The sequence below is a fragment of the Mixta mediterraneensis genome, from assembly GCF_030283135.1.
Lineage (GTDB): Bacteria > Pseudomonadota > Gammaproteobacteria > Enterobacterales > Enterobacteriaceae > Pantoea > Pantoea mediterraneensis.
In genome coordinates, this window is sequence record NZ_JASUAZ010000001.1 from 1 (window position 1) to 57,671 (window position 57,671).

The 57,671-nt window shown below is 52.0% G+C and carries 50 protein-coding genes and 1 tRNA gene (1 of these 51 running past the window's edge); 36 read left to right on the top strand and 15 right to left on the bottom strand.

Annotated features, from left to right (window positions below; genetic code table 11):
* Positions 1 to 109: 109 nt before the first annotated feature.
* The 4 genes from amyA to fliD all read right to left on the bottom strand — a co-directional run bounded on the left by amyA (position 110) and on the right by fliD (position 3,916).
* On the bottom strand, positions 110 to 1,600 hold the full coding sequence (amyA, locus tag QRY16_RS00005; RefSeq protein WP_289775196.1) for an alpha-amylase: 1,491 nt from the start codon (positions 1,598 to 1,600) through the stop codon (positions 110 to 112).
* Positions 1,601 to 1,702: 102 nt separating this feature from the next.
* Complete coding sequence (gene fliT / locus QRY16_RS00010; RefSeq protein WP_289775197.1) at positions 1,703 to 2,068, bottom strand: flagella biosynthesis regulatory protein FliT; 366 nt, start codon at positions 2,066 to 2,068, stop codon at positions 1,703 to 1,705.
* A complete protein-coding gene (gene fliS / locus QRY16_RS00015) occupies positions 2,068 to 2,478 on the bottom strand; it encodes a flagellar export chaperone FliS (protein WP_289775198.1) in 411 nt (136 codons plus the stop codon). The genes fliT and fliS overlap by 1 nt, the downstream gene beginning before the upstream one ends.
* Before the next feature lie 13 nt (positions 2,479 to 2,491).
* Positions 2,492 to 3,916: a flagellar filament capping protein FliD gene (fliD, locus tag QRY16_RS00020; RefSeq protein WP_289775199.1), complete on the bottom strand. Its 1,425-nt coding sequence runs from the start codon at positions 3,914 to 3,916 to the stop codon at positions 2,492 to 2,494.
* A 542-nt stretch (positions 3,917 to 4,458) separates the two neighbouring features.
* On the opposite strand from fliD, the gene QRY16_RS00025 reads away from it, so the two are divergent.
* From QRY16_RS00025 to QRY16_RS00060, 8 genes are all read left to right on the top strand, one after another.
* Positions 4,459 to 5,427 (top strand): HNH endonuclease signature motif containing protein, encoded by a 969-nt coding sequence (locus tag QRY16_RS00025; RefSeq protein ID WP_289775200.1) that lies wholly within the window; start codon positions 4,459 to 4,461, stop codon positions 5,425 to 5,427.
* A gap of 141 nt (positions 5,428 to 5,568) precedes the next feature.
* Positions 5,569 to 6,291, top strand: coding sequence for an RNA polymerase sigma factor FliA (locus tag QRY16_RS00030; protein ID WP_289775201.1), 723 nt, complete (start codon positions 5,569 to 5,571; stop codon positions 6,289 to 6,291).
* 50 nt (positions 6,292 to 6,341) lie between these two features.
* Positions 6,342 to 6,845, top strand: a complete 504-nt coding sequence (fliZ, locus tag QRY16_RS00035; RefSeq protein WP_289775202.1) for a flagella biosynthesis regulatory protein FliZ — start codon at positions 6,342 to 6,344, stop codon at positions 6,843 to 6,845.
* Positions 6,846 to 6,983: 138 nt separating this feature from the next.
* A complete protein-coding gene (locus tag QRY16_RS00040) occupies positions 6,984 to 7,970 on the top strand; it encodes a D-cysteine desulfhydrase (protein ID WP_289775203.1) in 987 nt (328 codons plus the stop codon).
* A gap of 94 nt (positions 7,971 to 8,064) precedes the next feature.
* A complete protein-coding gene (gene tcyJ, locus QRY16_RS00045; RefSeq protein WP_289775204.1) occupies positions 8,065 to 8,865 on the top strand; it encodes a cystine ABC transporter substrate-binding protein in 801 nt (266 codons plus the stop codon).
* The gene (tcyL, locus tag QRY16_RS00050; protein ID WP_193405320.1) at positions 8,865 to 9,533 is read left to right on the top strand and encodes a cystine ABC transporter permease; all 669 of its coding nucleotides are present in this window, start codon (positions 8,865 to 8,867) and stop codon (positions 9,531 to 9,533) included. The genes tcyJ and tcyL overlap by 1 nt, the downstream gene beginning before the upstream one ends.
* Positions 9,530 to 10,264 (top strand): L-cystine ABC transporter ATP-binding protein TcyN, encoded by a 735-nt coding sequence (tcyN, locus tag QRY16_RS00055; protein WP_289775205.1) that lies wholly within the window; start codon positions 9,530 to 9,532, stop codon positions 10,262 to 10,264. The genes tcyL and tcyN overlap by 4 nt, the downstream gene beginning before the upstream one ends.
* Positions 10,265 to 10,961: 697 nt before the next feature.
* Positions 10,962 to 12,047: an acyltransferase family protein gene (locus tag QRY16_RS00060; protein WP_289775206.1), complete on the top strand. Its 1,086-nt coding sequence runs from the start codon at positions 10,962 to 10,964 to the stop codon at positions 12,045 to 12,047.
* A 215-nt stretch (positions 12,048 to 12,262) separates the two neighbouring features.
* Here QRY16_RS00060 and putA read toward each other — a convergent pair whose 3' ends face one another.
* On the bottom strand, positions 12,263 to 16,210 hold the full coding sequence (gene putA / locus QRY16_RS00065; RefSeq protein ID WP_289775207.1) for a trifunctional transcriptional regulator/proline dehydrogenase/L-glutamate gamma-semialdehyde dehydrogenase: 3,948 nt from the start codon (positions 16,208 to 16,210) through the stop codon (positions 12,263 to 12,265).
* A gap of 447 nt (positions 16,211 to 16,657) precedes the next feature.
* Here putA and putP point away from each other — a divergent pair, with 447 nt between their 5' ends.
* From putP to phoH, 5 genes are all read left to right on the top strand, one after another.
* Positions 16,658 to 18,142 (top strand): sodium/proline symporter PutP, encoded by a 1,485-nt coding sequence (gene putP, locus QRY16_RS00070; protein ID WP_289775208.1) that lies wholly within the window; start codon positions 16,658 to 16,660, stop codon positions 18,140 to 18,142.
* Between the two features lie 197 nt (positions 18,143 to 18,339).
* Positions 18,340 to 19,167, top strand: coding sequence for an iron uptake transporter permease EfeU (efeU, locus tag QRY16_RS00075; protein WP_289775209.1), 828 nt, complete (start codon positions 18,340 to 18,342; stop codon positions 19,165 to 19,167).
* 55 nt (positions 19,168 to 19,222) lie between these two features.
* Complete coding sequence (efeO, locus tag QRY16_RS00080; protein ID WP_289775210.1) at positions 19,223 to 20,344, top strand: iron uptake system protein EfeO; 1,122 nt, start codon at positions 19,223 to 19,225, stop codon at positions 20,342 to 20,344.
* Between the two features lie 2 nt (positions 20,345 to 20,346).
* Positions 20,347 to 21,621, top strand: a complete 1,275-nt coding sequence (gene efeB / locus QRY16_RS00085) for an iron uptake transporter deferrochelatase/peroxidase subunit (protein ID WP_289775211.1) — start codon at positions 20,347 to 20,349, stop codon at positions 21,619 to 21,621.
* 575 nt (positions 21,622 to 22,196) lie between these two features.
* The gene (phoH, locus tag QRY16_RS00090; RefSeq protein WP_289775212.1) at positions 22,197 to 22,985 is read left to right on the top strand and encodes a phosphate starvation-inducible protein PhoH; all 789 of its coding nucleotides are present in this window, start codon (positions 22,197 to 22,199) and stop codon (positions 22,983 to 22,985) included.
* Positions 22,986 to 23,324: 339 nt separating this feature from the next.
* On the opposite strand, the gene QRY16_RS00095 is transcribed toward phoH, so the two are convergent.
* Positions 23,325 to 23,412, bottom strand: a tRNA-Ser gene (locus QRY16_RS00095).
* 244 nt (positions 23,413 to 23,656) lie between these two features.
* Between QRY16_RS00095 and phoA the strand changes: the two genes are divergently transcribed.
* On the top strand, positions 23,657 to 25,063 hold the full coding sequence (gene phoA, locus QRY16_RS00100; RefSeq protein WP_289775213.1) for an alkaline phosphatase: 1,407 nt from the start codon (positions 23,657 to 23,659) through the stop codon (positions 25,061 to 25,063).
* 124 nt (positions 25,064 to 25,187) lie between these two features.
* On the opposite strand, the gene msrA is transcribed toward phoA, so the two are convergent.
* Positions 25,188 to 25,721: a peptide-methionine (S)-S-oxide reductase MsrA gene (msrA, locus tag QRY16_RS00105; protein WP_289775214.1), complete on the bottom strand. Its 534-nt coding sequence runs from the start codon at positions 25,719 to 25,721 to the stop codon at positions 25,188 to 25,190.
* A 60-nt stretch (positions 25,722 to 25,781) separates the two neighbouring features.
* On the bottom strand, positions 25,782 to 26,348 hold the full coding sequence (locus QRY16_RS00110; protein WP_289775215.1) for a flavin reductase family protein: 567 nt from the start codon (positions 26,346 to 26,348) through the stop codon (positions 25,782 to 25,784).
* Positions 26,349 to 26,834: 486 nt separating this feature from the next.
* Here QRY16_RS00110 and otsB point away from each other — a divergent pair, with 486 nt between their 5' ends.
* The 17 genes from otsB to flhE all read left to right on the top strand — a co-directional run bounded on the left by otsB (position 26,835) and on the right by flhE (position 46,136).
* Positions 26,835 to 27,623 carry a trehalose-phosphatase gene (otsB, locus tag QRY16_RS00115; protein ID WP_193405309.1) on the top strand — a complete coding sequence of 263 codons (789 nt, stop codon included), beginning with the start codon at positions 26,835 to 26,837 and terminating at the stop codon, positions 27,621 to 27,623.
* On the top strand, positions 27,620 to 29,056 hold the full coding sequence (otsA, locus tag QRY16_RS00120; protein ID WP_289775216.1) for an alpha,alpha-trehalose-phosphate synthase: 1,437 nt from the start codon (positions 27,620 to 27,622) through the stop codon (positions 29,054 to 29,056). The genes otsB and otsA overlap by 4 nt, the downstream gene beginning before the upstream one ends.
* 1,000 nt (positions 29,057 to 30,056) lie before the next feature.
* Positions 30,057 to 30,407: a flagellar transcriptional regulator FlhD gene (flhD, locus tag QRY16_RS00125; RefSeq protein WP_193405521.1), complete on the top strand. Its 351-nt coding sequence runs from the start codon at positions 30,057 to 30,059 to the stop codon at positions 30,405 to 30,407.
* Positions 30,407 to 30,985 carry a flagellar transcriptional regulator FlhC gene (gene flhC, locus QRY16_RS00130; RefSeq protein WP_193405308.1) on the top strand — a complete coding sequence of 193 codons (579 nt, stop codon included), beginning with the start codon at positions 30,407 to 30,409 and terminating at the stop codon, positions 30,983 to 30,985. Before flhD ends, flhC begins: the two co-directional genes overlap by 1 nt.
* 130 nt (positions 30,986 to 31,115) lie before the next feature.
* On the top strand, positions 31,116 to 32,003 hold the full coding sequence (motA, locus tag QRY16_RS00135) for a flagellar motor stator protein MotA (protein WP_193405307.1): 888 nt from the start codon (positions 31,116 to 31,118) through the stop codon (positions 32,001 to 32,003).
* The gene (gene motB, locus QRY16_RS00140) at positions 32,000 to 32,965 is read left to right on the top strand and encodes a flagellar motor protein MotB (RefSeq protein WP_289775217.1); all 966 of its coding nucleotides are present in this window, start codon (positions 32,000 to 32,002) and stop codon (positions 32,963 to 32,965) included. Before motA ends, motB begins: the two co-directional genes overlap by 4 nt.
* 10 nt (positions 32,966 to 32,975) lie before the next feature.
* A complete protein-coding gene (gene cheA / locus QRY16_RS00145; protein ID WP_289775416.1) occupies positions 32,976 to 34,925 on the top strand; it encodes a chemotaxis protein CheA in 1,950 nt (649 codons plus the stop codon).
* A gap of 23 nt (positions 34,926 to 34,948) precedes the next feature.
* Positions 34,949 to 35,446, top strand: a complete 498-nt coding sequence (cheW, locus tag QRY16_RS00150; protein ID WP_289775218.1) for a chemotaxis protein CheW — start codon at positions 34,949 to 34,951, stop codon at positions 35,444 to 35,446.
* Between the two features lie 160 nt (positions 35,447 to 35,606).
* Positions 35,607 to 37,268, top strand: coding sequence for a methyl-accepting chemotaxis protein (locus tag QRY16_RS00155; RefSeq protein ID WP_289775219.1), 1,662 nt, complete (start codon positions 35,607 to 35,609; stop codon positions 37,266 to 37,268).
* A 261-nt stretch (positions 37,269 to 37,529) separates the two neighbouring features.
* A complete protein-coding gene (locus QRY16_RS00160; RefSeq protein WP_289775220.1) occupies positions 37,530 to 39,206 on the top strand; it encodes a methyl-accepting chemotaxis protein in 1,677 nt (558 codons plus the stop codon).
* 82 nt (positions 39,207 to 39,288) lie between these two features.
* On the top strand, positions 39,289 to 40,161 hold the full coding sequence (gene cheR, locus QRY16_RS00165; protein WP_289775221.1) for a protein-glutamate O-methyltransferase CheR: 873 nt from the start codon (positions 39,289 to 39,291) through the stop codon (positions 40,159 to 40,161).
* Positions 40,161 to 41,210, top strand: a complete 1,050-nt coding sequence (locus tag QRY16_RS00170; RefSeq protein WP_193405519.1) for a protein-glutamate methylesterase/protein-glutamine glutaminase — start codon at positions 40,161 to 40,163, stop codon at positions 41,208 to 41,210. Before cheR ends, QRY16_RS00170 begins: the two co-directional genes overlap by 1 nt.
* A gap of 39 nt (positions 41,211 to 41,249) precedes the next feature.
* Positions 41,250 to 41,639: a chemotaxis response regulator CheY gene (gene cheY / locus QRY16_RS00175; RefSeq protein WP_193405301.1), complete on the top strand. Its 390-nt coding sequence runs from the start codon at positions 41,250 to 41,252 to the stop codon at positions 41,637 to 41,639.
* Positions 41,640 to 41,648: 9 nt separating this feature from the next.
* Positions 41,649 to 42,290, top strand: coding sequence for a protein phosphatase CheZ (gene cheZ / locus QRY16_RS00180; RefSeq protein WP_289775222.1), 642 nt, complete (start codon positions 41,649 to 41,651; stop codon positions 42,288 to 42,290).
* Positions 42,291 to 42,503: 213 nt separating this feature from the next.
* The gene (flhB, locus tag QRY16_RS00185) at positions 42,504 to 43,655 is read left to right on the top strand and encodes a flagellar biosynthesis protein FlhB (protein WP_193405299.1); all 1,152 of its coding nucleotides are present in this window, start codon (positions 42,504 to 42,506) and stop codon (positions 43,653 to 43,655) included.
* Positions 43,648 to 45,738: a flagellar biosynthesis protein FlhA gene (flhA, locus tag QRY16_RS00190; protein ID WP_289775223.1), complete on the top strand. Its 2,091-nt coding sequence runs from the start codon at positions 43,648 to 43,650 to the stop codon at positions 45,736 to 45,738. Before flhB ends, flhA begins: the two co-directional genes overlap by 8 nt.
* Positions 45,738 to 46,136, top strand: a complete 399-nt coding sequence (gene flhE, locus QRY16_RS00195) for a flagellar protein FlhE (protein ID WP_419776098.1) — start codon at positions 45,738 to 45,740, stop codon at positions 46,134 to 46,136. Before flhA ends, flhE begins: the two co-directional genes overlap by 1 nt.
* 65 nt (positions 46,137 to 46,201) lie before the next feature.
* On the opposite strand, the gene argS is transcribed toward flhE, so the two are convergent.
* A complete protein-coding gene (argS, locus tag QRY16_RS00200) occupies positions 46,202 to 47,932 on the bottom strand; it encodes an arginine--tRNA ligase (protein ID WP_193405517.1) in 1,731 nt (576 codons plus the stop codon).
* Between the two features lie 185 nt (positions 47,933 to 48,117).
* Positions 48,118 to 48,240: a hypothetical protein gene (locus tag QRY16_RS00205; protein ID WP_256449270.1), complete on the bottom strand. Its 123-nt coding sequence runs from the start codon at positions 48,238 to 48,240 to the stop codon at positions 48,118 to 48,120.
* Positions 48,241 to 48,554: 314 nt separating this feature from the next.
* Here QRY16_RS00205 and QRY16_RS00210 point away from each other — a divergent pair, with 314 nt between their 5' ends.
* On the top strand, positions 48,555 to 49,115 hold the full coding sequence (locus QRY16_RS00210; protein WP_289775224.1) for a VOC family protein: 561 nt from the start codon (positions 48,555 to 48,557) through the stop codon (positions 49,113 to 49,115).
* On the opposite strand, the gene QRY16_RS00215 is transcribed toward QRY16_RS00210, so the two are convergent.
* Entirely contained in the window at positions 49,112 to 50,257 is a 1,146-nt protein-coding gene (locus tag QRY16_RS00215; protein WP_289775225.1) for a MalY/PatB family protein, read from the bottom strand. The genes QRY16_RS00210 and QRY16_RS00215 overlap by 4 nt on opposite strands.
* 74 nt (positions 50,258 to 50,331) lie before the next feature.
* Between QRY16_RS00215 and cutC the strand changes: the two genes are divergently transcribed.
* The 3 genes from cutC to QRY16_RS00230 all read left to right on the top strand — a co-directional run bounded on the left by cutC (position 50,332) and on the right by QRY16_RS00230 (position 52,806).
* Entirely contained in the window at positions 50,332 to 51,084 is a 753-nt protein-coding gene (cutC, locus tag QRY16_RS00220) for a copper homeostasis protein CutC (protein WP_289775226.1), read from the top strand.
* Positions 51,085 to 51,251: 167 nt separating this feature from the next.
* Positions 51,252 to 52,103 (top strand): hypothetical protein, encoded by an 852-nt coding sequence (locus QRY16_RS00225; RefSeq protein WP_289775227.1) that lies wholly within the window; start codon positions 51,252 to 51,254, stop codon positions 52,101 to 52,103.
* Between the two features lie 82 nt (positions 52,104 to 52,185).
* Complete coding sequence (locus tag QRY16_RS00230) at positions 52,186 to 52,806, top strand: LysE family translocator (RefSeq protein WP_289775228.1); 621 nt, start codon at positions 52,186 to 52,188, stop codon at positions 52,804 to 52,806.
* A gap of 3 nt (positions 52,807 to 52,809) precedes the next feature.
* Here QRY16_RS00230 and cmoB read toward each other — a convergent pair whose 3' ends face one another.
* The 4 genes from cmoB to QRY16_RS00250 form a co-directional block, all read right to left on the bottom strand.
* A complete protein-coding gene (gene cmoB, locus QRY16_RS00235) occupies positions 52,810 to 53,778 on the bottom strand; it encodes a tRNA 5-methoxyuridine(34)/uridine 5-oxyacetic acid(34) synthase CmoB (RefSeq protein ID WP_289775229.1) in 969 nt (322 codons plus the stop codon).
* Positions 53,775 to 54,503 (bottom strand): carboxy-S-adenosyl-L-methionine synthase CmoA, encoded by a 729-nt coding sequence (gene cmoA / locus QRY16_RS00240; protein WP_193405293.1) that lies wholly within the window; start codon positions 54,501 to 54,503, stop codon positions 53,775 to 53,777. The genes cmoB and cmoA overlap by 4 nt, the downstream gene beginning before the upstream one ends.
* An 81-nt stretch (positions 54,504 to 54,584) precedes the next feature.
* Positions 54,585 to 54,980: an MAPEG family protein gene (locus tag QRY16_RS00245; protein ID WP_193405292.1), complete on the bottom strand. Its 396-nt coding sequence runs from the start codon at positions 54,978 to 54,980 to the stop codon at positions 54,585 to 54,587.
* Between the two features lie 68 nt (positions 54,981 to 55,048).
* Positions 55,049 to 55,870: a DUF72 domain-containing protein gene (locus tag QRY16_RS00250; protein WP_289775230.1), complete on the bottom strand. Its 822-nt coding sequence runs from the start codon at positions 55,868 to 55,870 to the stop codon at positions 55,049 to 55,051.
* A 219-nt stretch (positions 55,871 to 56,089) separates the two neighbouring features.
* Here QRY16_RS00250 and aspS point away from each other — a divergent pair, with 219 nt between their 5' ends.
* On the top strand, positions 56,090 to 57,671 hold the 5' portion of the coding sequence (aspS, locus tag QRY16_RS00255) for an aspartate--tRNA ligase (protein ID WP_289775231.1). The gene runs 197 nt beyond the window's last position; the window shows 1,582 of its 1,779 coding nt (coding positions 1–1,582); it begins with the start codon at positions 56,090 to 56,092; the stop codon falls past the right edge of the window.

The following is a 57,671-nucleotide window of genomic DNA, read 5'->3' on the forward strand; positions in this document are numbered from 1 at the left end:
GCTAATGAGATAACGCGCATTGAGTGAGCTTCAACGCGCGTTAACTTTTGCTTTAATGCGCTAACGCAGGCGGTAAAAGCCTGCGAGCGCTACGTCTGTTGCGGCAAATTTATACCAGGCTCTCCGTCAGCACCCAAACGCTGACGCGCCCCCCTGAACAGAGAAATACCGCGTTACCTTCCTTATCGGCGCTAATCGTCTCTTCGCGATGCCCTAAATAGTCCCGCCACGACTTGCCTGCATAGCCTGCGCCCATTGCCACGGTTTTCTCACCGTCATCACCATTCGACATAATCACTACGCAACCGGGATGATCCTCGGTGCCGCTGCGGCTGAACGCCACGCAGTTTGGATGATCAAAATAGTCCGTCTGGACGCCCCAACCATAAAGCTGGCGCGCGCGGATCAGGCCTTCCAGTTCCGGGATAATCGGCATATCGATGTGATGCAGTTCACCGTCGCTGCCTTCATCTTCGTAGCTGGCACCAAACAGGTCGGGATAAAACACGGTCGGTACGCCTTGCTCACGCAGCAGAATCAGCGCGTAGGCCAGCGGTTTAAACCATGGCTCAACTGGTGCTTCCAGCGATTGCAGCGGCTGGGTATCGTGATTCGCGACGATGGTCACGGCATGCCATGGATCGACAGCCACCAGCGAATCAGCAAAGATCTGGCTGAGATCGTATTCACTGCCTTGCTGTGAGGCTTGATGAAAATTCATGTGCAAAGGCGCATCAAACAGCATGGTTTTGCCTTCAACCTGCTGCACGTATTGCTGCAATTTATCGGCTTCATGCGCCCAGTATTCGGCGACGATAAACATCGGCTGTTTAGCGACTTCCTGAATATGCTCAATCCACGCCTTATAAAACCACGCCGGAATATGCTTCACTGCATCAAGACGGAAACCGGTGCACGGTAGCTGTTCCATCATCCAGCGCGCCCAATACTTTAACTCTTCGCTGACCGCCTTGTTGCGAAAGTCGATATTGGCGCCCATCAGATAATCGAAATTGCCCAGCTCATCATCAACCTGATCGTTCCAGCCTTCGGCGGTGTAATCGTTGATGATTTTGAACACGCCGTTTTCGTCCGGGTTCTCAATGTGATCGACGCCGCTAAAACATTTGTAAACCCAGACGAAGGTCGAATACTTGCCAGCGCGTAGCGGAAAACTGAAGCGCGTCCAGGCTTCACACGCTATCGCTTCATTATCAATTTCGTCACGGTTATTGGGATTAACGCGATTGACTCGGATTTTTTCTTTTTCATCAGCGCCCATTTTGTGATTGAGCACTACGTCCATTAACACCCCGATGTTATGGTTGCGCAGCGTATCAACCGCGGCCAACAATTGCTGCTTATCACCGTATTTGGTGGCTACACTGCCCTTTTGATCAAACTCACCCAGATCGAACAGGTCATAACTGTCGTAACCTGCCGAATAACCGCCGGATTCGCCTTTATAGCTGGGTGGCAACCACACCATCGTAATGCCGATTTCATTCAGCCAGGCCGCTTTTTCGGCGACTTCCGGCCACAGTTTTCCGCCATCCGGATAATACCAATGGAAAAATTGCAACAACGTCGGGTTTTGCATCTGCTGCACTCCAGGAGGGATGATAAAAACCAAGTATGGAGTAAGCGGGAGAAAAGGCGTGTCGCGCAGAAAAATATATCTGTGCGACACGATTACGGCAGGTTACGGTTGGATCTCGTGTGGCACCATGACAATGCCTCCTTGCTTGCCATAGGCGGAAAGCACCGATTTCTGGCGTGATGACTGGCCAACCAGTGAAGCCAGCTCTTCCATGCGCATCTGCAACAGACGTTTCACCTCACTTTCGTTATCCAGAATATGACGTAGCACCGGACGCAACTGCTCCTGTGCCTGGGCAGAAGGCGCGGCTTCTTCTGTCGATTGCACTAGCTTTTGCACCGCGCTGACGTAATCCATTTCTGTGGCAATCAAGGCTTCCCATTCGCCATTGGTAGCGAGACGCAACATCCCCTGGCTCAGGCTGAGTAACTGTTGATAAGTGGTAATCAGATGCGGTGCATTAGTCATTAAACGGCGTCCTGAATCAGAGTTTGAGGTTGTGCAACTTCTTTCCAGGCATCCGCAATGTTGCGCAGCAGGCCTTCGACTTCTTCAATCGCGGCAACATCGTTGTGCAGGGTGGCTTTCAACAGGCGACGAGTCATATAGCTATACAGGCCGACAAGGTTATCGGCCAGTTCATAACCGCTATTCTCATCAAGGCCCTGTTTCAATCCCCCTTCAATGATGTTAATCGCTTTGGAAATCGCATTGCCTTTGCCTTCGGTATTGCCGTCCTGCATAAACAGACGCGCGCGAATCAGTGCGCTGATTGCGCCGTCGAACAGCATGGTCACCAGCTGCTTTTGACTGGCACTCAATACGGCGCTTTCGACGCCAATTTTTGCATAGGCTTGTGTGCCTGTTGCACTGTACATGGTCACTCCTTAATTACGAGCTGCTTGACGTTTCGAACTGCTGCGTCAGGTAACTACTGGTGCTGTTGAGCGAGCTCATTAATACGTCGAGCTGGGTGAATTGTGCTTTATAACGCGCCACCAGGTTATCGATGCGCGTACTTGTAGCGTTGTACTGATCGGTCAGGTTGTTCAGCGTTTTACTCACGCCGTCCGTTGCAGCCTGGATAATACCGGTCGATGACAGCCAGCCGGTCAGGTTGGTCGCGATAGTGGTGGTGATTCCCGTCGTTTTGCCGTCGCCGACGATCATCTCTTTCACGCCATCAGCATCAGCGCTGAGCGTGGTATCCAGCTTGTCGGAATCGACTTCCAGCGAGCCCGTAGAGGGGTCGGTGGTGATACCAATTTGCGCCAGGGTTTTATAAGTCGATGAGCTTTGTGCGTTGGTCAGCATGCTCTTCAACTGGGTCTGAATGGTGCGCAGGGTACTGTCGCCAAGCAGTGCGCCGTTGCTGGTATCCTGAGCGTCGGCGCCCACATCAACGGCAGTGTATTTAGTCAGGGTATTGAACTGATCCAGCAGGGTGTTATAGGCGTCTACCCATGTAGTAATGGCGTTTTTCGCTTTTGACGTATCGCTGGCGATGGTCAGCGTCTGGTTGCCGCTGGTGACGTCTTTCAGATTTAAGGTAATGCCTTCCAGCGCATCGCTAATGGTATTGCTGCTGCTGGTTATCTCAACGTTGTTTACGGTCAGTTTTGCATCCTGGGCCTCAACGCTGATCTCCATCGGATTTTTACTGTCAGCATCCGTAGCCGTGTTGCTTTTATCGAAGCCAACGATGTCCTGCAGCGCGCTGTCGCCGGTTACGGTAATGGAGGAAACCGCATTTTCCGTACCAGTTTGGCTGGCGGTGAGCGACAGACGATATTGACCATCGGCTACCTTGATAATACTGGCGCTGACGCCTGCGCCGGCGCTGTTAATTGCGTCGCGCATGCCGGTCAGCGAGGTTTGATCGCTGGTCAGGCTGATGTCTTTACTGGTGCCATCTTCCAGCTTAATGGTTAGGGTGCGGCTGGTATCCGAGCTGCCCAACGCGGTGTCTTTGCTGGTCTGAACCGCAGAGGTCAGCGTTTGTGCCTGTGCCAGTTTTTCAATGCTGACGGTGTATTTTCCCGCCACGGTGCTGCCTGACGTGGTTGCACTAAAGGCTGTCGAACTGCTGGTTGCCGTGGTTGCGGTAAACAGGTCAGCATTATTCAGCGCGGTGTTTGCCGTCTGAAAAGTGGTTAACGCGCTTTTCAGCGTACCGTAAGCACTTAATTTAGCCGTATAGGCCGACTGTTGAGTAGAGATAGGCGTTAGGGACGCCTTCTCAGCAGTGGTCAGACTATCCAAAATGGTGCTTAAGTCGAGGCCTGAACCGATACCCAGAGTAGAGATACTTGCCATGTTATTTCCTTTTATATGGTCGACACGGAGTTTGAACACCAGAGTTATCGGCCTTTATTGGATAAAGTTTAAATTTATTTGCTCACCGGTAATAACGCGAATAGGACCCAGAGAGAAGGGTATTTCAGACGCTAGAAAAAGCATTAACCTTCTCTGAAGAAGTTGAGGAGCGGGCGGTAAACACCGTCGCGTGACGGGCAGAAGCAAAAAATTTTGCCGGGAGCTGAAAAATCCCGAAAATTATTTACGGGCAGACACTAACAAACCTGACGGCGCTAAAGCCGGTAAATTAAGGCATGTGTTTTTCGTATCATCTACAGCATATCCGTGAACGGCCTGTTCAGTCTCAGAAGGGGGGCAATTCTGTTTCTGACCTGGCTTCAATCCAGGACAACATTCAATCCCGCCGGGATGAGACTAACCGTGCATCAGGCAGACCCGCCTAAAACGTAACCTCTCTGTTACAGATCCCGCCCCCTCTGCCGATAACTTGCTTCAGAACGAGACCAGTTTGATTCTTTTTGCCGACTTCTGGAGTGTCTATGCGCTTCAATTATGACTTGTTACCGGGTGAGCTGCTGTCCTTTGAGGAGATCGCCCTGCGTTATGCCCAGCAATACCCTGAAGAGAAAGAGTTAACGGCACGCGGCTTGCTCAGCCCAAGCACCAGCTATCGCACGCTGAAAATCCGTGCTGTATTTGCCCATGAGGAAAGCAACAGCCCGCTGGAAGATCTGCTGTTTATCTCTAACGATAACGATCGTAAAAACTACCTGCGTCGTTTTGAGCATTATCTCAGGCAGCAATTGTCTTTCCTCTATTTCCGCCGGGGCGAAAAAGAGAAAAAAGAGAATCTGTGGCGGGTGATGGGGGAAAGCCGGGTTTACGCGATGATCGATCCACACTCGGGCGTTGCACAAAATCTGTTAACCAGCCGCGGCTATAAGCTGGTTTTAATGCGACAGGATGAAGAGGAAACCTACTGGCAGCTATTCGATGCGCACTCTAACCCGTGTTTTCCACAGTCGCGTCGCATTCAGTTTATCGTGGTGCTCAGCACGCCGCAGGATAAAGTCCCCGCCGCAGTCATACCTGGAACCGAAGTGGGACGGCGCGTCAAAGCGAAAGTGCTGCAACGCGCCAGCCAGGCAGACTTCACCGCAGCGGTAAAAGCCCGTTATGGCGCTTGTGTAATAACGGGTACGCGCCTCACCGATCGTTATAACTGGCCGTGGGTGGAAGCCTGCTATATCGATACCCGTGAAAATGAAGAAGGTTTTTTGGCCGATAACAGCGTTGATAACGGGCTTTTTTTACGTAGCGATCTACAACGTTTGTTTATCAATCGATTGATTAATATTGATGGTGAATCAGGGCGAATTTATTTCCATCCCGGCGTAGAGGCTCAGGAAAGTCTTATCCCGTTTTATCAGGCGCTGGCAGGGCAAGTTTGTGCGCTGTGGGACGCGGTGCCGCCCGGTACGCGGCAGAGGCTGCTAGCGCTGCGCTAATCAACCCATCCAGGAGCGGCCGCCGCTCCTGGAAATAACAAAATTGAAATAACCTCGATTTACCCCGCCTATTCCCCCAATCGAAAGTCCTACAGAATTGGATAATCATGCCGATAACTTCATTAACGCAGGGTAGTCAACGTGAACGATTTCTATACCGCTGATGGCGTGATGGATAAGCATTCGCTCTGGCAGCGCTACGTTCCTCTGGTGCGACACGAAGCGCTGCGTTTGCAGGTGCGTCTGCCCGCCAGCGTTGAACTTGACGATCTGCTGCAGGCAGGTGGTATTGGGCTGTTAAATGCTGTGGAACGCTACGATGCGCTTCAGGGCACAGCCTTTACGACTTATGCCGTGCAGCGTATTCGTGGCGCAATGCTGGATGAGCTTCGCAGCCGGGACTGGGCGCCACGTAGCGTTCGCCGTCATGCACGCGAGGTAGCCGGGGCCATGCATCAGGTAGAACAGACGTTGGGGCGTGCTGCTACAGAGCAGGAAGTGGCTCAACAGTTGAACGTTTCGCTGGAGGAGTACCGGCAGATCCTGCTGGATACTAACAACAGCCAGCTCTTCTCCTACGACGAGTATCGGGAAGAACACGGCGACAGTGCGGAGCTGGTGACGGAAGGCCATGAAGAGGCTAATCCGCTTCATCAGTTGCTGGAAGGGAGTCTACGTGAGCGCGTCATTGAAGCGATCGAAGCGTTACCCGATCGTGAAAAGATGGTGCTGACACTGTACTACCAGGAAGAACTGAACCTGAAAGAGATTGGTGCGGTGCTTGAAGTGGGGGAATCCCGCGTCAGTCAACTGCATAGTCAGGCGATCAAACGCCTGCGTGCCCGGCTTACGGGAGCGCACTAGCAGTCTCAGTTCCTGGCGATCCAAAAATATAAGATACCGGGGACTCAGCAATGGGAGCCAAATCCAAAGCCAGACCGTTAAGTCGCTATCTTAAAGACTATAAACACAGCCAGAGTAATTGTTCACATTGTGGCAAGGTGTTAGATCGTATGGCGCTTGTTTTTCGCGGCCAGATCATCAATAAAGAGGCCATCGCTCGCATGGACCAAATGATTGATGAACAATTGTGGCTGAAGCTTCAGTCCGAACTGACCGCGCTATGTCGTTTTTGCAGCGACATTTTTTGCAATACCCATCCTAATTATTTCGACATTATGGCGTTTAAGCAGTACCTGTTTGAGCAGACCGAAATGAGTCCCAGCACGATCCGTGAATACGTGGTGCGGCTGCGTCGACTGGACGATATGCTAAAGGCCAAAAATTTTCCTGCGGACCGATTGCAAGGCAATAGCTGGCATGAATGTCTGGAAAGTGATTTGCCCGATGCGGGTAATAATAATTACCGCATTGCATTGCGTAAGTACGATCAATTTTTGGGCTGGCAACAGAACTGAGGTGGAATCGCATAAAAACGGCTATCTCGTGGGCAACGTAAAACTGCCCACGAGCAGCGCTTCGCAGATTTACGGATGATCCTTTCTTCATCTTCTGCAACACTGTAAAGATATTTAGCACATGCCCTGGAGGCAGTTTTGTCTTTACATCTGATCAATCAATTTCCGCGTCTGGAGTTGCTGGGCGCGCCGACACCGCTTGAACATCTGCCGCGTCTTTCTGACTATCTTGGTCGCGATATATTCATAAAACGTGACGATGTCACGCCAGTTGCCATGGGCGGCAATAAGCTGCGTAAACTTGAGTTTCTTGCCGCCGACGCCTTGCGTGAAGGCGCAGACGTACTGCTTACCGCTGGCGCAATCCAGTCTAATCATGTTCGGCAGACCGCCGCCGTGGCAGCCAAACTGGGCCTGAAATGCGTTGCGCTGCTGGAAAATCCCATTGGCACGACTGCAGAGAATTACCTCAGTAACGGTAATCGCTTATTGCTCGATCTGATGGACGCTGAAATCATCATGGTGGATGCGCTGCATAATCCCAATGAACAACTCGCTGAACAGGCCACCCGGCTGGAACTGCAAGGCTTCCGTCCTTATGTAATCCCCGTGGGCGGCTCTAATGCACTCGGGGCGCTAGGCTATGTGGAGTGCGCGCAGGAAATTGTTCATCAAAGCGAAGGCGTAGTGGATTTCGCCGCAGTGGTCGTCGCTTCAGGCAGTGCTGGCACCCATGCCGGGCTGGCCCTGGGGCTGGAACATCTGCTGCCAGAAACCGAACTGGTCGGCGTCACGGTTTCCCGCAAAGTAGCAGCGCAGCTACCGCTGGTAGAACATATCCGTCAGTCGCTGGCGGCAAAGCTGGAAATAGCTGTCAACGCGCCGGTTACCCTTTGGGATGATTATTTCGCGCCGCGCTACGGTGAGCCGAATGAAGAAGGGATGGAAGCGGTGAAGCTGCTGGCACGTCTGGAAGGCATCCTGCTCGATCCGGTATATACCGGAAAAGCGATGGCGGGGTTACTGGATGGTGTCAGTCAAAACCGTTTCCGTCGTGAAGGTCCGCTGTTGTTTATACATACGGGTGGCGCCCCGGCGTTATTTGCTTATCACCCTTCATTCTGATGCGGTGCCAAAAATCAGTTTATAATCTATCAGTTATCACATTGGGGCTGACAGTCTGTTGCTGTCGCAAAACAGAGTAAAAATTGGGGTGAATATGACTTTCTCTCGTATAGGTCGCCAGCTGGCGATGGGCGTTATGGCAATGGCGTTGATCGCCGGTTTTAACGTCAAAACCTTTGCTGCAGAAAACTTGCTGAATAAAATAAAAGATCGCGGCACGCTGCTGGTCGGCCTGGAAGGGACTTATCCGCCGTTCAGTTTCCAGGACGAAAGGGGAAAACTGACAGGCTTTGAAGTGGAGTTCGCACAGCAGCTGGCGCAGCACCTTGGCGTAAAAGCCAGTCTGAAACCAACCAAATGGGACGGTATGCTGGCTTCTCTTGATTCCAGACGTATCGACGTCGTGATCAATCAGGTGACCATCTCTGATGAGCGGAAGAAGAAATACGATTTCTCCACGCCTTACACCATTTCCGGCGTTCAGGCGCTGACCATGAAAACTAAAGCGGGCACCATCACCCGGCCAGAAGATTTGGCCGGTAAGAAAGTGGGTGTCGGTTTGGGATCAAATTACGAGCAATGGCTGCGTAATAACGTAAAAGGCGTAGACATCCGCACTTATGATGATGATCCCACAAAATATCAGGATCTGCGTTCAGGGCGCCTGGATGCAATCTTAGTGGATCGCCTGGCCGCACTGGATCTGGTGAAAAAAACCGGGAATACCATGGCCGTAGCGGGGAACGCGTTTTCCCGTCTTGAAGCCGGCGTTGCCCTGCGTAAAGGCAATGAGGATTTGCTGAACGCGATTAATCAGGCGATTGCTGAAATGCAGAAAGACGGATCGCTGAGCAAGCTATCCGAAAAATGGTTCGGTGCGGATGTGACTAAATAATGCTGGAAAGCTTCCAACTGGTGCTGGATTCAGCACCATTTTTATTAAAGGGCGCGCTGTTCACGCTACAGCTCAGTATCGGCGGGATGTTCTTTGGTCTGGTGCTGGGTTTCATTTTAGCGTTGATGCGCCTGTCTCACTTCTGGCCGGTCAACTGGCTGGCGCGCTTCTATGTGTCGATTTTTCGGGGTACACCGCTGATCGCACAACTGTTTATGATTTACTACGGTCTGCCCCAGTTTGGCATTGAGCTGGATCCGATCCCGTCGGCAATGATTGGTTTATCGCTAAATACGGCAGCCTACGCTTCAGAATCGCTGCGTGGAGCGATTGCGGCTATCGAACGTGGTCAATGGGAAGCGGCAGCCAGTATTGGTATGACGCGCTGGCAAACGCTGCGTCGCGTTATTCTGCCGCAGGCCGCACGCACCGCATTGCCGCCATTAGGGAATAGTTTCATCAGTCTGGTGAAAGATACCTCGCTGGCAGCCACTATCCAGGTGCCGGAGCTGTTCCGTCAGGCGCAGTTAATTACCTCGCGTACCCTTGAAGTGTTCACCATGTATCTGGCGGCATCGTTGATATATTGGGTAATGGCGACGCTGTTATCAGCGCTGCAAAACCGTCTGGAAAATCACGTTAACCGTCAGGATCGGGAGTCGAAATGAGTGCCATTGAGGTCAGTAAACTGGTCAAAAGCTTCAACGGCCAAACGGTGTTACATGGCATCGATCTTGACGTTGCGCCGGGAGAAGTGGTCGCGATTATCGGACCAAGTGGTTCCGGCAAGACCACTCTGCTGCGCAGCATTAATTTGCTGGAAGTGCCGGATAGTGGGCGTATCACCGTCGGTGATATTACTATTGAAGCTACGCTGGCACAGACCAGGAAGAAAGAGGAGGTGCGGCGACTACGTCAGCAGGTTGGTTTTGTGTTCCAGAATTTCAATCTGTTTCCGCACCGTTCGGTGCTGGAAAACATCATTGAAGGGCCGGTGATCGTCAAAGGTGAACCGAAAGCCGAAGCGATAGCACGAGCACGTTCGTTGTTAGAGAAAGTCGGATTACAGGGCAGGGAAGAGAGTTTCCCACGCCGCCTTTCAGGGGGACAACAGCAGCGTGTCGCGATTGCGCGTGCCCTGGCGATGCGGCCGGAAGTTATTCTGTTTGATGAACCGACGTCGGCGCTCGATCCTGAGCTGGTCGGCGAAGTTTTGAATACTATTCGCGCCCTGGCAGAAGAGAAGCGAACCATGGTGATTGTCACACATGAGATGAGCTTTGCCCGTGATGTGGCCGATCGCGCTATCTTTATGGATCAAGGCCGGATTGTTGAACAGGGCGCAGCTAAAGAATTATTTAGCCAGCCACAGCAGGCACGTACCCAACAGTTTCTGTAAAAATTCCTCGCTCAATAAACGTTACGCCTTCCAGCAGGAAGGCGAATTAGCTTTGCCAAATCCCTTCATATTTACTGCCACCGTAAGCGCGTTACAGCTACATCAGACGCATAAAGCGCGTTATGTCGAACTGTAGCGTGACGTTTTATAGGCTGGTGCCGTTAGCGATGTAAACCATGCTTAATCGCGGTCCGGGGCCTAGGCTATTTATTTATTCCCGTTTGCCTCATAAGGCTATTAAACCAGAAAAATATCAACACAGCCTTAACGTTAATCAGGGCCAGCTATTCGTTTTTTTAAAATTAAAATAGCGGAAATTATTTTCCACTTAGCACATCATTTATATATGCGTTAAACCTTTTGACGCATCTGACAAAACTTTTCTCTTCATCAATATTATTCTGGTTTTTAAGTGGTTAGGTTTGTCTTATTTTAATACTTGCTGAATAAAGGGAGTGAAGATTTAATTGATCTGCTTAGTGTTTAAATTTAGGTGGAAAGGGTGGTGTGAGGCTTGTTCGTAAAGAAAAATATCATGATGTAAATAACTGTTTATTCCAGGTCCACCTAAATACTTTTAAGATTTTTGCTACATTCACGCCATTATCAATGGCGAATAATCGTTGAATAAACAGAAAAGCCAAAATCATTTTCTCCCGTCCCTCTTAATTCTGACCTACACAGCAGGAGTAAAAGAATGAACAACACCAAGTCAGATGAAATATTGTGGGTGAATACCCTTAAAGGCACCTGTATATTGCTGGTGGTCCTGTATCATACCGTCCTGCCGGGGTTTGAAGGGACGTTGAAATATCTCTCTGCTGGGTGGATCCCTGCCGAAATATGGGTGCAGTTTAATACCGTTCTTTCACCTTTAAGAATGCCAGCCTTTTTCTTTGTATCGGGACTATTAGCAACTAACGGCATTATAAACCGGCCATGGAAGCAAATCTTTACCAGCCGCATTACAAATCTGTTTTATCTCTATATTTTATGGGGGTTTATTCAGTGGTGGTCGATCGTGGGCATTTCCACCGAAATTACCGGGCAGCGTATTTCACAAAACTTAAATGCTGCTTATGCTGGATCTTTATTTGAATTTTTAAAATTAACTTTTATGGCGATGAGTACGTCCTGGTACTTGTACGGGCTGGCGATTTACTTCTTATGCGCGAAGATTTTTCGACAATATAAAATGGCTCTGATTATCGCAGCCGTAATACTTAATTACCTTGCTGTCGAGAAGATTATTCCGTATTGGGGGCCACAAAGCGTTGCACAATATTTCCTGTTCTTTCTGTTGGGCACGTTTTGCAGTACGGCGATGTTGCGACTCAGCGAATGGCGTCGTGAAAATATTATTCCCTGGGCAATACTGGCTGCACTGGCCGGTATTCATGTCATTTTTGGCCTCGATAAAAGCTTATTTATGTGCATTATTGCGGTGCTGTTTAGCGTTGCCGCCTGCCGCTGGCTTAATCAGCATTTCAACATGTCGTACATGAACTGGATTGGGCGCAACACATTACAAATTTATGTTATCCATCGAATTTTTATTGAGTTTTTCGGCATGTCTGCAATTCTGTTTGCACAACGACATCATCTGTTCGAACAGGCGTGGTTCTCGGTTATCTGGGCATGTTTCTATCCATTGTTCATCGTGGGTCTTTGTTCCCTGTGCTCAGTGGCTGTATGGTCGTTAACCAATCGCGGATTGGGGAAATCGCTGTTTGTGTTCCCAACGTTAATAGGGATAAAGCGGCGTCGTAGTCCGACGGTATAGCGGAGTCAGATGCCGGCTCAACGCTGGATTAGGAGAGTACTTTGTCGCTGGCAGGAAGATTCACCAGGTGATGACTGCTCATTTCGCGAAAGTTCTGTCCGTCACGCATGAAGGCGTTTTCGCCGACAGACAGATTAAGGGGGCCGTAGCCCCCTTAACTCACCTTCCTTGTGTTGCCTGCAAAACGTCCGACGGCTCGCAGCCTGTCCTCGCCTTTATCCAATGGTCATCAGACTCGCATTCCCTCCAGCCGCCGCAGTATTCACACTCAACGATCGCTCAATCAGTAAACGTTCCAGCAGCAGGTTGGTTTCGCCGCGGGTAAAGCCCTGCACTGAAACAATCGCGCCGTTACGTGCTGCGATCTGCTCGCATAGGGTGCGTAGCTGGTCGGCATCGCCGTGGTGAATCACCGCATCAAACTCTTCTGCCAGAGGATCTTTTGCCAGACTAACGCGTGCTTTCACTCTCGGCGGCAGGCTTGCCAGCAAGGCGCGGTGCAGCTCGTCATCCTGCCACAGCGCCTTACTACCCACACTGGTCACGCCAGCAAGCTGGATTAAGGCATCCTCAGCATTATCTGCCAGACACAGTACCTGCTCGCGTGGTAACAGCGAGAAAGTATTGCGCTCACCTGTTGGGCCAGGCAACAACCGCACGGTTCCGGCCTGTGCCTGATCGGCATACTGCGAACAAAGCGCCGCCAGGGCCGGTTTGTCTTTCGCCCAGTCGGTTAATGCCTGATGAGGAGCCAGCAGTGTCTGGCGCAGCGTATTGTCTGCCGGACGTTCAGCATCCTGACGATCAAAAGTCAGGCGCAGCGCGCCATCCGGGCGGTGAGACAGCAGGCGATAGAGATAAAGCGGGCCACCGGCTTTCGGACCGGTTCCTGACAAGCCTTCGCCACCAAACGGCTGCACACCCACTACAGCACCGACCATATTTCGGTTTACATACAAGTTACCGACTTTAGCATTGGCCGTAACCTGAGCGATGGTTTCATCAATGCGAGTATGAACACCCAGCGTCAAGCCATAACCGGAAGCGTTAATCTGTTCAATGAGCTGCGGCAGGGTGTTACGGGTGAAGCGCACCACGTGCAGAACCGGACCAAATACTTCCTGGTCCAGATCGCTCACCTGATCCAGCTCAATCAGCGCTGGCTTAATAAAGGTGCCGGTTGCCCACTCTTTGCTGTCCTGCGGATTGTCCTGCACCGCCTGGTAAACACTGAAGCCTTTATTGCGCATCTCCTGAATATGACGCTCAATATTGGCTTTGGCTTCGGCATCAATCACCGGACCAATATCGGTTGAGAAGCGTTCAGGATTACCCATACGACACTCAGCCATCGCGCCACGCAACATTTTGATGGTGTGATCGGCCACATCCGCCTGGATACACAGCAAACGCAGGGCAGAACAACGCTGACCGGCGCTGTCAAATGCCGAGGCCACGATGTCAATGACGACCTGCTCTGTCAGCGCAGAAGAATCAACAATCATGGCATTGATACCGCCGGTTTCTGCAATAAGCGGAGTCGGTCGGCCTTGCGGATCGAGGCGTCCCGAAAGATTACGCTGCAACAGCGTGGCGACAGCCGTTGACCCGGTAAACATCACACCGCGCACGCGCTCGTCGCCGGTCAGCTGTGCGCCAACGGTTTCACCCTGCCCAGGCAGCAGCTGCAATACGCCAGCAGGTACGCCTGCATCCAACAGGATTTGCACCGCCTGGGCGGCAATCAACGGAGTCTGCTCCGCTGGTTTTGCCAGTACGCTGTTGCCTGCTGCCAGAGCGGCGGCAATTTGACCGGTAAAAATCGCCAGCGGGAAGTTCCATGGGCTGATGCATACCACCGGGCCTAACGGGCGATGGCTTTCATTATCGAAATCATCCCGCACCATGCCGGCATAGTAGTAAAGGAAATCTATCGCTTCGCGCACTTCTGCGATGGCGTTGTTGTAAGTTTTGCCCGCTTCACGGACCAGAATGCCAATGAGCTGCTGCATCTGGCTTTCCATGATTTGTGCGGCGCGTTCCAGAATTGCGGCGCGCTCCCCGGGTGGAGTAGCAAACCAGATCGGGCCAGCGTTAACGGAAGCCGCCAGCGCCAGCGAAACTTCCTGCTCGCTGGCCTCACGTACCTGACCGACAATATCGCCTGGTACAGCGGGATTCACCACAGCGCGGCTGTCACCGGCCATCAGTTCGCCATCAATCATCGGTTGCGCCAGACAAGGATGCGCTGCGCTGCTCAGCAGGGCGCTGGATAAAGAAGCCAGACGATGTTCGTTGGCCATGTCCAGACCTGCGGAGTTCACACGCTTCGCCCCGTACAGATCGCGCGGTAACGGAATTTTCGGATGCGGCAGACCCATTGCGCCTTCACGCGCCCCCATTTTTTCGACAGCGCTTACCGGATCGGCAACCAGTTCATCAATCGGCAGCGATGTATCCGCAATGCGATTAACAAAAGAGGTATTCGCCCCGTTTTCCAGCAGACGACGCACCAGATACGCCAGTAACGTTTCATGGGTTCCCACCGGCGCATAAATGCGGCAGGGGCGGTTGAGTTTCCCCTCCGCCACTTTGCCTACGACCTGCTCGTACAGCGGTTCGCCCATGCCATGCAGGCACTGGAATTCATACTGGCCGGGGTAATAGTTATTCCCTGCCAGCTGATAAATGGCCGCCAGCGTATGCGCATTATGCGTCGCAAATTGTGGATAGAGCAGGTTCGGCACCGACAAAAGTTTGCGGGCGCACGCCAGGTACGAGATGTCGGTATAGACCTTACGCGTGTAAACCGGGTAGCCTTCCAGGCCTTCCATCTGGGCGCGCTTGATTTCGCTGTCCCAGTAAGCGCCTTTCACCAGGCGAATCATCAGACGACGGCGGCTGCGTTGCGCCAGATCGATCAGTTCGTCGATAACGAACGGGCAACGCTTCATATAAGCCTGAATGACAAAGCCGATACCGTTCCAGCCTTCCAGCTCCGGCTCGAAACACAGTTTTTCCAGCAGATCGAGGGAGATTTCCAGACGATCGGCTTCCTCTGCATCAATATTGATACCGATGTCATAAGAACGCGCCAGTAACGTCAGAGATTTAAGAATGGGGTACAGCTCTTCCATTACGCGTTCATATTGCGCACGGCTGTAGCGAGGATGCAGTGCAGAAAGCTTGATTGAGATACCCGGTCCTTCATAAATGCCGCGACCGTTCGACGCTTTACCAATGGCATGAATCGCCTGCTGATAGGAAACCAGATAAGCTTTAGCATCACTGGCCGTTAGCGCAGCTTCACCCAGCATATCGTAGGAGTAGCGGAACCCTTTCTCTTCCATTTTGCGTGCATTAGCCAGGGCTTCGGCGATAGTTTCGCCGGTAACAAACTGTTCGCCCATTAAGCGCATGGCCATATCGACACCTTTACGGATCAGCGGTTCGCCGCTCTTACCGATGATGCGGTTGAGTGAACGCGACAGATTGGCTTCGTTATGGGTAGACACCAGACGGCCGGTAAACAGTAAACCCCAGGTGGCTGCGTTGACGAAAAGGGAAGGGCTGCGACCCAGATGCGACTGCCAGTTGCCATTGCTGATTTTGTCGCGAATTAACGCATCGCGGGTTGGCTTGTCAGGAATACGCAGTAACGCTTCTGCCAGGCACATTAATGCGACACCTTCCTGCGACGATAAGGAGAACTCCTGCAACAGACTCTGCACCATTCCGGCACGTCCGGTTGCACCTTTTTGGTGCCGAAGCTTTTCTGCAAGCTGACTGGCCAGCTGGTACGTTTTTTCAGCCAGCGCGGCAGGAAGACGGGCTTGTTCTAATAGCATCGGCACCGCGTCAGTCTCTGGACGTCGCCAGGCAGCGGTCACGCTGGAACGCGTCACCGACTGCGGCAAAATCTGCTCTGCAAAGTCAAGGAATGGCTGATGCGCCTCGTCTGGCGCAGCGTCTTCACTTTCTGGGGCTGACAGAGTCGACAGCGGAATTTCTGTCGGCGAATTGCCCGCTTCAAGCTGGCCGAGATAATTAAAAATGGCCTGCTTGATTAGCCAGTGTGGCGTGCGATCAATACGTTGTGCCGCCAGCTTAATGCGCTCGCGAGTGGCATCATCCAGTTTTACACCCATGGTGGTTGTACCCATGACTTCAGCGCTCCTTAAAAGTGGTCTGGTATAGCATCGCCTGCACTATCACTTATGTTGCAACTTTGTGCAACCGTGTTATCTGTGAGGCAGTTAACAGGATTCTGATGTGCCCGAACGTTAAATTTTGCGTTACGGTATGCATTTTGCTGCAAAGATCTCGCCAATGTTACAGGCCCGCTACTGCCCAGGGCGCAGAGAATAATGTTGGGTGCAACTCAAAATATGTGAGCGGGTGCAACCTCTGAGGTCTTTCTCGCAAACGGTTAGTGAAATCATAGTAACGGCTGTGTTAAATCCATTGTGCGCGCTACACCTTTCCGGCAGGATACCGCGCTTCGGGGAAATGGCTATCCCCCTGACGAGAAGACGCTGCTTTGCTGCCCCGTTCCGGCAACAACAGTTAAAACGGCTTCTCTGGGGAAATTAAAATAACTGGAGAGACAGATGAGTCTAAGTACACCCCTGTTGGTGACCTTTGTAATTTATATTCTTGGCATGGTGCTGATAGGCTTTATTGCTTACCGTTCAACCAAAAATTTTGATGATTATATCCTTGGTGGTCGTAGCCTTGGCAGCGTAGTCACGGCGTTGTCAGCCGGTGCCTCGGACATGAGCGGCTGGCTGTTAATGGGCTTACCGGGCGCTATTTTCATTTCGGGTATCTCTGAAAGCTGGATCGCTATTGGCCTGACCATTGGGGCGTGGCTAAACTGGAAGATTGTTGCAGGTCGCCTGCGCGTGCAAACGGAACACCACAACAATGCGCTGACCCTACCGGACTTTTTCTCCAGTCGTTTTGAAGATCACAGCAAAATTCTGCGCGTCATCTCTGCGATTGTTATCCTGGTGTTCTTCACGATTTATTGCGCATCGGGCATTGTTGCCGGCGCGCGACTGTTTGAAAGTACCTTTGGTATGAATTATGAAACCGCACTGTGGGCCGGTGCGGCCGCGACGATCCTCTATACGCTGGTGGGCGGTTTCCTTGCGGTGAGCTGGACCGACACCGTGCAGGCCAGCCTGATGTTCTTTGCTCTGATTCTGACGCCGTTAATCGTGATTATCTCTGTTGGTGGCTTCTCTGACTCACTGGCGGTGATTCAGGCCAGAAGCACAGAGAATCTCGATATGCTGAAAGGGCTGAATTTTGTTGCCGTTATTTCACTGCTGGGTTGGGGTTTAGGCTATTTTGGGCAGCCACATATTCTGGCGCGCTTCATGGCAGCAGATTCACATCGCTCAATCCGTACCGCGCGTCGCATCGGTATGGCATGGATGATCCTGTGCCTGGGGGGCGCGGTTGCGGTTGGTTTCTTCGGCATCGCTTATTTCCAGAACAATCCTGCGCAAGCGGGAGGTGTAAGAGAGAATGGCGAACGTATTTTCATTGAACTGGCGCGTATTCTGTTTAACCCCTGGATTGCCGGTATTTTGCTGTCAGCGATTTTAGCGGCGGTGATGTCAACACTGAGCTGCCAGCTGTTGGTATGCTCCAGCGCCCTGACCGAAGATCTTTATAAAGGTTTCCTACGCAAAAATGCCAGTCAGAAAGAGTTGGTATGGGTGGGACGCTTGATGGTGCTGCTGATTGCATTGATCGCTATCGCACTGGCGGCGAACCCGGACAACCGCGTGCTTGGCCTGGTAAGCTACGCCTGGGCAGGGTTCGGGGCGGCCTTTGGTCCGGTCGTGCTGTTTGGTGTGTGCTGGAAACGGATGAACCGCAATGGTGCGCTGGCGGGTATGGTCACTGGCGCTGTCACCGTGCTGGTATGGAAACAGTATGGTTGGCTGGATCTGTATGAAATCATCCCTGGCTTCCTGTTTGCCAGCATCGCAATCGTGGTATTCAGCCTGATGGGCCGTGCGCCTTCAGGCGAAGCCATCCAGCGCTTTGAGGCTGCTGAAGCGGAATTTCTGACGAAATAAGCCTGAACAGAATTTATTCAGCCCGCCTTATCGCAAGGCGGGCTTTTTTGTGCCCTGTTACCAGGCCTCTCACCACAAAGATGAAATAATCTCTTCCGGCAACTTGTTTTTTGTTCGGCGATAATGATAATCGGTATCGTTTAGATTTACGAAAATTTACCTGTTATTGAGGCTGGTTAACATTCAAGAGGTTGCTGATGTTTGTTCCTTTTCTCATCATGCTGCGCGAATGTTTAGAAGCGGCTTTGATTGTTAGCCTGATCGCCAGCTACCTGAAACGCACGCAGCGTACGCAATGGTTTCCGGCCATGTGGGCAGGCGTGGTGATTGCCGGCGCGCTGTGTCTGGCGCTGGGTATTTTCATTAATGAAACCACCGGTGAATTCCCGCAGAAGCAGCAAGAGCTATTTGAAGGCATCGTCGCGCTGGTTGCCGTTGTGATCCTGACGACCATGGTTTTTTGGATGCGCAAAGTGGCGCGCAATATCAAAGGCGAGCTGGAGCAGGCGGTCGATCAGGCGCTGACAAAATCTGGCGGAGGCGGCTTTGCGCTGGTCATGATGGTGTTTCTTGCCGTGGCACGCGAAGGTCTTGAATCGGTGTTCTTTCTGCTGGCCGCTTTTACGCAGGACGTCGGTTACGCACCCCCGGCTGGCGCGGTTCCTGGTCTCGTAACCGCGGTGGTGTCTGGCATGTTGTTGTACTGGAGCGGCATTCGCCTCAACCTGGCGTATTTCTTTCGCTGGACCAGCGTGTTTATTTTGTTTGTCGCTGCTGGCCTGGCGGCGGGTGCCATTCGTGCTTTCCATGAGGCCGGCATATGGAATTACTTTCAGAACGTGGCCTTTGATTTGAGCAATGTCTTATCGACGCACTCCCTGTTCGGCACCCTACTGGAAGGCATGTTGGGTTATCAGGAAGCGCCAGGCGTAAGCGAAGTCGCGGTCTATTTCCTTTATCTGATACCGTTTTTATTGCTGTTTTTCACGCCCACGCGTCCGACATCTTCAGCCGCCGTGCGCTAAGCCATTTACAGGGCGCGCACGTCGCGCTCACCATGACCATTAAAGGGACAGAATCATGATAATGCGTTTTCGCCGTAAGGCGCTGCTGGCATCGCTGCTGGCCATCTCCGGTTCCGCTGCGGCGGCTGCGATACCCCAGGTCACCGTGAGCGTGAATGACAAACAGTGTGAGCCCATGTCGCTGACGGTAAAAACCGGTAAAACTCAGTTCCTGATTAAGAACAACAGTCAGAAAGCGCTGGAGTGGGAAATCCTTAAAGGCGTGATGGTAGTAGAAGAACGCGAGAATATTGCGCCGGGCTTCAGCCAGAAACTCACCGCTAACCTGGAAGCGGGTGAATATGATATGACCTGCGGCCTGTTGAGCAATCCTAAAGGCAAGTTAATTGTTGAAGCGAGCGGAGCGGCGGACGCGAAGAACGGTAAGGGTGAGCTGATGCAGTTAGTCGGCCCCATTGGCGAATACAAAGCGTACGTCACTCATGAAGTCGCACAACTGGTCAGTGGTACGCAGGCCTTTACCGCTGCGGTGAAAGCAGGCGACATCGACAAAGCCAGAGCGCTGTTTGCGCCGACGCGTCAACATTATGAACGCATCGAACCGATTGCAGAGTTGTTCTCTGACCTTGATGGTAGTATTGATGCCCGTGAAGATGACTATGAAAAGAAAGCGGACGATCCTAAATTCACTGGCTTCCACCGCCTCGAAAAAGCGCTGTTTGCTGACAACAGCACCAAAGGTATGGAAGGCTATGCAGATCAACTTAATAAAGACGTTCTGGAGTTGCAAACCCGCATCAGCGAACTGGCTTTCCCACCGGCAAAAGTGGTTGGCGGTGCGGCAGGGCTGATTGAAGAAGTGGCTTCAGGTAAAATTTCTGGTGAAGAAGATCGTTACAGCCGTACCGATTTGTGGGATTTCCAGGCCAATGTTGATGGTGCGCAGAAAATTGTTGAGCTACTGCGCCCCAGGGTGCAACAAGCCAATCCACAGCTACTGACCAAAGTGGAGGCTAACTTCAAAAAAGTTGATACGATTCTTAGCAAATACCGCACCAAAGACGGTTTTGAATCCTATGAAAAATTAACCACAGCTGACCGTAATGCGCTGAAAGGTCCTGTTACCGCGTTGGCAGAAGATCTCTCTTTATTACGCGGAACGTTAGGTCTTAATTAAACATGAGCCAGCAGCAGGATGACGCGCAACCCGCGCGTCGTCGTTTACTTAAAGGGTTAGGACTACTGGGTGGCGCGGCTGCCCTGAGTGGCGGCTGTCCATTTCAGGCTGCGGCTGACAACTTTTCACCCGGCACGGTTACACCCGATGCGCGTCAGCAGAGGCAGCCTTTTTACGGCACACATCAGGCGGGCATTATCACTTCGCAGCAGGCGTCAATGTTGCTGGTGGCGTTTGACCTGTTAGCCAGCGATAAAGCCGATGTTGAGCGCCTGTTCAGACTGCTGACTCAGCGCATTGCCTTTCTGACCAGGGGCGGATCCGCGCCACGGGTAACCAATCCACAGCTCCCACCGATGGATTCAGGCATTCTCGGCGCAGAAATTGCCCCCGATAATCTCACCATTACCGTGTCGGTTGGCGCCTCGCTGTTTGATGAGCGTTACGGTTTAGCGCCCCGCAAGCCGAAAAAGCTGCAACCGATGCAACGTTTTCCTAATGATTCGCTTGATGCCAGTTTTTGTCACGGCGACCTGCTGTTACAGATTTGCGCCAATACACAAGGCACGGTGATCCATGCGTTGCGCGATATTATCAAGCATATGCCCGATTTATTAGGCGTACGCTGGCGGCGTGAAGGTTTTATTTCCGAACATGCCGCGCGCAGCCTCGGCCAGGAAACACCGATTAATCTGCTCGGTTTCAAAGATGGCACCGCCAACCCTGATACCCATAATGAGGCATTAATGAAGCAGGTGCTGTGGGTCACCGGCGATCAGGATGAACCGGCATGGGCGCATAATGGCAGCTATCAGGCGGTGCGCATTATCCGTTTTCACGTTGAAATGTGGGATCGCACGCCGCTGGGTGAGCAGCAAATGATTTTTGGACGTGAGAAGTTGAGCGGGGCGCCGCTGGGCATGAAACACGAACGCGATGTGCCGGATTACAGGCGCGATCCGGACGGCGAAATTATCGCGCTGGATGCACATATTCGTCTGGCGAACCCACGCACTGCCGAAACGGCCAGCAGTTTGATGCTGCGTCGCGGTTACAGCTATTCAGCGGGCATTTCTGCTTCCGGCCAGTTAGAAATGGGCTTGCTATTCGTTTGCTATCAGCATGATTTAGAAAAAGGTTTTGTTACGGTGCAGAAACGTCTGAATGGCGAAGCGCTGGAAGAATATATTCGCCCTATTGGCGGTGGATATTTTTATGTTTTGCCCGGCGTTGCCGATGAAAAACATTATTTAGCGCAATCGTTACTCGAAGCCTGATTAAATTTCATCCAAACCTTCGGTGGTACTATCAAACGAAGGTTGCGCTTTTTTTTACCGTTGTCAGACAGTAGCCAAATAGCTTGTTGCGGCTCCTCTGAATCTTTTTCAGTCAATTCTAATAAATTAACTGATTGAAATAACTGGCTATTTGAGAATAAGCGGATGTAACTTTAATGCCGGATTACGCAAATTCTTTGGCGTCAGGTAAAATTAGAGTTGCAAACCCACACGAAGATGATGCAATTTAATCCTTAAGCGTAATCAGACGTGTTGATGTATCACACTGGAGTTCGCGCATGAGTCGAACCTTATACGGACAGTTAAATTTAGTCACCTTATCGCAAGCCGTTGCGAGGGGATTTTTCCCCTTGAACTCCATCCCTTCAAACGTATTTCACGCCAAATCGAACTCTTTATTACCCGGTATACAGCAGAGCTGTCGTGCTGCTGTATCTCCATTCTCATGGCTCATCACGGCTTACAAGGAAGCCAAACAAAACCTCTAAAGCGTTCACGTAATCGCAATGGATCAACAACCCTGCGGGAAATGAAACCAACTGTAAGGTGCCACTATGGGAAGACAGAAAGCAGTGATCAAAGCGCGTCGAGAAGCAAGACGAGTGCTTCGCAATGACTCTCGCAGTCATCGTCAGCGTGAAGAAGAATCGGTCACTTCGCTGGTGCAAATGGGTGGGTTAGATTCGATTGGCATGGCGCGCGATGTGCGTGACCGGGCGCCGATTGAAGCTCGAAATGAAGCTCAGGCGCACTATCTCAACGCCATAGAAATGAAACAGCTGATCTTTGCAACCGGGGAAGCCGGCTGCGGTAAAACCTGGATCAGCGCTGCGAAAGCGGCTGAATCCCTGATTAATAAGGACATCGACAGGATTATTGTTACGCGCCCGGTGCTACAGGCGGATGAGGATCTGGGATTTCTTCCCGGCGACATCGCCGAGAAATTCGCTCCGTACTTCCGACCGGTTTACGACATTCTGGTTAAACGTCTTGGCGCATCTTTTATGCAATATTGTCTGCGTCCAGAAATCGCCAAGGTGGAGATTGCGCCCTTCGCTTATATGCGCGGACGCACCTTTGAAAATGCGGTAGTTATTCTGGATGAGGCGCAAAACGTTACCGCCGCGCAGATGAAAATGTTCCTGACACGCCTTGGCGAAAACGTCACGGTAATCGTTAACGGTGATATTACCCAGTGCGACTTGCCCGCTGGGGTGCCTTCCGGTCTCGCAGACGCGCTGGCGCGTTTCGAAGAGGACGAGATGGTTGGCATTGTCCGTTTCGGCAAAGAGGATTGTGTACGTTCAGCGCTCTGCCAGCGTACACTGCATGCTTACAGTTAATCTTTTACATTGATGACTCTAAAACCCGGCTTTGGCCGGGTTTTTTACGGCGGTCCTGCCGTTTTGTCGAACCCTGACGAGGGTTCTCACCCTCCCTCTCAGGAGAACAGGCATAAAAAATGCCTGAACGTGAATTCAGGCATTTCTCTGAAATTTATGGCGGTGAGGGAGGGATATACTCGCGCCGTCCCTGGCGCTCGCCCTGGGGGTGGCCCCCGGCCATGCAAAACGGCGGTCCTGCCGTTTTGTCGAACCCTGACGAGGATTCTCACCCTCCCTCTCAGGAGAACAGGCATAAAAAATGCCTGAACGTGAATTCAGGCATTTCTCTGAAATTTATGGCGGTGAGGGAGGGATTCGAACCCTCGATACGTTGCCGTATACACACTTTCCAGGCGTGCTCCTTCAGCCACTCGGACACCTCACCACAAATTTTTTGCTGACCTTGCTGGGTCAACGGGGCGCTACTATAGGGACCCGGCTGAAAACGGTCAAGCACTATTTTTCTCTTTTTTTCTATTCGTTTAAGCACTGAACGAATCGCTTTCGTGCTGCACAGGTTGCTGGTTTCGTCATCAAAATGAAATCAAGCTGACTTAAAACGCTCACCGAACTGTCGCAAACTTATTGCCTGAAACCCTTGGTAATTATTGTTAATAAGGAGTGACAGAATGAAACAGGCGCCGCTTTTTACCGTTTCCTTGCTCGTCAGTTTAATCGCCACGTCGGCCATCGCCAGGGCAGACGACTATAACCGTGCCGCTCACGGTGACCTCAGCCAGCATGGCGGTGCGCGTCGCCTGGCGGCCGATCAGACAGAAGCATTAAAGGCTTCATTACGTAATACCACGGCAAAAAACGTCATTTTGCTAATTGGTGATGGCATGGGTGATGCTGAAATCACCGCTGCGCGTAACGTAGCAGAAGGCGCAGGCGGTTTTTTTAAAGGGATTGATGCGCTGCCGCTGACCGGGCAATACACCCACTATTCATTAGATAAAAAAACGCACAAACCTAATTATGTCACTGACTCGGCTGCTTCCGCGACAGCATGGGCAACCGGCACCAAAAGCTATAACGGCGCGATTAGCGTAGATGTGAAGGGTGAAGATCAACAGTCCCTGCTGGAGCTGGCAAAAGCGGCCGGGAAGGCTACGGGTAACGTGACGACAGCAGAACTGCAGGACGCTACGCCAGCCGCACTGGTGGCACATGTGACGGCGCGTAAATGCTATGGTCCGGAAAAAACCAGCGAACTTTGTCCAGCCAACGCGTTAGAGCAGGATGGCAAAGGCTCGATCACCGAGCAGATGCTGAAAACCCGTCCTGACGTTACGCTGGGCGGTGGCAGCAAAAGTTTTGACGAAGTGGCAAAAGCCGGAAATTATCAAGGAAAAACGCTGAAGGAACAGGCGCAGGCGCTGGGTTATCAATGGGTTAATAACTGGCAGAGTCTTAACGCGATTAGCGTCGCTAATCAGCAAAAACCGCTGCTGGGGCTGTTTGCGTCGGGTAATATGCCGGTGCGCTGGCAAGGACCGAAAGCCAGTTACCACGGCAATCTGGACAAGCCGGTTGTAACCTGCGAAGTGAATAAAAATCGTCCGCTTGCTACGCCAACGCTGGCGCAGATGACCTCAAAGGCGATCGATCTTCTGAAGGACAATAAAAATGGATTTTTCTTACAGGTAGAGGGCGCATCGATTGATAAGCAGGATCATGCGGCGAACCCGTGCGGTCAAATTGGTGAAACGGTCGATCTGGATGAAGCGGTTCAACAGGCTCTGGCATTTGCACGCCAGGATGGCAATACGCTGGTGGTAGTCACTGCTGACCATGCGCACAGCAGCCAGATTGTCGAAAACGGTACGAAGGCGCCAGGCTTAACACAGGCATTGAACACCCGGGATGGCGCGGTAATGACAATCAGCTATGGCAACGCGGAAGGAGATTTTCAGGCGCACACCGGGTCACAGCTACGTGTTGCAGCTTATGGGCCGCATGCGGCAAATGTCGTGGGATTAACCGATCAAACCGATCTGTTCTTTACGCTACGTGATGCGATGGCGCTGAAGTAAAGGGAAGGAATAAACCAGAGCGTGCTGACACGCATTTCACTCTCTTTCTGCAGGCTGAGCTGAACCTCGAAACCTGAACATACCATTCAGTCGCGAGGTTCAGTCAGGGAAAGCGCGTGTAGACTTAGCTTTTAACTTTATTGGCAAAGCTTTTACGTAGCTTTTGCAATTTTGGTGGGATAACGGCCAGACAATATCCATTGCGCTGACCCGCGCCGTCCCAGTAATCCTGGTGATAATCTTCCGCCGGATACCACGCTTTTAGCGGCTCAATGGTGGTCACCACAGGCACGGAATGGTCGGCCTGCGCACGTTCAATGGCTGCACGAGCCTCAGCTTCCTGCTCAGCGTTTGCCGGAAAAATTGCTGAGCGATATTGCGTGCCCACATCATTACCCTGACGGTTGAGCTGCGTGGGATCGTGGGTGACAAAACTTATATCCAGCAAGTCTCCGTAGCTCACCTGCTCGGGATCGAAACCAATACGAATCGCTTCCGCATGACCAGTTGCTCCGCTGCACACTTGCTCATAAGTCGGATTCGGGCGTGCGCCGCCGGTATAACCGCTTTCAACCGACTCCACGCCTGTCACATCCTTAAATACCGCCTCGGTGCACCAGAAACAGCCCCCTGCGATTACTGCATATTCGATTGCCATAATGCTTTACTCCTGTCAGGTCGAAAGGAAAAAGGCGGGGACACGTTCGGGCGTTTTCAACTAAATCAGCATCTCAGGCTTAAAGTCTTTGCTCTTATCCAGCAGTTTGTCGCCCATGACGGTAAAGCGGCCTTCGCCGGTATAGTGCAGCGTAGTCGGAAATTCGGGCTGTTCTGCCACATGCGCTTTTACGATTTCAAAGATAAACAGGTTGTAATTATCGACCATTGAATCGTCGTACAGCTGACACTCAAAGCTGGCATAACATTCGGCAATCAGTGGCGCACCGACGCTGTGTGCTGGCTCAGCCGTCAGTCCAAATGAAGTAAATTTATCCAGCTTGTCGCCATGACTATTACCAATGGCAACAACCTTATCGATGAGATCGGCGGTAGGCAAATTTAACACGCATTGCCCGCTATTGCGGATCAGCTCGTGACTGAAGGTATTGCTGGCAATCATACACCCCACCAGCGAGGGGGAAAATTCCAGAACGGTATGCCAGCCGAGCGTCATAATATCGTTCTGATCCTCAAACTGCGAACTCAGCAGCAGCACAGGGCCGGGTTCCAGGTATTTACGTGCTTTGCTAACAGGGAAGGTATATTTGTGCATGCGTTGACTCATGGTCGCTCTCCTTTGATTAGAACTTAACCATTAAGTGTAGAAGCCAGAAAAAAAGCAGCGGAGCGGCCTGGATAAGTTGTGATTAGTGTGGCATGAGGATTAGCGCTCTACACAGACCTGGAATGAGGCGGGGGAACGGCATAACTTTCTGTACTGGGCGATTTGAGTGAAGCGGCAGTCATGTGAGAAGCGTTTAAATTAAACGTAACCGCTGGCACGACACCTGCATATTTCTGGCAGGAACTGCTTTTACGTCTACACTTAACCTGATGATGTTCTTAATAAGACGGTGTTGTCAGCAAAACGTGAACGTTTTAGGAGCGTGACTTATCAAAACGGTGTGGTGTTTGGATCGACCTCCTTGTCCCCGAATTGGCCTTGCGCCGCCTCAGTTGCTGCTCTCCCTCTTACAGAGACATCTTCTACTTTTTGTATCAGCACGCAGTTAGCGTGGATAACATTTTGTCGAATAACAGGAGAAGACACGTGACCCAGGCGGCAAATCTTCATGCCACGTTTCCGTCATTGAGCGGTGGTCTGTATGCCTTCTTTTTTGATGTTGATGGCACGCTGGCGGTGATCCAGTCTCGTCCTGACGCAGTGTTCATTCCTGATAACGTTATTGAGCAACTGCAGCAACTTTCGTCGCTTTGCCACGGCGCGTTAGCGCTGGTGTCTGGACGACCCATTGAGCAGCTTGACGCATTATCGGCCCCCCTCAAAGCGCCAGCTGCGGGCGTACACGGCGCCGAACGCCGCGATGCACAAGGCGAGATCCATCGCATTACATTGCCTGCAGTGATCGAACAGGAATTACGTAGCGAATTGCAGCATGCCATGAATCAATGGCCAGGCACCCAGCTTGAAATTAAAGGCATGGCTTTTGCGCTGCACTATCGTCAGGCAATGCAGCATGAACAGGATATTATGCGTCTGGCGGAACAGTCAGTTAAACGCTTTCCTGGTCTGGCCTTACAGCCAGGCAAATGCGTGGTTGAGATTAAACCGCAAGGTATTGATAAAGGCGCGGCCATTCGCGACCTTATGCAAACAAAACCTTTTACCGGACGCATCCCGGTGTTTATTGGAGATGACCTGACGGACGAAAAAGGCTTTATCTCGGTAAATGCCATGCAGGGCATCTCCGTTAAGGTGGGTGAAGGCGAAAGCCAGGCGCGTTATCGCCTGGAGGATGTCGAAGCCGTTTATGCCTGGCTGGAACGAACACTATTACAATTAAAGCAAGACAACGTCGGTAAGGAGTTTAGGTTATGAGTCGTTTAGTGGTTGTTTCTAACCGTATTGCTATTCCCGATGGGACAAAAACCAGTGCGGGCGGTCTTGCCGTCGGTATTCTTGATGCGTTGAAAAGCACCGGTGGCCTGTGGTTTGGCTGGAACGGCGAAATTAGCGAATTTTCAGGCGAAGAAGTAGACGATACGGAGAAAGTAGAGCATGACGGCATTACTTATGCTTCTTTTCCGTTGAGCCAAAATGATTACGACCTCTATTATTGTCAGTTTTCTAATACCGTTATCTGGCCAGCCTTTCACTATCGTCTCGATTTAGTGCAGTTCCAGCGTGAAGCCTGGGAAGGATATTGCCGGGTAAATGAAGAGGTCGCCCAGCGCTTAAAACCGCTAATTAAGCCTGATGATATTCTGTGGATACATGATTATCATCTGTTGCCCTTTGCAGCGGCGTTGCGAAAAGCGGGCATTAAAAACCGTATTGGATTTTTCCTGCATATTCCGTTCCCTACGCCAGAAGTATTTAATGCATTGCCACCCCACCAGGAATTGCTGGGCATGCTGGCTGAATATGATTTGCTGGGCTTCCAGACCGAATCCGACCGCGTAGCATTCCTCGACAGCATAAGCCAGTTCACGCAGTTGCAAAATAAAGGCGATAAATTACATCGCGCTTTTGGTAATACCTTTATGACTAAGGTTTACCCAATTGGTATTGAACCGGACAGCATTAAAGAAATGGCAGAAGGTCCGCTACCGCCTAAAATGGCGGCAATGAAACGTGAACTGTGCGATGCGCGCAATATTATTGCCTGCGAGCGCCTCGACTATTCCAAAGGTTTACCAGAACGTTTTCTGGCATATGAAGCGTTGCTGGAAAACTTTCCTGAGCATCGCGGTAAAATCCGTTATTCGCAGATTGCGCCGACATCGCGTGGTGATGTACAAGCTTATCAGGATATTCGTCATCAGCTGGAAACCGAAGCCGGACGCATAAATGGTAAGTACGGTACGCTGGGCTGGACGCCGCTGTATTACCTCAATCAGCATTTTGATCGCCGCCTGTTGATGAAAATCTTCCGGTTGACCGATGTTGGCTTAGTGACGCCGCTGCGCGACGGGATGAATCTGGTGGCAAAAGAGTACGTAGCCGCGCAGGACCCCGACGATCCGGGTGTACTGGTACTGTCGCGGTTTGCTGGCGCGGCGAATGAGCTGACCTCAGCGCTGATCGTTAATCCTTACGATCGAGACGAAGTTGCGGCAGCACTGGATAAAGCCATTACCATGCCGCGTACCGAAAGGATTTCACGCTATAACGACATGATGGCGGTGTTGCGTAAAAATGATATTACCGCCTGGCGTGAAAACGTCCTTAAAGATTTGGAAAGCCTGGCTCCGCGCAATGAAGATCATGGAACCGTCAATAAAGTCGCCACTTTTCCCCGACTCGCCTGATTAAGCTTCATATGCCACGGACGGCATACAGTCACCTCTCGCTATTTCGCTGCTTTGAATACCGCCTCACTCTGCAGGTATATCCCTTTCCAGTCCTCACTAATGATTAAGTAACGCAGCGCGAGAAAAGACCTGCTTTTCTTAAAAATGACCATAAAACCGACATGCGTGGCGATTTCCAGACTTTTTTACCACTACTCACTAAAGTTTTTACTACCAGCGCCGATAGTAATCGGGCAGCAAAATGAACCTCCCGTAATATATTAAATTCTCTTATGTTACTCTCTGTTACAACTACTGTCGCTTGCTAAACGATCACCGCTAACCGTTAACGATTCGTTGTCAGTAAGCGCTGCAATTCTGCGTCTTATCCTTACGCTTTTATTGCTCACTAGTCGCAATATTATCCCTAAGCGATTAATTTAGCTGCGAATAATATTTGTATGTTTCGGAGTTTTATTCTTAATAATTAAGTTTTAATGGCGCTAAATAGTGCATTTATCGCGTTAATGCCAATAAAAGATCAGATTAGCCGCGCATGCGGCAAAATAAGCTGTCGCGGCCTTAATAAGGCCATTGCAAGGACTAATTAAGTCGGAAAGAGGCTTAATTTGTCTAAAAAATAACCATCTGGCGGGTAATAGCAAAGGAGCGCTGAAGAAATTTGCCTTAAAAATGTGATATGGATCACACTTTATCTAAAATTTCATCGTGCTGTCGTTGTATGTCGAAATCAGACGATATAGATTTGCCTTGTTTTCGGATTAGTCCTAAAAAGTGCAATAAGACGTCACGGAAGAAAGTGACAACTCAAGAATAAAATGGCCTGGGGTTTTGACTTTAGACTGGTTCAGTGTCCCGTTGAGGGCATGAGGCAAGTTTCACTGACTCCGTGCTTTATATGATTTTTATTTTGCCATCTTTAGATTTACCAACCAGCAGCTCGATACGCAGATTTAAATCTGCGGCAGTGTTACGTCGCGTCTCTCAGGATGGAAAAATGGGTACATCTGAATTACTAAAACATATTTACGATCTTAATTTGTCATATTTACTGCTCGCTCAGCGATTAATCAACCAGGAAAAAGCGTCTGCAATGTTTCGCCTCGGTATTGATGAAAAGATGGCAGATGCATTGTCTGAATTAACGTTACCGGAAATGGTAAAATTAGCGGAAACTAACCAATTGGTTTGTCAGTTTCGTTTCACCGACAGTACGCATATTAATCGCCTGACGCAGGAATCTCGTGTGGATGATTTACAGCAAATTCACACCGGCATTTTATTATCCAGCCGTTTATTACGTAGCGCGTCAAAAGAGGGCGCGCCTGCTAAGAAGAGGGCGATGTAATGTCTGAGAAAAGTATTGTTCAGGAAGCGCGTGATATTCAGCTTGCTATGGAGCTGATTACGCTTGGCGCTCGCCTACAGATGTTAGAAAGCGAAACCCAGTTAAGTCGTGGTCGCCTGATTAAATTATATAAAGAATTGCGTGGCAGCCCGCCGCCAAAAGGGATGCTGCCTTTTTCTACTGACTGGTTTATGACCTGGGAGCAGAATATCCACGCGTCGATGTTCTGTAACGCCTGGCAATTCCTGCTTAACACCGGTTTAAGCACTGGCGTTGATGCCGTTATCAAAGCGTACCGCCTGTATCTCGAACAGTGCCCGCAATCAGACGATGGTCCGCTGTTAGCGCTGACTCGCGCCTGGACGCTGGTGCGCTTCGTTGAAAGTGGCATGCTGGAATTAACTGAGTGTAAATGTTGCAACGGTAGCTTTATTAATCATGCACATCAGCCGGTTGGCAGTTTTGTCTGCAGCCTTTGCCAGCCGCCGTCACGCGCCGTAAAAAGACGTAAACTTTCTGCAGATACTGCCGATATGTTTCCACAACTGCTGGATGAACCGGTTAAACACGCCGTTTAAGTTTGTTCGCACTGTGGAAGCCATCCAGCAGCGGTTAATACCGCTGCTTTTTTTTGCTTCTAATTTGCCACTAACAGGGCGGCTCTCTGGCTTAACTTCCACCAACACGTTACGGACGTAAGGAATTTTTGTGCTGATAATTTTAGGTTATATCGTGGTGTTAGCGTCTGTGTTGGGCGGCTATGCGCTGATAGGGGGCCATTTAGGGGCGCTTTATCAACCTGCCGAATTATTAATGATCGGCGGTGCCGGGATAGGCGCTTTTTTGGTCGGTAACAATGGCAAGGCGATCAAGAAAACGTTAAAAGCACTGCCGCTGTTAATGCGTGGTTCTAAATATAACAAAGCCGTATATATGGATTTAATGGCGCTGCTTTATCGCCTGATGGCGAAATCGCGTCAACAAGGCATGTTATCGCTGGAACGTGATATTGAAGATCCCAGCCAGAGTGAAATCTTCACTAATTATCCGCGAATTTTAGCCGATAAACAGTTAGTCGATTTTATTACTGATTATTTGCGTTTAATGGTTAGCGGCAATATGAACGCTTTTGAAATTGAAGCGTTAATGGATGAAGAAATAGAAACCTACGAACACGAGTGTGACGTCCCAGCGCAAAGTCTGACGGCGATGGGTGACGGTTTACCGGCATTCGGTATCGTGGCGGCGGTCATGGGCGTGGTACACGCATTGGCATCAGCGGATCGTCCGGCGGCGGAGCTGGGTGCGTTAGTGGCTCACGCGATGGTCGGGACTTTTCTCGGCATTTTACTGGCCTACGGTTTCATTTCACCCCTGGCGGCGGTGCTGCGTCAGAAATGTGCGGAATCCACCAAGATGATGCAATGCGTCAAAGTGACTTTGCTCTCCAGCCTGAACGGTTATGCCCCACAGATTGCAGTGGAATTTGGTCGTAAAACGTTATATTCGGCTGAACGTCCCTCTTTCAGCGAACTGGAAGAGCATGTACGTAACGCGAAGAACCCGGCTAAACAGACTTCGGATCAGAGCTCATGAAGCACGGCAATCGCCCGATTGTGCTGGTAAAACGGCGCAGGGTTAAAAAGCATGAAGGAAGCCATGGCTCGTGGAAAATAGCCTATGCCGATTTTATGACGGCGATGATGGCCTTTTTCATGGTGATGTGGTTGCTTTCCATCGCCAGCCCGAGAGAACTGGTTCAGATAGCAGATTATTTCAAAACGCCACTTAAAGTAGCGCTAAGCGGTGGCCCACGTAGTAGCGACAGCGTAAGCCCGATTCCTGGTGGCGGTGACGATCCCACCCAGAAAACGGGAGAAGTAAAAAAAGAACCCAATATGGATGCAGAGAAACGCAAGCTGGATGCGGAGAAAAGCAAGCTGGATGACATTCGCCTGAACCGCCTGCGCGAAAAGCTCGACCAGCTGATTGAGGCCGATCCACGCCTGAAAACATTGCGTCCGCATTTAATTATCAACATGGTGGAAGAAGGGCTGCGCATTCAAATCATCGACAGCCAGAACCGTCCAATGTTTAAAACCGGTAGCGCCGAGGTTGAACCTTATATGCGCGATATTCTGCGCGCCATCGCGCCGGTCCTGAATGACATTCCTAACCGCATCAGCCTGGCTGGACATACTGATGATTTTCAATATGCAAGCGGCGACCGGGGTTACAGCAACTGGGAGCTTTCAGCCGATCGCGCCAATGCCTCACGACGCGAATTAGTGTTGGGAGGGCTCGACAGCGGCAAAATTCTGCGGGTGCTGGGTATGGCCGACACCATGAAACTGGAAAATCGCGGCGGTGATGATGCCGTTAACCGCCGCATCAGCCTGCTGGTGTTAAACCACGACACCGAAGCGGCAATAGAAAAAGAGAATGCAGAAAGTGATGCCGTCCAGATTAGCGATCCGGCGGCCATTGAACAGATTACCGCACCGCCAACACCAGACGGTAGCGCGGTGAATACAGCAGCCCCCTCACAACCGAGGTGATCCCGTGAGCATGGACATCAGCGATTTTTACCAGACGCTTTTTGATGAAGCCGATGAGCTGTTAGCGGATATGGAGCAACATCTGTTGGGACTCGATCCCCAGGCACCAGACTCCGAACAGCTTAACGCCATCTTCCGCGCCGCCCATTCGATTAAAGGCGGAGCCGGTACTTTTGGCTTTACGGTATTGCAGGAAACCACTCATATCCTGGAGAACATTCTGGATGGTGCTCGTCGCAGCGAGATGCAGCTCAGCACCGACATCATCAACCTGTTTTTGGAAACCAAAGATATTATGCAGGAACAGCTCGATGCCTATAAAACCGCGCAAGAGCCAAACGCGGAAAGCTTTCAATATATTTGTGAAGCGCTGCGTCAGCTGGCGTTAGAGGCAAAAGGTTTGCCGGCTGAAGTTGCCACGCCCGTTGCCGCAGAAAGCACTGGCGGTTTACGCGTTCAGCTGGTCTCGCTGAAAGAGAAAGAAGTTGATCTGATGCTGGAAGAGATGAGCAATCTCGGCACGGTAAGTCAGGTACAGAAGGGCAGCACGTCTCTGGAAGCCACCATTGAGGGCGTCAGCAAAGACGATATTGTTGCGGTGTTGTGTTTTGTTATTGATGAAGCACAAATTCGCTTCCCTGAAGAGCCGGTCGCCGCCGTGCCAGACGTTGCGGCGCCGATCCTTGCTGAAGTCCAAACCGCCAGCGTGAGCGAATTGCCGGTTGTGGCTAAACGCGAAATCAAACGTGCTGCCGCGCCAGCAAAAGTCAGTGAATCCAGCAGTATTCGCGTCGCGGTAGAGAAAGTCGATCAGCTCATTAACCTGGTCGGTGAATTAGTGATCACTCAGTCAATGCTGGCGCAACGTTCCAGCGAGCTGGACCCGGTTGCTCATGGCGATCTGTTAAACAGCATGGGGCAGCTGGAACGTAATGCCCGTGATCTGCAAGAGTCGGTCATGTCGATTCGTATGATGCCGATGGAATATGTATTCAGTCGCTTCCCGCGGCTGGTGCGCGATCTGGCCAGCAAGCTGGGCAAAGACGTGGAGCTGACGCTGCTGGGAAGTTCGACCGAGCTGGATAAAAGCCTGATCGAACGCATCATCGATCCGTTAACCCACTTAGTACGTAACAGCCTCGACCACGGTATTGAATCACCAGAAAAACGTCTCGCCGCAGGCAAAGTCGCCACCGGTAATTTAACGCTCTCAGCAGAGCATCAGGGCGGCAACATTTGCATTGAAGTTTCTGATGACGGTGCCGGTTTGAATCGTGAACGAATCCTCGCTAAAGCGCTGTCATCTGGCCTGCCGGCCAGTGAAAATATGAGCGACGAAGAGGTCGGTATGCTGATCTTCGCGCCGGGTTTTTCTACCGCCGAGCAGGTCACCGATGTTTCCGGACGTGGCGTTGGCATGGACGTGGTGAAGCGTAATATTCAGGAAATGGGCGGCCACGTTGAAATTGCCTCGAAGCAGGGCAAGGGGACGACCATTCGTATTCTGTTACCGCTGACGCTGGCTATCCTTGACGGCATGTCGGTGCGCGTCGCGGACGAAGTGTTCATTCTGCCGCTTAACGCGGTGATGGAATCGCTGCAACCGCGCGCCGAAGACTTGAAACCCTTAGCGGGTGGTGAGCGCGTACTGGAAGTCCGTGGCGAATATCTGCCATTAGTGGAATTGTGGAACGTTTTTGATGTGCAGGGCGCGAAAACTGAAGCCACACAAGGCATCGTCGTCATCCTGCAAAGTGCGGGCAGACGCTATGCGTTGCTGGTTGATCAGCTGATTGGTCAACATCAGGTGGTGGTGAAAAACCTGGAAAGTAACTATCGCAAAGTACCGGGGATCTCCGCCGCCACTATCCTTGGTGATGGTAGCGTCGCGCTGATTGTGGATGTTTCGGCGCTGCAATCACTCAACCGTGAAAAGCGTGTGGCCGGCGCTGCCGCCTGATTGATAACGAAAGGGTAAATAACATGAGTGGAATGGCAACCGTAACAAAAATCGCTGGCGAAAATGTCGGTCAGGAATTTTTGGTTTTCACGCTGGGCGACGAAGAGTACGGCATTGATATTCTGAAAGTGCAGGAAATTCGTGGGTACGATCAGGTAACCCGTATTGCGAATACACCCGAATTTATTCGCGGTGTGACGAACCTGCGTGGCGTGATTGTGCCGATCATTGATCTGCGCGTGAAATTCTCCCAGCCGGGTGTGGAATACAATGACAACACCGTAGCCATTGTGTTGAACCTGGAAAACCGGGTGGTGGGTATTGTGGTGGACGGTGTGTCTGATGTGCTGTCACTGACGCATGAGCAGATTCGTCCTGCGCCAGAATTCGCAGTGACGATGTCAACTGAATACCTGACCGGTCTTGGCGCGCTCGGCGATCGTATGCTGATTCTGGTCGATATTGAAAAGCTGCTGAGCAGCGAAGAGATGGCGCTGGTGGACACGTTGCGTACCGCGTAATCCCTTTTATCACGGAGCGGCAAACGCCGTTCCGTGATAGCCCATACCTGAAGCAATTCTTTTAAAATCAAATAATAATTACATTTCCTGCCCTAATTTCTTTCCGCTGTCTGCCGATAATCTCCTCGTCTTTTTTTGCACACTTTTATCAGGGTTAATTATGTTAACAAGAGTCCGCGTTGTAACCAGCTTACTGCTGGTGTTATTGATGTTTGGCCTGTTGCAGCTCTTCTCCGGCTCGTCCTTTTATCTGGCCTTGAGTCACGATAAACAGAGTTTTGCGGTATCACAGCTGGCGAGCAAAAACACCGAAGCGCTGAATGATGCCTATATGAGCCTTAACCAGAGCCGTGTTGCGCTGACGCGCGTTCAGTTACGTATGGCAAACAGTAAGCTGACCGGTAAAGAAGCCAATGTGGAAGATTTGCTCAATGACAGCAAAAATTTCCAGCAACGCGCCGCCGGGTTCTATAAAGCGTTTAAAACCATACCGGATACGCCAGGGCAAGACCTTCAACTGAACAAACAGCTGGACGAGAGCTATGCCGCCTATGCCAGTGCGCTCAGCCAGATGCAGACAGCGCTAATGGCGGAAGATTTAGAAAGTGCAGGCAAGGTGCCGGTCGCCCCCAGCCAAAGCGCCGTTTTGAAAATGTATACCCAGTGGCGGGCCGATCAAAACCGCCTGACCGCGCTGGGTGTGGAAGAGAATGCCCGCGCCTCCGATCGCATGATGTGGCTCCTCGGCATAATCATGGTGTCGGTTATCGTGGTTATCGCGTTGTGCTGGATTGGCCTGCGTCGCGTGCTGATTAATCCACTGAACAGCAACATTGGCCATATCCGGCATATTGCTCAGGGTGATCTGACTCAGGCGATCATCGTTGAAGGGCGTAACGAGATGAGCCAGCTGGCCGCTAGCCTGCATGAGATGCAGCAGTCGCTGGTGCGCACTGTAGGTAATGTTCGCGACGGCTCAGATGCCATCTTTACCGGTGCGAGTGAGATTTCAGCCGGTAACAATGACCTTTCAGCCCGCACTGAAGAGCAGGCGGCCTCACTGGAACAAACGGCTGCCAGCATGGAACAGCTCACCGCCACGGTGAAGCAGAACGCGGAAAACGCCCGTCAGGCATCGAAACTGGCGCTGAGCGCATCAGAAACGGCACAAAAGGGCGGCAACGTCGTCGAAGGCGTGGTGAAAACCATGAGCGAAATCGCGGGCAGTTCCCGGAAAATCGCCGATATTACCGGCGTGATCGACGGTATTGCTTTCCAGACCAATATTCTGGCGTTGAATGCTGCTGTAGAAGCCGCACGTGCGGGCGAGCAAGGCCGCGGATTTGCAGTTGTTGCAGGTGAAGTCCGTAACCTGGCACAGCGTAGCGCACAGGCAGCGAAAGAGATTAAAGGTCTGATCGAAGATTCGGTTAATCGCGTCAATACCGGTTCAGAACTGGTGGGCGTTGCCGGTGAAACCATGAGCAATATCGTTGACGCTGTAACGCGCGTTACCGACATTATGGGCGAAATTTCCTCGGCGTCGGATGAGCAAAGTCGCGGTATCGATCAGGTTGGCCAGGCAGTAACCGAAATGGATCGCGTGACGCAACAGAATGCCTCGTTAGTAGAAGAGTCTGCCGCTGCGGCCGCCTCACTCGAAGAACAGGCCAGCCGTCTGAGCCAGGCCGTTGCCGTGTTTAAGGTTCGCCGCGAGCAGGTTGTCCCGCCGCTCATTAGGCCTGTCCCGCTTGCTGCCCCGATACTCAGCGTGCCGCGCAAGGCAGCGCCGGTAAGCGAGACGAACTGGGAAACGTTTTAAGCCATCCAGCGACATTGCCAGTCAGGCAAGACTGGCAACATCTTTAAAAGGCCCTGCTCCCGGCCCCTCTTCATGCCGCAAAATGCGTTGACTTCTGCAAGCAATGAACCCGCCGACTTAAGGAAGGTGATCGAAAGGAGAGCACAAGTGCCGGCTTTGTAAGCTATTTAATGGCGGCTGGTCCAACCCGTATTGTCGGACATAAAGTTCCCTTTACTCGCGCCGATAAACAGAGGTGAGTCGCCAACCAATGAGGTGTTTATGTTTAATCGAGTACATGTTGTCTCCGGCCTGCTGTGCGTGCTGGTGTTGTTTGCTTTACTGCAGCTTTTTTCTGGAGGAATGTTTTTCCAGACGGTCAAATCTGACAGAGAAAACTTTGCCTATAACCAGCGTCTGAGTACCTTACAGCAGGCGATGGGCACCTCATGGGTATCGCTGGTTCAGGCGCGTAACAGCCTGAACCGTGCCGGAATTCGTTATCTGCTGGACGCGCAAATGGCTGGCACAGGGGCCACCGTAAAAGAGTTGGTGGCGCTGGCGAGTGAAGAGCTGAAACGCGCCGAGCAGGGCTTTGATATATTCAATGCCAATCTGTCAGAAAAAGGCAAAACCGCTAAAAACGTGCTGACGTTGCAAGCGAACTATAAAACCTATCATGACGCGCTGGCGCAGCTGGTTGTCCTCCTCGGTAAGGGGGATTTTAAGGCCTTTGTTGACCAGCCAACTCAACGTTATCAGGACAAATTCCAGCAGGATTACGATGCCTGGATGAGTTACAACCTGACGCTGGCCAAACGTGGCGTTGATGTTAATAACCATGCTTATCAGCGCTCAGTCACTATCGTAGTTGGCACTTTATTCGTCACATTGCTAATGATCGTGCTGGTGTGGAACGTGATGCGCCGCGTATTGATTCGTCCATTGAAACAGAGCATTGAACATATTCAGCATATTGCGCGCGGCGATCTGACTCAGCCGATTGAAGTCTCGGTGCGCAATGAAATTGGCGAGTTATTGCGTTCGCTGCAAAACATGCAGCAAGAGCTGGTAAGCACCGTGCGAACGGTGCGTGATAGTTCGGAGTCGATTTATACCGGAGCCAGTGAAATTGCTGCCGGTAACAACGATCTCTCTTCTCGTACCGAAGAGCAGGCTGCCTCGCTGGAGCAAACGGCTGCCAGCATGGAGCAGCTCACCGCCACGGTGAAACAGAACGCGGAAAATGCCCGTCAGGCATCGCAGCTGGCGCTCAACGCCTCCGAAACCGCTCAGCAGGGCGGCAAAGTAGTGGATGGAGTGGTCACCACCATGAAGGAGATTGCGGGTAGCTCGAAAAAAATTGCTGACATCACCAGCGTGATTGATGGCATTGCCTTCCAGACCAATATCCTGGCCCTGAACGCAGCCGTTGAAGCGGCCCGTGCGGGTGAACAGGGCCGTGGTTTTGCGGTGGTGGCGGGCGAAGTGCGCAATCTGGCGCAGCGCAGTGCTCAGGCAGCGAAAGAGATTAAAGGGCTGATTGAAGACTCGGTGAGCCGCGTCAATACCGGTTCGGTGCTGGTGGAAAGCGCGGGCGAGACCATGAACGACATCGTCAGTGCGGTGACGCGCGTGACCGATATTATGGGTGAAATCGCCTCTGCTTCTGATGAGCAGAGCCGCGGAATCGATCAGGTTGGCCTGGCGGTGACGGAAATGGATCGCGTCACGCAACAGAATGCCTCGCTGGTGGAAGAGTCTGCAGCGGCCGCTGCGGCACTGGAAGATCAGGCCAGCAATTTAAAACAGGCCGTTTCCGTGTTCAATATCGGTAAAGAATTTGTTGCTCAGGCCGTTAACAAGACAACGGCGGCAAAAACTCTTCGGCTGGATGCGCCGCTGGCGGCTGCTGGTCAACCTGCTTCTCGTAGTGACGACAACTGGGAAACCTTTTAATTGCCTGGATGGCTGACACCTGACCGCTGAGGTTGGGCATCGCAGCAAATTTTTAATGTGTAGTTCAGTGCCAGGTGCAGAAATGAAGAAATCGACGTTATTGGATCAAAATGAGGCGACAACGCTGCTGTCGCAGATGGTTCAACGTTTACCGCTTTCAGACACGCATTTTCGTCGTATCAGTCAGCTGATCTATCAGCGTGCCGGGATTGTGCTGGCCGATCACAAGCGCGAGATGGTTTACAACCGCTTAGTACGCCGCCTGCGCACGCTAAACATTGATAATTTTGGTGGTTATCTGGCGTTGCTGGAGCACGACCCAAACAGCGCTGAATGGCAGGCATTTATTAATGCCTTAACCACCAACCTGACGGCGTTTTTCCGCGAGGCGCACCATTTTCCTGTTCTCGCTGAACATGCACGTAAGCGGCAGGGCAGTTTTAACGTCTGGAGTACCGCCGCGTCTACAGGTGAGGAGCCTTACTCCATAGCCATGACGCTGGCCGAAACGCTAGGCCACGGCCCCGGTAAATTTCAGGTTTATGCCAGCGACATTGATACCCAGGTTCTGGAAAAAGCGGTAGCGGGCGTTTATCGCCAGGAGGAGTTGCGCACTTTGACGCCGGCTCAGCTACAGCGCTTTTTCCTACGCGGCACCGGTCCACATGCTGGCATGGTACGGGTCCGTTCTGAACTGGCTAACACGGTGACTTTCGCCCAGCTTAATTTGCTGGCGCATGACTGGTCATTGCCTGGCCCGTTCGACGCGATTTTTTGCCGTAATGTGATGATCTATTTTGACAAAGAGACGCAGGAAAAAATTCTGCGTCGGTTTGTCCCGCTATTGAAACCTGGCGGCATTTTATTTGCCGGACACTCTGAAAATTTCAGCCAGATCAGTAAAGAGTTCTGGCTGCGTGGACAAACCGTCTATGGACTGACGAAGGAAAGATGATGAGCAAAATCAGCGTGATGTGCGTGGATGATTCCGCTTTGATGCGGCAACTGATGACGGAAATCATCAACAGTCATCCCGATATGGAGATAGTTGCTACCGCACCCGATCCGTTAGTCGCCCGCGATTTGATTAAGCAATTTAATCCGCAGGTGCTCACGCTGGATGTGGAAATGCCGCGGATGGATGGGCTCGACTTTCTGGAAAAGCTGATGCGCTTACGACCAATGCCGGTAGTTATGGTGTCGTCGCTGACCGGCAAAGGTTCCGAGATCACCTTACGGGCGCTGGAACTGGGTGCGGTGGATTTTGTTACTAAACCGCAGCTTGGTATTCGGGAAGGGATGCTGGCCTACAGCCAGATGATCGGCGACAAAATTCGTGCAGCGGCGCGCGCCCGTCTGCACTCGCGTGCGGCGATGCCTATCCCCGCCACGCTGAAGGCTGGACCGTTACTGAGCAGTGAAAAGTTGATTGCCATTGGTTCGTCAACCGGCGGCACCGAAGCTATTCGCCATGTACTGCAACCGCTGCCTGCCACCAGCCCGGCGCTGCTGATTACTCAGCACATGCCGCCTGGTTTTACCCGTTCGTTCGCTGAACGTTTGAACAAGCTGTGTCAGATCACGGTAAAGGAAGCGGAAGAGGGGGAACGCATTCTGCCTGGCCACGCCTATATTGCGCCTGGCGCGATGCACATGGAGCTGGGCCGCAGCGGCGCTAACTATGTGGTGAAACTGAATGAAGGACCAGCAGTCAACCGGCATAAACCATCAGTTGACGTGCTGTTTAAATCCGTGGCGATCAATGCCGGGCGTAACGCAGTCGGCGTGATCCTGACCGGTATGGGTAACGATGGCGCGGCGGGAATGCTGGAAATGCACCGTGCCGGCGCCTGGACCATCGCCCAGAGTGAAGCCAGCTGCGTCGTATTTGGCATGCCACGTGAGGCCATTGCCACGGGCGGCGTGAGCGAAGTCGTGGAATTAAGCAATATCAGCCAGCATATGCTGGCGAAAATTAGCGCCGGACAGGCATTGCGTATTTAACAGGCCCGTCCTGCCGGGCGAGATAAAACAGGAGTAAGTATGGCTGATAAAAACATGCGCTTTTTAGTGGTAGACGACTTCAACACGATGCGCCGTATCGTACGTAATCTGCTAAAAGAGCTGGGTTTTAATAACGTAGAAGAAGCGGAGGATGGCGTAGATGCGCTGGCTAAGCTCAAGGCGGGTGGCTTTGACTTTGTCATCTCCGACTGGAACATGCCGAATATGGACGGCCTGCAACTGCTACAAACTATTCGGGCAGATGCGGCAATGGGCAGCCTGCCGGTGTTAATGGTCACTGCGGAAGCGAAAAAAGAAAATATTATTGCTGCTGCGCAGGCGGGTGCCAGCGGCTACGTGGTTAAACCATTCACTGCGGCCACGCTGGAAGAGAAATTAGGCAAAATTTTCGAAAAACTGGGCATGTAAGGAGATGTGATGAGTGACCTTCCGAAATCAACTGAGGATGCCTCGGCACACGACATTATTGCTCGCATCGGCTCGCTGACGCGCATGTTGCGTGACAGCCTGCGCGAGCTGGGGCTTGATCATGCTATTGCCGAAGCCGCCGAAGCTATTCCTGATGCACGCGATCGTCTGGACTATGTGGTCCAAATGACGGCTCAGGCTGCCGATCGCGCACTAAACTGCGTAGAAGCGGCACAACCGCACCAGGATAAAATGGAGGCCGGAGCAACCCTGCTAAAAGGGCGTTGGGATGCATGGTTTGAAAATCCCATTGAACTGGCCGATGCTCGTGAGTTGGTGACGGATACGCGCGAATTCCTTGATGCCGTGCCGGGACATACCGCCTTCACCAACAAACAGCTGCTTGAAATCATGATGGCGCAGGATTTCCAGGACCTTACCGGTCAGGTTATCAAGCGCATGATGGATGTGATCCAGGAAATCGAGCGTCAACTGTTGATGGTGCTGCTGGAGAACATGCCGGAAGTCAGTGCGGAGAAACGTCAGGGCGGTTCCAGCCTGCTGAACGGTCCGCAAATTCATACTGATGCACCCGGCGTAGTGGCGAACCAGGATCAGGTAGATGACTTGCTGGATAGCTTAGGCTTTTAATTTTACTGCTTAGCGTCTGGCTGATTACCCGGCTAATGCGCGTAAGCTTATTTACGCGCGATTACGATAAAACACGGCCCGCTTGACGGCGGGCTTTTACCGCTTCTTTTTCCCATCCGTAAAAGAGCACGCCTTTTCTTCGTCTTATCCCCGCTTTAACCAAACTCAAATTTGGCATTCTATGCTCAGAAATCCCATCCACCGAGGTTTGTTGTGGCTGAAGAAAGCGACGAGGACAAAACAGAATCGCCCACCCCCCACCGACTTGAGAAAGCGCGTGAGGAGGGGCAGATTCCGCGTTCGCGCGAGCTGACTTCTCTGTTAATGCTACTGGCCGGCATTATGATCCTGTGGCTGGGCGGCACGCTTATGGCGCACAGGTTAGCCAGCATGGTGGCGACGGGGCTGCAATTTGACCATGGCATGGTCACTGACGACAAAATCATTATTGCCCACATCGGAAGTCTGGTCGGCCAGGCAATACTGGCGCTGCTGCCGTTGATGGGGGGACTGGTGCTGGTCGCGATTGCTGCACCGATGCTGTTAGGCGGTATCGTGATTAGCGGTAAAGCGATCAAAATGGATTTCACCAAATTGAACCCGCTGCCTGGTTTCAAACGCATGTTCTCCGCACAAGCCTGGACTGAACTGTTCAAAGGCATTCTGAAATCGGTGTTGGTGGGCTGCGTCGGGGGCTGGTACATCTGGTCACACTGGCCGGAAATGCTGCGGTTAATCAGCGAATCGCCGACCAGAGCGTTGATCCATGGCATGGATTTGATCGCGATATGCTGCGCGCTGGTGATGTTGGGGCTGATCCCCATGGTTGGCTATGACGTCTTTTGGCAGATTTATAGCTATTACAAAAAATTGCGTATGTCGCGTCAGGAAATTCGCGATGAGTTCAAACAGCAGGAGGGCGATCCGCATGTTAAAGGGCGTATTCGCCAGCAAATGCGGGCTGCTGCACGGCGTCGCATGATGGCTGATGTACCGAAAGCCGACGTCATTGTCACCAACCCGACGCACTATTCGGTGGCGCTGCAATATAACGAGAAGAAAATGAGCGCGCCGAAAGTGGTGGCGAAAGGCGCAGGAGAGATTGCGCTGAGAATTCGTGAACTGGGGACTGAGCACCGCATCCCGCTGTTAGAAGCTCCGCCGCTGGCGCGTGCTTTGTATCGACACACCGAAATTGGGCAGCATATTCCCGGCGCGCTTTATGCCGCAGTGGCGGAAGTGCTGGCGTGGGTCTGGCAGCTCCGTCGCTGGAAGCGTGAAGGTGGCCTGATCCCAACCAAACCGAAGAATTTGCCAGTACCGGCAGATATGGACTTTGCAGGAGAGAACAGAAACGATGGCTAATTTGGCCGCAAAACTGCGTTTACCGGAAAGCTTTAAAGATACGCAATGGCAGGTGTTAGCCGGTCCGGTGCTGATCATGATGATCCTGTCGATGATGGTGCTGCCATTGCCACCGTTCATCCTCGATCTGCTGTTTACCTTTAACATTGCGCTTTCCATCATGGTGCTGCTGGTGGCGATGTTCACTCAACGCACGCTGGAATTTGCCGCGTTTCCAACCATTCTGCTGTTTTCCACGTTACTGCGTCTGGCATTAAACGTGGCCTCAACCCGAATCATTCTGATGGAAGGGCATACCGGTGCGGCGGCGGCAGGGCGCGTGGTAGAAGCCTTTGGGCACTTTCTGGTTGGCGGTAACTTTGCCATCGGCATCGTGGTGTTCATCATCCTGGTGATCATCAACTTTATGGTTATCACTAAAGGCGCTGGTCGTATCGCGGAAGTTGGCGCGCGCTTTGTGCTGGACGGGATGCCCGGCAAACAGATGGCGATTGATGCTGACCTTAACGCCGGTTTGATTGGCGAAGATGAGGCAAAACGACGGCGTCAGGAAGTGACGCAGGAAGCAGACTTCTACGGTTCGATGGACGGAGCGAGTAAGTTTGTGCGCGGCGATGCTATCGCCGGCATTATGATCATGGTGATTAACGTGATTGGTGGCCTGCTGGTGGGCGTAGTGCAGCATGGTATGGATGCAGGCCATGCCGCAGAAACTTATACGCTGTTAACCATCGGTGATGGTCTGGTGGCGCAAATCCCTGCTCTGGTCATCTCCACCGCAGCGGGTGTGATCGTGACGCGAGTTGCTACCGATCAGGACGTGGGCGAACAGATGGTTGGTCAGCTGTTTAAAGATCCGCGCGTCCTGATGTTGAGTGCTGGCGTGATTGGTTTGCTGGGTTTAGTGCCTGGCATGCCGAACCTGGTCTTTCTGCTGTTTACTGCGGCGCTGTTGGGCCTGGCGTGGTGGCTGCGCGGACGAGAAATGCAGCCGAAAAAGAGCGCTGAAACGCCGGGTAGCGTCAGCAAAGCGCAGGAAACACCGGCCGCTGCGGAAGCGTCCTGGACCGACGTGCAGCTGGAGGATACGCTCGGCATGGAAGTGGGGTATCGCCTGATTCCGATGGTCGATCACCTGCAAAACGGCGAACTGCTGGGACGCATACGCAGTATCCGTAAAAAGGTGGCACAGGATGTTGGCTTTCTTCCACCGGTGGTGCATATCCGTGACAACATGGAACTGCCGCCAGCGCGTTATCGCATTTTGATGAAAGGCGTGGAAATAGGTAGCGGCGATGCTTATCCAGGGCGCTGGATGGCGATCAACCCAGGCACCGCAGCGGGATCCTTGCCGGGCGAAGCCACGGTGGATCCGGCCTTTGGTCTGGCGGCCATCTGGATTGACAGTGCGCTGAAAGAACAGGCGCAGATTCAGGGCTTCACGGTGGTTGAAGCCAGTACCGTGGTGGCCACGCACCTTAACCACCTGATTGGTCAATACGCCAGCGAATTGTTTGGTCGTCAGGAAGCGCAGCAGCTGTTAGATCGCGTCACGCAGGAAATGCCAAAGCTAACGGAAGACCTGGTGCCGGGCGTGATCACCCTGACCACACTGCATAAAGTGCTGCAAAATCTACTGGTAGAGCGGGTGTCGATTCGCGATATGCGCACCATCATTGAAACGCTGGCGGAACATGCGCCCGTGCAAAGCGATCCACAAGAACTCACCAGCGTCGTCCGCGTTGCGCTGGGCCGTGCGATTACGCAACAGTGGTTCCCCGGTAATGACGAAGTGCAGGTGATTGGTCTGGATGCCACGCTGGAGCGTTTGTTGTTACAGGCTTTACAGGGCGGCGGTGGACTGGAACCGGGCCTTGCCGATCGCTTATTGAGTCAGGCACAGAGCGCATTGCAGCGACAGGAAATGCTGGGTGCGCCACCGGTGTTGCTGGTGAATCATCCGTTACGTGCGCTGCTGGCGCGCTTCCTGCGCCGTAACCTGCCGCAACTGGTGGTGCTGTCAAACATGGAGCTCAGCGACAATCGTCAGATCCGTATGACGGCGACCATCGGAGGAAAATAGTGAAACGTTTGCTGTGGCTGCTGTGCATATGGCCATTGTGGGTACAGGCGATGGACGGGGCGTGGCATGCCAGCGCCCGTGGTCCGGTGCTGGCGAATCGGGGGGCCTGGCAACGTTCACAGCCTTTAACGCCACCGCAAAATGTCAGCGGCTATATTGAGGTGGTGAACTGGCGCTATCAGCTTAGCAAGCCAGCGCCATCAGGGCTGGAAGTAAGATTGTGTGCGGCGCAGCGCTGTACTGCGCTTGAGGGAGCCAGCGGTAGCACGCGCGGTCTGGCGCATGTAGCAGCAAAGGAAACCTTGCATATGGTGTTTGGCTTTGCCGGGACGGGGAAATTACCGCCGGGCCTGCGGGTAGTGAGCAGTGAAGTAATGGTGAACTATCACGATCGCTAGCTCAGCCTGCGGGATAACCATCATCGTGACCATAGATAAACCCTGCCGAGGCAGGGTTTTTTACTTTACATACGTTCGACGGTTTTAATACCGAGGGTATCAAGACCCTGTTGCAGTGTCTTGGCCGTCAGCGCCGCTAGCTGTAAACGGCTGAAGCGAGTGCTTTCCTCTTCGGCATTAAGAATCGGACAATGCTCGTAGAAACCAGAGAACAGACCAGCCAGATCATAGAGATAAGCACACATCACATGTGGCGTACCGTCACGCGCAACCTGGGTGATGACTTCTTCGAACTGTAACAGACGAGTAGCCAACAGCGCTTCGCGATCCTCAGTAATCACCAGCTCACCTTTGAGCGTTTCTGCATCGATACCGGCTTTGCGGAACACGGATAATACGCGAGTGTAGGCATACAGCAGGTAAGGCGCGGTGTTGCCCTCAAAAGCCAGCATATTATCCCAGTCAAAGATGTAATCGGTGGTGCGGCTTTTTGACAGGTCAGCATATTTCACTGCGCCAATGCCAACCACTTCTGCCAGCTGCTTTACCTCATCTTCGGACATCTCAGGATTTTTCTCGCGCACCAGCGTGTAGGCACGCTGATAGGCTTCATCCAGCAGATCGGACAATTTAATAGTGCCGCCGCTACGGGTTTTGAAAGGGCGACCATCTTTACCCAGCATCATGCCAAATGCGTGATGTTCAAGCGGAACATTATCAGGCACATAACCGGCTTTGCGCACAATGGTCCACGCCTGCAACAGATGCTGATGCTGACGTGAATCGATGTAATACAGCACGCGATCGGCATGCAACGTTTCATACCGATATTTTGCACAGGCAATATCGGTGGTGGTGTACAGATAGCCTCCATCCTTTTTCTGGATGATGACGCCCATCGGCTCGCCTTCTTTGTTCTGGAACTCATCCAGAAACACCACAGTGGCGCCTTCGCTTTCAACCGCCAGCCCTTTGGCTTTAAGATCGCTGACAATGCCAGGCAACATATCGTTGTAAAGGCTTTCACCCATCACATCTTTGCGGCTCAGGGTGACGTTCAGGCGGTCGTACACTTTCTGGTTCTGACTCATGGTAATGTCGACCAGCTTTTTCCACATCTGGCGGCAATACTCGTCACCACTTTGCAGCTTCACCACATAACGGCGAGCGCGTTCAGCAAAGGCAGGATCTTCGTCATAGGTACGTTTTGCTTCGCGGTAAAACGCTTCCAGATCGGCCAGCGCCATCTCAGCGTGATTTTCGTTTTGCTGTTTCTCCAGATAAGCAATCAACATGCCAAACTGCGTGCCCCAGTCGCCCACATGGTTTGCACGAATTACGTGGTGACCGAGAAACTCCAGGGTGCGCACGGCGGCATCACCAATAATGGTGGAACGCACATGCCCAACGTGCATCTCTTTTGCCACATTGGGCGCAGAGTAATCAATTACGATAGTTTGTGGTTCGACGTGTGCTATGCCCAAACGCGGCTGACGCAGAGCGGTTTTGGCATTTTCAGCCAGCCACTGGCGGTCAAGAAAAATATTGATGAAGCCCGGTCCGGCAATCTCCATTTTGCTGGCGATACCGGCCAGATCAAGGTGCTGCAACACTGTCTCCGCTAATTGTCGCGGCGCTTGCCCCAGTTTCTTCGCCACGGCCATAATACCGTTCGCCTGATAATCACCAAACTGGACCCGGGCAGACGGACGAACCTGCGGTTCGCAATCGGCGGGTGCGCCGGCTAAAACCATTGCCTGACTGACTTTTGCGGAAAGAAGTGCCTGAATATTCACCGAAATACCTTCATATGCTGAAAAACGCTCGTCTGAACCACCACGAGCCGTCATCATCATCTTGCCTGGGGTCAATCGCCAGACAAAACGGGAAAAAATGAGGGGGAAAGTATACGTGAATTGTTGGTGGGCGTCAGCAGTTGGATAAAGCAGGGAAACAGGGCCTGAAATGTTTCCCGCTGGCTTTAACGGCGACGCAGATGACGGCGAGGGTTTTTAACGCTTTTATCTTCACGCACCTTCCAGTGGCGGGAAATAGCAAATCCCATCAGTGCGATCAGGACTGCGACAACAATAAGCATGGTCATTGAGCTATTCCTTTTAGTTGTGTTGGGTCAAATTTATAAGAAACCCCGCATGGCTGCAATTGTTTATCACCCAAATAAGAGTTATCTCATTGTATTAAATAAGTTGATTTAAAACAGTAAATTAATGCAGGTTCATCCAGTAACTTCTGGATCTAAAGAGGGGATAAGTCCGAATTAAAAGCAGTAGTTATGCGATTTTACGCCAGTTTTCTCGCCAAATCGGATGAATCTTACTATTTTGTTGCGCATGGCGTAGTGCTGACGGCGCATTACATTGATTAGAAATACTGGATTATTAAAGGAGATTGCGGGCTGTGAACACCACTTTTCCCCCAGAACTGGACGATTTAGAAGCGGATTTAGTGCGTTTTGAAAAATCGTTAAAAAGTTTTTCTGAGCGACTGGGTCTCACCCTGAGCGATCTTGAGGCGGATCATATTGCTGTTCGCTGCCATCAGAACGTGACAGCGGAGCGCTGGAAACAGGGATTTTTGCAAATAGGCAGCCCGCTTTCTGAAGCGATGATTAACGGGCGTCCAATTTGCCTGTTCAGGCTGCATCAACCCATTCAGGTCGCCGGTTGGCAGTTGGATATAATTGAACTGCCGTGGCCGGGCGAAAAACGGTATCGCCATGAAGGATGGGAGCATGTAGAAATTGTACTGCGTGGAGAACCTGAAACCCTCGGCATACGTGCGATGGCCTTACTCGCGGACCAGGCGCTGATGCAGCGCGACATTTCGTTTAAAACCAGCTCGCCAAAAGGGGAAAATGAAGACTTGCCCAATCCGACCTTAGCAGTAACGGACGGGCAAACAACGATTAAATTTCACCCGTGGCGACTGGAAGAAATCGTCGCCAGCGAGGCAAATTAAGCGCGCGCGGCAACAGCGTTCTGTAACCGCGCAACGGCGTCTTTTAGCGTGGCGCGGGTACAACCAAAATTGAAGCGTACAAAGTTGTCATCACCAAAATCACGGCCGGGTGAAAAGCCGAGCCCATGTTTTTCGAAGTAGAGAGCCGGGCTGGCAACGCTGAGCGCGCTGGCATCAATCCAGCCAAGGTAAGTGGCTTCGGGGGAAGCCATCTCTAGCCCTGGTAAGGCATTGACCTGTTCAACCAGCCAGTCGCGGTTACTGCGTAAGTAGCTAAGCTGGGCTTCCAGCCATGCCTCTCCGTCGCGCCATGCGGCTTCCGCTGCGACCAGCGCCAGAATATCTACTGACGGTACAATGCCCTGACGCACGCGATTAAAGCGAGCGCGTAGTTCAGGGTTGGGAATGATAGCCATTGACGCGCCCAGGCCAGCGATATTGTAACTTTTTGACGGTGAGAGCAGCGTAATGCTGCGCTGTGCGGCATCTTCATTCAGCGAGGCAAAAGGAATGTGTTGCACGCCCGGCTCGAGCAGTAAATCGCAATGGATTTCATCAGAGCACACAATTAAGTCATGTTGTTGAGCAAAGGCAAGTTGTGCCTGCAGCTCGTCGCGACGATAAACCGTACCGCCAGGATTTTGTGGGTTACACAGCATCAATAACTTTTCTTTGCCACGCATCTGGCCTTCGGCGGCAGCCAGATCGATCACCCAACGCGAGTCCTGCAGGGTTAACGGCAGATTAAGTTGCGCCCGTTCGGCTAATTTGGCTGCACTACGAAACGGCGGATAAATTGGCGTAGGGGCGATAGTCGTCTCGTCAGCAGCCGTGAAAGCGCGCACCGATAAATTTAGCCCGCTGACCACGCCCGGTAATAACACTATCCACGCTGGATCAACGTGCCACTGATAGCGCGAGGCAAAACGCTGAACCGCGACATCAATTAAGCCGTCGGGGTGTTCGCCATAGCCAAAAACCCCATGGTCGGCACGGTTTTTTATCGCCTCGATAATGCATTCAGGCGATCGAAAATCGGTATCTGCTACCCATAATGGCAGGATGTCCTGGCCCGCATATTTGTGCCATTTACGGCTATCGCTGTGACGACGGTCTATCCGTTGGTCAAAATTGAATGCCATATTTACCTTTCCGCGTAAACTTATTTCAAAAGAGTAATTTGATTCGAAGCAGGCGTCATGTAAAGGAGAAGAGAATGACTAAACTGGAAATTTGCTGCTACGGCGTGGATTGCGCAGTGACCGCGCAGCAGGCCGGAGCCGATCGGGTTGAGCTTTGCGCCGCACCGCGTGAAGGCGGATTAACGCCGTCGGCGGGGATGCTGGAAGCGGTCCGTCGTGAGGTAACGATTCCGGTTCATCCGATTGTCAGACCACGCGGTGGCGATTTTTGCTATACCGCGCGTGAATTCGACGCGATGAAATCAGATGTGGCTTTGATTCGCGATCTCGGCTTTCCCGGCCTGGTCATTGGTATGCTGGATGAAGAGGCGCATATTAACCAGAGTCAAATGCGGCAAATCATGGCGCTGTGTGGCGGCCTCTCAGTAACCTTTCATCGGGCTTTCGATCTGTGCCATAGTCCGAAACGTGCCCTGGAGGAGTTGACCGATCTTGGTGTCGCGCGCATTCTGACGTCAGGGCAGCAACAAAGCGCGGAAAACGGAATTGCATTGTTGAAGGAACTTAATGAATACAGTACAGGTCCTATTATTATGGCAGGCGCGGGCGTTCGCCTGAGTAACCTGCAAAAATTCCTCGACATGGGCATTCGTGAAGTTCATAGCTCGGCCAGCCGCCTTGTGGCGTCGCCGATGCGTTATCGAAAGGCCGGTGTTTCGATGTGTTCAGAAGCCGAAACCGACGAATTTAGTCGCTATTGTGTCGATAGCGATGTGGTGGAAGCGATGAGAAGTGTGATGCAGATGAACACTGTCCGGGTGGCCTGAATCACGCCAGATTTTGCCGCGCAGCACGCCGCTGATTGACGTGATGTTTGCAAGTACCAAACCCCAGTACGCTTGCTGGGGTATTTTTTGTCTGCTATTTACGCTTTTGCCTCCGATAAACACAGTTGCGATTACACTTAACCTATTGTTGTCGGAGACTTAACACCATGAAATGCTTTTTTATCTCTGCATTAACCTTGTTAATGGCTGCGTTAAGCAGTCCGCTCTTTGCGGCCAGCAATTGCGGTTCGCAAAGCGGTAATATTGCCAGCAGTAATAACTGGATTATGCTCGGCGGCAGCGCAAAAGGTGCGGTGCGTCAGGTCATCGCCGGAGAATTCGGCAAAGATGTCAATTCGCAAAAACGTATGCTTGGCCAGTTTGATCCCTGCGGCGATCTCACGGTTGCTGACGTCAGCTATGACAAAAATGAGCGCAACGTTACTCTCAGCATGGAACAGCACATCGTCCGGGTACAAAGTGGCTGGGTTGCAGAGTATGCCTACCTGGTCAAAGTGCTGAAGGAAGGCAAAGAAGTGGTGGTCGATAATCGTCAGGGTACGATTAACTGGCAAATGGGTAAGCACGGCAACATTGTCAGCGCCTCTGATAAATTTACCAGCATGGGCCAGACGGGTTTCACTGACACCCTTTACCGCTATGATAACCATTTCCGGCTGGAAAAGAGCGTGGCGCGCGGTACTGATGCACTGAGCAACGGCGAAAATCACTATCGCTGGAGTCCGCAGGGTTTAGTGACCGGCACGCAATCAGCACGTAGCAAGGACACGTACACTTACGACAAACAATTTCGCGAGCTACGTCTGCACGGCATGACCAGCACCCCGGTCAGCACTATTCGCTCGATTGATGAATGTCAGCTATGGGATGAGGTAGGCAACTGCACGTTAAGTTACCTGCACGAAACGGAAGTGTTCGATAAAGGCACCATTGAGCGCCACCTCAGCTCGGCCTATAAATATCAATACTGGGATAAAACCGCCTCGTCAAATGAATAGTGTGGAATGAAGGTTGCGCTGAAAAGGTTACAATAATTTCCTCACTTGCTATGTTGTGCGTAATTAAAACAGAGAAATCACTATGACTACCACGCTGCTCTCCTTTTTGTTCGCTATTACGATTTTGACGATGACGCCTGGCTTTGATACGGCATTAGTGCTGCGTTCTGCGGCTGCTCAGGGATGGAAACGCGCCAGCGCTACCGCTTTTGGCGTGACGTTAGGCTGTTTAATCTGGGGCGTTGCGGTGGGGCTAGGGCTGGGTGCGCTGCTGCTGGCTTCAGAAACGGCCTACAATCTGTTGAAATGGATTGGCGCGGCATACCTGCTTTATCTCGGCATAAAGTTAGTGCTTAATCCGCGCAGTCAACCTGAAGAGGTCGAAACGAATAAGGCGCAGCAGGGCTTTGTCGCCTGCTTTAGCCGTGGCCTGTTTGGAAATCTGCTTAATCCAAAAGTGGGTGTCTTCTACGTCACTTTCCTGCCGCAGTTTATTCCTGCCGGGGCATCAGTGGCGCTGTGGTGCACGCTAATGGCGTTAGCACATATGTTACTGGGATTGATGTGGAATGCGGTGTTGATCGGTGGCAGCCGCTATTTTTCCCGTCAATTGCGTCAGCCCCGCGTATTAAAAATAATGGATCGTTTGACTGGGTGCGTGTTTATCGGTTTTGCGGCGAAACTGGCGTTATCTCGCCGCTAAGCATTATGGCCTGGTCGCGACCAGCACCGCGCGGAGCGGAGCGGGATAACCCTCTACCGTTTTGCGCGAATCATTGGGATCAAGGAACTCGGCCAGCGATTCGCTGGTCATCCAGTCGGTGCGACGCTGTTCGTCAGTCGTTGTCAGGGCGTAATCAACGATACGTACATCCACAAAGCCGCTTTTCTCCAGCCAGCTTTTCAACGCCTCGGCAGAGGGAATAAAGAACACATTGCGCATTTGTGCATAACGTTCTCCCGGTACTAATACCTGGTTCACATCGCCTTCAATCACCAGGGTTTCCAGCACCAGTTCGCCACCGCTCACCAGCTGATTTCTCAGCTGCAACAGATGATCGAGCGGCGAACGGCGGTGATACAGCACGCCCATAGAAAAAACGGTATCAAAAGCCTGCAAAGCCGGTAACTGTTCAATGCCGACAGGCAGCAGATGTGCGCGACGATCGTCATTCAACAGCTTGCGTACCGCTTCGAACTGACACAAAAACAGCTGCATTGGATCGATGCCGACCACAAAATGCGCACCGGCGCCAAGCATACGCCACATGTGATACCCACTACCGCAGCCCACATCTAACACCATACGACCGGCTAAGGATGAGATATGGGGCAGAACCCGCTCCCATTTCCAGTCCGATCGCCATTCAGTATTAATCTCAGTGCCATAAAGAGAATAGGGGCCTTTCCGCCACGGCATCAGATTACGCAGCAGTTTTTCAATGCCCTGACGATGGCGCTCGCTGATGTCGTCGCGATCGGCGCTTACGCTATGCAATAAATCCAGCCGCTGCGGCTCCAGTAATGGCAGGTATTCCAGTGATTTGTACCAGTCACGGAAGTGCCCATGCAGGTTTTCACGCTGCCAGCTGCTGATCTGTCCAGGCAGCACTTCCAGCCACTTTGCAAGCGGCCCGACGGCAATTTGCTGATAAAAAGGGCCGAAATCAATCATTTCAATGCCACCAACGAACCAAAATTAAAGCACTGGAACCACAGCTCAGCATGAGCAAAACCCGCCTGTTGCAGACGCGCTTTATGCGCTTCGACGCTGTCGGTCAGCATCACATTTTCCAGCATGCTGCGTTTCTGGCTGATCTCCAGTTCGCTGTAGCCGTTAGCGCGTTTGAAATCGTGATGCATATTGAACAGCAACTCGCCAACGTCGGCATCTTCAAAGCTGAATTTCTCAGACAATACCAGGGCGCCGCCAGGATTCAGCCCTTGCCATACCTTTTTCAGCAGCTGTAAACGTGCCGGTGGCTCCAGAAATTGCAGCGTGAAGTTGAGCACCACCAGCGAGGCATTCTCAATGTGAATATTACGAATATCGGCTTCCATTACCGTCACTGGCGTGTCGGCGCGAAACGCGTCCAGATGGCGACGGCAGCGCTCGACCATCGCCGGAGAATTGTCCACCGCAATGATGGTACAACCCGGCACATGAATATTACGACGCACCGAAAGGGTCGCCGCGCCCAGCGAACAGCCGAGGTCATAAACCTGACTGTTGGGCTGAACAAAACGTTCTGCCAGCATACCGATCATGGAAATGATGTTGGAATAGCCGGGCACCGAGCGCTGAATCATATCGGGAAAAACTTCAGCTACGCGCTCGTCAAAGGTCCAGTCACCCAGTTTAGCAATGGGCGCGGAAAATAGCGTATCGCGGTCAGACATAACGAAAAATCCGGAAAGATGACGGAAAGGGCGCTATTTTGGCAGAAAGAAACGCAGGCTGCACCCGTAAACCTGCAATCTTTAGTGTAGCGTCAGGACTAACGCCCACGGCAGGTAGATCAGATTGAACAGAGTCATACCGCACAGGGCAAACAGCGTAAGCATCATGCCGTATTGACGGCCTTTCATGACGCTGTTGCGCAAACCGTAAGCGTGTAATAAACGCCCCGCAAAAAACAGCAATGCCGTTATGTGGATCATCCAGATGTCTGCACCGTTCATTTCCATGACAATAAGTAGCAACAGGGCCAGCGGAATGGTTTCAATCGCATTGCCGTGAAGGCGAATGGCTATTTTGAGATCGTAAACGCCGCCATCGCCGTAAGCCACGCGGTACTGCCGACGGTAACGCACCACATCCAGCGCAAACTTCATCACTAATAAAGCACCCACTACTACATATAACGCGCTAACCATCCGCGACTCCCACATATTGCTAAGGCGGCCATTCTAGCCAGCCAGATGTTGCCTGTCCTGCTGATGGCTTAAAACAGCGAATCCTGTTGCGGCCAGTCCGGTCCGCTGCCAATACGCGCATCCAGCTGCTGAAGCTGCGGCCACAGCGCCTGCACCAGCGGAAAGACTTCTCCCATATCGGGAGTGTGCAGAAAAAGCAGGGGATCGCTGTCCTGCTGCCATTCCATCAGTTTATTTATCCAGATTTGAAACAGAGGCACGCTCTCATCCACGCTGTCACTGCCGATAAAACGTACCATCGGCTGTGAACCCGTGCGCAGCGCATGCGGCGGCACGCGCGGTTTCTGCTGGCGCGCGTGCAGGGCAGCGGCAGCTTGCGAGGTGGACGCATGGACCGGGCGGCTGTCCAGAATGACACGATTAACGCCACGCTGCAGTAATCCGCGGTTCAACGCGCGCTCAGCCTCGCCTTTAGCAAAGAATTCAGGATGACGAACTTCTACGCCATAGGAAAAACGGCGCGGCAGGCTATCAAGGAAGCGCCACAGCTCGTTAAGCTGGCGGGGAGAGAAGCGAGCAGGCAGCTGTAGCCAGTATTGCCCAATGCGACCGGCCAGCGGATCGAACAAACGGAGAAATTCGGCGACCAGATCGTCGCTGTGTTGCAGCGCCGCCTGATGGCTGATGGTGTGGGGAAATTTAAAGCAGAAGCGAAAGTCATCATGCGTCATGTCGCGCCAGCGTAGGACCGTTTCGCTATTCGGCAACGCATAGAGTGTGGTGTTGCCTTCCACGCAGTGAAAATAGCGCGCATAGTCAGCCAGGTTTTCAATCCCCCAGCGTTTCCAGTGCGAATGTTGCCATTGCGGCAGGCCAATACGAAGCGTCACGCCAGTTCTCCAGGCTCAAATGCGATGACAAATTATCCTTTAAGGTAGCCCGTCACTGCAAACAGATGAAAACCGATAACGAAATGTTCGCTTTGGCGCGCCTCTACTTATCCTGATTCCCTTTTTCCATTATAATGACCGCCTTTTTTGCGGCAGCATCTCAAAGGTTACGCGGCCCGATGCTGTCAGCTGCAGCGGTGAAGTTAAAAGGATGGTGTTATGCGTTCAGAATATTGCGGACAGCTCAATCTGTCTCATGTAGGTCAGAAAGTTACTCTTTGCGGCTGGGTCAACCGCCGTCGCGATCTGGGAAGCCTGATTTTTATCGATATGCGCGATCGCGAAGGCATCGTGCAGGTATTCTTCGATCCCGATCGTCAGGATGCTTTTAAGCTGGCTTCTGAGCTGCGCAACGAATTCTGTATCCAGATCACCGGAACTGTGCGTGCGCGTGATGACAAGAATAAAAATGCCGAGATGGCGACCGGTGAAGTGGAAGTATTTGCTGAAGCGCTGAATATCATTAATCGTTCCGAGCCGCTGCCACTGGACTCCAACCAGAACAACAGCGAAGAAGCGCGTCTGAAATACCGTTACCTGGATCTGCGTCGTCCAGAAATGGTTGAACGATTAAAAACCCGCGCGAAAATCACCAGCTTCGTGCGTCGCTTTATGGATAACGAGGGTTTCCTCGACATCGAAACGCCGATGCTGACCAAAGCCACGCCGGAAGGTGCGCGTGATTATCTGGTGCCGAGCCGCGTGCATAAAGGTAAATTTTATGCATTGCCGCAGTCGCCACAGCTGTTCAAACAGCTACTGATGATGTCCGGGTTTGATCGTTATTATCAAATCGTTAAATGCTTCCGTGACGAAGACCTGCGTGCCGATCGTCAGCCAGAATTTACCCAAATTGATGTGGAAACCTCTTTTCTCAGCGCGCCACAGGTGCGAGAAATTATGGAGCGTATGATCCGCAACCTGTGGCTGGACGTCAAGACGGTGGATCTCGGTGAATTCCCCAAAATGACGTTTGCAGAAGCGATGCGCCGTTACGGCTCAGACAAGCCGGACCTGCGTAACCCAATGGAGTTGGTTGATGTGGGTGATCTGCTGAAAAACGTGGAATTCCAGGTCTTTTCCGGCCCCGCCAATGATGAAAAAGGACGCGTTGCAGCCCTGCGTGTTCCTACGGGTGCCCAGCTGAGTCGCAAGCAGATTGATGAATACGGCAAGTTTGTTGAAATTTATGGCGCCAAAGGACTGGCGTGGATGAAGATCAACGAACGCGCTAAAGGTCTGGAAGGCGTACAAAGCCCGGTAGCGAAGTTCCTGAACGCGAACATCATAGAAGACATTCTGAACCGCACTGGCGCGCAAGATGGCGATATTATTTTCTTCGGCGCTGACCGGGCGAAAGTGGTCGCGGATGCCCTGGGGGCGCTGCGCCTGAAAGTAGGCCGCGAGCTGCAAATCACGGATGATAAAGCCTGGAAGCCGTTATGGGTGATTGACTTCCCGATGTTTGAAGAAGATGAAGCGGGCGGGCTGGCAGCGATGCACCATCCGTTTACTGCGCCGAAAGAGATGAGCGCAGAGCAGCTGGCCGCAGATCCTACCCTGGCGGTGGCCAATGCTTACGACATGGTGATTAACGGTTACGAAGTCGGTGGCGGTTCTGTGCGTATCCACAACGGCAAAATGCAGCAAACCGTGTTCAGCATTCTGGGTATAGAAGAACATGAACAGCGTGAAAAGTTTGGCTTCCTGCTGGATGCGTTGAAATTTGGCACGCCGCCGC

Bases quoted from the DNA above. Each gene is read 5' to 3' on its own strand.
- amyA (WP_289775196.1), bottom strand. From the start codon at position 1,600: ATGCAAAACCCGACGTTGTTGCAATTTTTCCATTGGTATTATCCGGAT.
- fliT (WP_289775197.1), bottom strand. From the start codon at position 2,068: ATGACTAATGCACCGCATCTGATTACCACTTATCAACAGTTACTCAGC.
- fliS (WP_289775198.1), bottom strand. From the start codon at position 2,478: ATGTACAGTGCAACAGGCACACAAGCCTATGCAAAAATTGGCGTCGAA.
- fliD (WP_289775199.1), bottom strand. From the start codon at position 3,916: ATGGCAAGTATCTCTACTCTGGGTATCGGTTCAGGCCTCGACTTAAGC.
- QRY16_RS00025 (WP_289775200.1), top strand. From the start codon at position 4,459: ATGCGCTTCAATTATGACTTGTTACCGGGTGAGCTGCTGTCCTTTGAG.
- fliZ (WP_289775202.1), top strand. From the start codon at position 6,342: ATGGGAGCCAAATCCAAAGCCAGACCGTTAAGTCGCTATCTTAAAGAC.
- tcyJ (WP_289775204.1), top strand. From the start codon at position 8,065: ATGACTTTCTCTCGTATAGGTCGCCAGCTGGCGATGGGCGTTATGGCA.
- tcyL (WP_193405320.1), top strand. From the start codon at position 8,865: ATGCTGGAAAGCTTCCAACTGGTGCTGGATTCAGCACCATTTTTATTA.
- tcyN (WP_289775205.1), top strand. From the start codon at position 9,530: ATGAGTGCCATTGAGGTCAGTAAACTGGTCAAAAGCTTCAACGGCCAA.
- QRY16_RS00060 (WP_289775206.1), top strand. From the start codon at position 10,962: ATGAACAACACCAAGTCAGATGAAATATTGTGGGTGAATACCCTTAAA.
- putA (WP_289775207.1), bottom strand. From the start codon at position 16,210: ATGGGTACAACCACCATGGGTGTAAAACTGGATGATGCCACTCGCGAG.
- putP (WP_289775208.1), top strand. From the start codon at position 16,658: ATGAGTCTAAGTACACCCCTGTTGGTGACCTTTGTAATTTATATTCTT.
- efeU (WP_289775209.1), top strand. From the start codon at position 18,340: ATGTTTGTTCCTTTTCTCATCATGCTGCGCGAATGTTTAGAAGCGGCT.
- efeO (WP_289775210.1), top strand. From the start codon at position 19,223: ATGATAATGCGTTTTCGCCGTAAGGCGCTGCTGGCATCGCTGCTGGCC.
- efeB (WP_289775211.1), top strand. From the start codon at position 20,347: ATGAGCCAGCAGCAGGATGACGCGCAACCCGCGCGTCGTCGTTTACTT.
- phoH (WP_289775212.1), top strand. From the start codon at position 22,197: ATGGGAAGACAGAAAGCAGTGATCAAAGCGCGTCGAGAAGCAAGACGA.
- phoA (WP_289775213.1), top strand. From the start codon at position 23,657: ATGAAACAGGCGCCGCTTTTTACCGTTTCCTTGCTCGTCAGTTTAATC.
- msrA (WP_289775214.1), bottom strand. From the start codon at position 25,721: ATGGCAATCGAATATGCAGTAATCGCAGGGGGCTGTTTCTGGTGCACC.
- QRY16_RS00110 (WP_289775215.1), bottom strand. From the start codon at position 26,348: ATGAGTCAACGCATGCACAAATATACCTTCCCTGTTAGCAAAGCACGT.
- otsA (WP_289775216.1), top strand. From the start codon at position 27,620: ATGAGTCGTTTAGTGGTTGTTTCTAACCGTATTGCTATTCCCGATGGG.
- flhD (WP_193405521.1), top strand. From the start codon at position 30,057: ATGGGTACATCTGAATTACTAAAACATATTTACGATCTTAATTTGTCA.
- flhC (WP_193405308.1), top strand. From the start codon at position 30,407: ATGTCTGAGAAAAGTATTGTTCAGGAAGCGCGTGATATTCAGCTTGCT.
- motB (WP_289775217.1), top strand. From the start codon at position 32,000: ATGAAGCACGGCAATCGCCCGATTGTGCTGGTAAAACGGCGCAGGGTT.
- cheA (WP_289775416.1), top strand. From the start codon at position 32,976: ATGGACATCAGCGATTTTTACCAGACGCTTTTTGATGAAGCCGATGAG.
- cheW (WP_289775218.1), top strand. From the start codon at position 34,949: ATGAGTGGAATGGCAACCGTAACAAAAATCGCTGGCGAAAATGTCGGT.
- QRY16_RS00155 (WP_289775219.1), top strand. From the start codon at position 35,607: ATGTTAACAAGAGTCCGCGTTGTAACCAGCTTACTGCTGGTGTTATTG.
- QRY16_RS00160 (WP_289775220.1), top strand. From the start codon at position 37,530: ATGTTTAATCGAGTACATGTTGTCTCCGGCCTGCTGTGCGTGCTGGTG.
- cheR (WP_289775221.1), top strand. From the start codon at position 39,289: ATGAAGAAATCGACGTTATTGGATCAAAATGAGGCGACAACGCTGCTG.
- QRY16_RS00170 (WP_193405519.1), top strand. From the start codon at position 40,161: ATGAGCAAAATCAGCGTGATGTGCGTGGATGATTCCGCTTTGATGCGG.
- cheY (WP_193405301.1), top strand. From the start codon at position 41,250: ATGGCTGATAAAAACATGCGCTTTTTAGTGGTAGACGACTTCAACACG.
- cheZ (WP_289775222.1), top strand. From the start codon at position 41,649: ATGAGTGACCTTCCGAAATCAACTGAGGATGCCTCGGCACACGACATT.
- flhA (WP_289775223.1), top strand. From the start codon at position 43,648: ATGGCTAATTTGGCCGCAAAACTGCGTTTACCGGAAAGCTTTAAAGAT.
- QRY16_RS00205 (WP_256449270.1), bottom strand. From the start codon at position 48,240: ATGACCATGCTTATTGTTGTCGCAGTCCTGATCGCACTGATGGGATTT.
- QRY16_RS00215 (WP_289775225.1), bottom strand. From the start codon at position 50,257: ATGGCATTCAATTTTGACCAACGGATAGACCGTCGTCACAGCGATAGC.
- cutC (WP_289775226.1), top strand. From the start codon at position 50,332: ATGACTAAACTGGAAATTTGCTGCTACGGCGTGGATTGCGCAGTGACC.
- QRY16_RS00225 (WP_289775227.1), top strand. From the start codon at position 51,252: ATGAAATGCTTTTTTATCTCTGCATTAACCTTGTTAATGGCTGCGTTA.
- QRY16_RS00230 (WP_289775228.1), top strand. From the start codon at position 52,186: ATGACTACCACGCTGCTCTCCTTTTTGTTCGCTATTACGATTTTGACG.
- cmoB (WP_289775229.1), bottom strand. From the start codon at position 53,778: ATGATTGATTTCGGCCCTTTTTATCAGCAAATTGCCGTCGGGCCGCTT.
- cmoA (WP_193405293.1), bottom strand. From the start codon at position 54,503: ATGTCTGACCGCGATACGCTATTTTCCGCGCCCATTGCTAAACTGGGT.
- QRY16_RS00245 (WP_193405292.1), bottom strand. From the start codon at position 54,980: ATGGTTAGCGCGTTATATGTAGTAGTGGGTGCTTTATTAGTGATGAAG.